General features: G+C 53.3%; 42 protein-coding genes and 1 tRNA gene (1 of these 43 running past the window's edge). 28 read left to right on the forward strand and 15 right to left on the reverse strand.

Translation table 11 applies throughout. From position 1 onward, the window contains the following. From OOT00_RS13020 to OOT00_RS13045, 6 genes are all read right to left on the reverse strand, one after another. A partial coding sequence (locus OOT00_RS13020; protein WP_265425821.1) for a fibronectin type III domain-containing protein occupies positions 1-10,972 on the reverse strand: 10,972 nt, incomplete at its 3' end. A gap of 61 nt (positions 10,973-11,033) precedes the next feature. Next, positions 11,034-11,798, reverse strand: coding sequence for a rhodanese-like domain-containing protein (locus OOT00_RS13025; protein ID WP_265425822.1), 765 nt, complete (start codon positions 11,796-11,798; stop codon positions 11,034-11,036). A 194-nt stretch (positions 11,799-11,992) separates the two neighbouring features. Then, positions 11,993-17,026: a chitobiase/beta-hexosaminidase C-terminal domain-containing protein gene (locus OOT00_RS13030; RefSeq protein WP_265425823.1), complete on the reverse strand. Its 5,034-nt coding sequence runs from the start codon at positions 17,024-17,026 to the stop codon at positions 11,993-11,995. A gap of 49 nt (positions 17,027-17,075) precedes the next feature. Continuing rightward, positions 17,076-17,993, reverse strand: coding sequence for a transglutaminase-like domain-containing protein (locus tag OOT00_RS13035; protein ID WP_265425824.1), 918 nt, complete (start codon positions 17,991-17,993; stop codon positions 17,076-17,078). A 328-nt stretch (positions 17,994-18,321) separates the two neighbouring features. After that, entirely contained in the window at positions 18,322-19,449 is a 1,128-nt protein-coding gene (locus tag OOT00_RS13040; protein ID WP_265425825.1) for an SO_0444 family Cu/Zn efflux transporter, read from the reverse strand. A 123-nt stretch (positions 19,450-19,572) separates the two neighbouring features. Beyond that, positions 19,573-19,932: an ArsR/SmtB family transcription factor gene (locus tag OOT00_RS13045; RefSeq protein ID WP_265425826.1), complete on the reverse strand. Its 360-nt coding sequence runs from the start codon at positions 19,930-19,932 to the stop codon at positions 19,573-19,575. A gap of 351 nt (positions 19,933-20,283) precedes the next feature. Here OOT00_RS13045 and OOT00_RS13050 point away from each other — a divergent pair, with 351 nt between their 5' ends. From OOT00_RS13050 to OOT00_RS13150, 21 genes are all read left to right on the forward strand, one after another. Then, a complete protein-coding gene (locus OOT00_RS13050) occupies positions 20,284-21,246 on the forward strand; it encodes an HDOD domain-containing protein (RefSeq protein WP_265425827.1) in 963 nt (320 codons plus the stop codon). A 15-nt stretch (positions 21,247-21,261) separates the two neighbouring features. After that, complete coding sequence (locus OOT00_RS13055) at positions 21,262-21,915, forward strand: RibD family protein (RefSeq protein ID WP_265425828.1); 654 nt, start codon at positions 21,262-21,264, stop codon at positions 21,913-21,915. A 55-nt stretch (positions 21,916-21,970) separates the two neighbouring features. Then, positions 21,971-22,711, forward strand: a complete 741-nt coding sequence (locus OOT00_RS13060; RefSeq protein WP_265425829.1) for a hypothetical protein — start codon at positions 21,971-21,973, stop codon at positions 22,709-22,711. A 29-nt stretch (positions 22,712-22,740) separates the two neighbouring features. Next, the gene (locus OOT00_RS13065) at positions 22,741-23,595 is read left to right on the forward strand and encodes a glycosyltransferase family 2 protein (protein ID WP_265425830.1); all 855 of its coding nucleotides are present in this window, start codon (positions 22,741-22,743) and stop codon (positions 23,593-23,595) included. Then, positions 23,535-24,485 carry a GTP cyclohydrolase, FolE2/MptA family gene (locus OOT00_RS13070; protein WP_265425831.1) on the forward strand — a complete coding sequence of 317 codons (951 nt, stop codon included), beginning with the start codon at positions 23,535-23,537 and terminating at the stop codon, positions 24,483-24,485. The genes OOT00_RS13065 and OOT00_RS13070 overlap by 61 nt, the downstream gene beginning before the upstream one ends. 385 nt (positions 24,486-24,870) lie before the next feature. Then, positions 24,871-25,806, forward strand: coding sequence for a metal ABC transporter solute-binding protein, Zn/Mn family (locus OOT00_RS13075; protein ID WP_265425832.1), 936 nt, complete (start codon positions 24,871-24,873; stop codon positions 25,804-25,806). A 13-nt stretch (positions 25,807-25,819) separates the two neighbouring features. Further along, entirely contained in the window at positions 25,820-26,302 is a 483-nt protein-coding gene (locus OOT00_RS13080; protein WP_265425833.1) for a hypothetical protein, read from the forward strand. After that, positions 26,299-27,039 (forward strand): metal ABC transporter ATP-binding protein, encoded by a 741-nt coding sequence (locus OOT00_RS13085; RefSeq protein WP_265425834.1) that lies wholly within the window; start codon positions 26,299-26,301, stop codon positions 27,037-27,039. The genes OOT00_RS13080 and OOT00_RS13085 overlap by 4 nt, the downstream gene beginning before the upstream one ends. Positions 27,040-27,132: 93 nt before the next feature. After that, positions 27,133-28,683, forward strand: a complete 1,551-nt coding sequence (locus OOT00_RS13090) for a metal ABC transporter permease (protein WP_265425835.1) — start codon at positions 27,133-27,135, stop codon at positions 28,681-28,683. A gap of 269 nt (positions 28,684-28,952) precedes the next feature. Continuing rightward, positions 28,953-30,308, forward strand: coding sequence for a 4Fe-4S dicluster domain-containing protein (locus OOT00_RS13095; protein WP_265425836.1), 1,356 nt, complete (start codon positions 28,953-28,955; stop codon positions 30,306-30,308). A 2-nt stretch (positions 30,309-30,310) separates the two neighbouring features. Continuing rightward, complete coding sequence (locus OOT00_RS13100; RefSeq protein ID WP_265425837.1) at positions 30,311-31,483, forward strand: NADH:ubiquinone reductase (Na(+)-transporting) subunit B; 1,173 nt, start codon at positions 30,311-30,313, stop codon at positions 31,481-31,483. Then, a complete protein-coding gene (locus tag OOT00_RS13105) occupies positions 31,476-32,180 on the forward strand; it encodes an FMN-binding protein (protein WP_265425838.1) in 705 nt (234 codons plus the stop codon). The genes OOT00_RS13100 and OOT00_RS13105 overlap by 8 nt, the downstream gene beginning before the upstream one ends. Further along, positions 32,177-32,809: an NADH:ubiquinone reductase (Na(+)-transporting) subunit D gene (locus OOT00_RS13110; protein WP_265425839.1), complete on the forward strand. Its 633-nt coding sequence runs from the start codon at positions 32,177-32,179 to the stop codon at positions 32,807-32,809. Before OOT00_RS13105 ends, OOT00_RS13110 begins: the two co-directional genes overlap by 4 nt. A gap of 6 nt (positions 32,810-32,815) precedes the next feature. After that, complete coding sequence (locus tag OOT00_RS13115) at positions 32,816-33,085, forward strand: DUF2442 domain-containing protein (protein ID WP_265425840.1); 270 nt, start codon at positions 32,816-32,818, stop codon at positions 33,083-33,085. Further along, positions 33,085-33,399 (forward strand): nucleotidyltransferase family protein, encoded by a 315-nt coding sequence (locus OOT00_RS13120; RefSeq protein WP_265425841.1) that lies wholly within the window; start codon positions 33,085-33,087, stop codon positions 33,397-33,399. The genes OOT00_RS13115 and OOT00_RS13120 overlap by 1 nt, the downstream gene beginning before the upstream one ends. Before the next feature lie 51 nt (positions 33,400-33,450). Further along, complete coding sequence (gene nqrE / locus OOT00_RS13125; RefSeq protein ID WP_246052235.1) at positions 33,451-34,062, forward strand: NADH:ubiquinone reductase (Na(+)-transporting) subunit E; 612 nt, start codon at positions 33,451-33,453, stop codon at positions 34,060-34,062. 18 nt (positions 34,063-34,080) lie between these two features. After that, complete coding sequence (gene nqrF / locus OOT00_RS13130; RefSeq protein WP_265425842.1) at positions 34,081-35,295, forward strand: NADH:ubiquinone reductase (Na(+)-transporting) subunit F; 1,215 nt, start codon at positions 34,081-34,083, stop codon at positions 35,293-35,295. Positions 35,296-35,400: 105 nt separating this feature from the next. Continuing rightward, entirely contained in the window at positions 35,401-37,740 is a 2,340-nt protein-coding gene (locus OOT00_RS13135) for a TolC family protein (protein ID WP_265425843.1), read from the forward strand. A gap of 285 nt (positions 37,741-38,025) precedes the next feature. Beyond that, entirely contained in the window at positions 38,026-39,126 is a 1,101-nt protein-coding gene (locus OOT00_RS13140; protein ID WP_265425844.1) for an efflux RND transporter periplasmic adaptor subunit, read from the forward strand. After that, positions 39,123-42,266, forward strand: coding sequence for an efflux RND transporter permease subunit (locus OOT00_RS13145; protein WP_265425845.1), 3,144 nt, complete (start codon positions 39,123-39,125; stop codon positions 42,264-42,266). Before OOT00_RS13140 ends, OOT00_RS13145 begins: the two co-directional genes overlap by 4 nt. A gap of 16 nt (positions 42,267-42,282) precedes the next feature. Then, a tRNA-Met gene (locus OOT00_RS13150) sits at positions 42,283-42,359 on the forward strand. Between the two features lie 189 nt (positions 42,360-42,548). On the opposite strand, the gene OOT00_RS16485 is transcribed toward OOT00_RS13150, so the two are convergent. The 3 genes from OOT00_RS16485 to tgt all read right to left on the reverse strand — a co-directional run bounded on the left by OOT00_RS16485 (position 42,549) and on the right by tgt (position 45,365). After that, complete coding sequence (locus OOT00_RS16485; RefSeq protein WP_265425846.1) at positions 42,549-43,403, reverse strand: Lcl domain-containing protein; 855 nt, start codon at positions 43,401-43,403, stop codon at positions 42,549-42,551. 29 nt (positions 43,404-43,432) lie between these two features. Further along, entirely contained in the window at positions 43,433-43,885 is a 453-nt protein-coding gene (locus tag OOT00_RS13160; RefSeq protein WP_265425847.1) for an OsmC family protein, read from the reverse strand. A 361-nt stretch (positions 43,886-44,246) separates the two neighbouring features. Next, on the reverse strand, positions 44,247-45,365 hold the full coding sequence (gene tgt, locus OOT00_RS13165; protein WP_265425848.1) for a tRNA guanosine(34) transglycosylase Tgt: 1,119 nt from the start codon (positions 45,363-45,365) through the stop codon (positions 44,247-44,249). A gap of 284 nt (positions 45,366-45,649) precedes the next feature. On the opposite strand from tgt, the gene OOT00_RS13170 reads away from it, so the two are divergent. After that, entirely contained in the window at positions 45,650-46,288 is a 639-nt protein-coding gene (locus OOT00_RS13170) for an outer membrane lipoprotein carrier protein LolA (protein WP_265425849.1), read from the forward strand. Between the two features lie 136 nt (positions 46,289-46,424). Further along, positions 46,425-47,321 (forward strand): quinolinate synthase NadA, encoded by an 897-nt coding sequence (gene nadA, locus OOT00_RS13175; RefSeq protein WP_265425850.1) that lies wholly within the window; start codon positions 46,425-46,427, stop codon positions 47,319-47,321. 105 nt (positions 47,322-47,426) lie between these two features. Here the strand turns inward: nadA and OOT00_RS13180 are convergent, their stop codons facing one another. From OOT00_RS13180 to radA, 4 genes are all read right to left on the reverse strand, one after another. Further along, complete coding sequence (locus tag OOT00_RS13180; RefSeq protein ID WP_265425851.1) at positions 47,427-47,945, reverse strand: protease complex subunit PrcB family protein; 519 nt, start codon at positions 47,943-47,945, stop codon at positions 47,427-47,429. 117 nt (positions 47,946-48,062) lie between these two features. After that, complete coding sequence (locus tag OOT00_RS13185; protein WP_265425852.1) at positions 48,063-48,797, reverse strand: YebC/PmpR family DNA-binding transcriptional regulator; 735 nt, start codon at positions 48,795-48,797, stop codon at positions 48,063-48,065. A 55-nt stretch (positions 48,798-48,852) separates the two neighbouring features. Beyond that, a complete protein-coding gene (locus OOT00_RS13190; RefSeq protein WP_265425853.1) occupies positions 48,853-49,488 on the reverse strand; it encodes an SAM-dependent methyltransferase in 636 nt (211 codons plus the stop codon). Positions 49,489-49,658: 170 nt separating this feature from the next. Then, positions 49,659-51,011 carry a DNA repair protein RadA gene (gene radA / locus OOT00_RS13195; RefSeq protein WP_368407603.1) on the reverse strand — a complete coding sequence of 451 codons (1,353 nt, stop codon included), beginning with the start codon at positions 51,009-51,011 and terminating at the stop codon, positions 49,659-49,661. A gap of 157 nt (positions 51,012-51,168) precedes the next feature. Here radA and OOT00_RS13200 point away from each other — a divergent pair, with 157 nt between their 5' ends. The 4 genes from OOT00_RS13200 to OOT00_RS13215 all read left to right on the forward strand — a co-directional run bounded on the left by OOT00_RS13200 (position 51,169) and on the right by OOT00_RS13215 (position 54,076). Next, a complete protein-coding gene (locus OOT00_RS13200) occupies positions 51,169-51,987 on the forward strand; it encodes a histidinol-phosphatase (protein ID WP_265425854.1) in 819 nt (272 codons plus the stop codon). Then, positions 51,984-52,928 (forward strand): lytic murein transglycosylase, encoded by a 945-nt coding sequence (locus OOT00_RS13205; RefSeq protein WP_265425855.1) that lies wholly within the window; start codon positions 51,984-51,986, stop codon positions 52,926-52,928. The genes OOT00_RS13200 and OOT00_RS13205 overlap by 4 nt, the downstream gene beginning before the upstream one ends. A gap of 128 nt (positions 52,929-53,056) precedes the next feature. Beyond that, positions 53,057-53,269, forward strand: a complete 213-nt coding sequence (locus OOT00_RS13210) for a PLDc N-terminal domain-containing protein (protein ID WP_265425856.1) — start codon at positions 53,057-53,059, stop codon at positions 53,267-53,269. Positions 53,270-53,284: 15 nt separating this feature from the next. Beyond that, the gene (locus OOT00_RS13215; RefSeq protein ID WP_265425857.1) at positions 53,285-54,076 is read left to right on the forward strand and encodes a sirohydrochlorin cobaltochelatase; all 792 of its coding nucleotides are present in this window, start codon (positions 53,285-53,287) and stop codon (positions 54,074-54,076) included. On the opposite strand, the gene OOT00_RS13220 is transcribed toward OOT00_RS13215, so the two are convergent. Together OOT00_RS13220 and OOT00_RS13225 are read right to left on the reverse strand one after the other, a co-directional pair. Next, positions 54,054-56,222, reverse strand: coding sequence for a DUF3141 domain-containing protein (locus OOT00_RS13220; protein ID WP_265425858.1), 2,169 nt, complete (start codon positions 56,220-56,222; stop codon positions 54,054-54,056). The genes OOT00_RS13215 and OOT00_RS13220 overlap by 23 nt on opposite strands. A gap of 32 nt (positions 56,223-56,254) precedes the next feature. Then, positions 56,255-57,103 (reverse strand): NAD(+)/NADH kinase, encoded by an 849-nt coding sequence (locus OOT00_RS13225; RefSeq protein WP_265425859.1) that lies wholly within the window; start codon positions 57,101-57,103, stop codon positions 56,255-56,257. Between the two features lie 185 nt (positions 57,104-57,288). On the opposite strand from OOT00_RS13225, the gene OOT00_RS13230 reads away from it, so the two are divergent. Next, on the forward strand, positions 57,289-57,671 hold the beginning of the coding sequence (locus OOT00_RS13230) for a branched-chain amino acid ABC transporter substrate-binding protein (protein ID WP_265425860.1). The gene runs 754 nt beyond the window's last position; the window shows 383 of its 1,137 coding nt (coding positions 1-383); it begins with the start codon at positions 57,289-57,291; its stop codon lies beyond the right edge, outside the window.

Consider the following 57,671-nt stretch of genomic DNA (forward strand, 5'->3'; position numbering starts at 1 on the left):
CACCATGGATGTTGCCCCAGGAGCTTAAGCCGAAAGCGCCGCTCTCAAGGTGGGTTTCAAAAAGCTCCCAGGCACCGGAGCTGCTTTCGTAACGATAGGCCGAGGGCCTGCCGCTGCTGTCCCTTTTATGGATGAGAATGCGGTATCTGCCGCGGATGTAGGTACCCGTGCCGGACTTTTCATAGGCGTAGCCATTGAAGAAAAGACGGGTGGGATCTTTGGCATCTTCGCCCTCACTTCCTTCAAAAACAGACCAAATGCGGCTGTGGATATTAAAATCCCAATTGCCGTAGCTGTAGTTGCGCACAAGACCCAGACGGCCGCCCTGGGCCTGTACCCAGAGGTCCGTCTCACCATGGACGAACTCCCCCGTAAGGGGAAGAACAGAGGAACCCACGGGAACGCAGCGGTACTTACCGCATTCGTCGGATGCCCAATGCACGCAGTCACCACATTCAGATTCTGCGGCAGCCCGACTGCCGCTGCCCGCATCCTGGCAGGAGCCGGAAACCGATAGAGAGGCTCCCGTTGAAGAACCGCTCTCCCCTTCGCGCCCCCCTCCGGGTAAGGGATCACAACTGCCCTCATCCGTGGCGATCTCCCTTGCCGCCGGTGTCCAGATACCGGAAGAACCCCAGCCACCACCTCCCATACCACCGCCCCAGCTGATGCCGCCGCCTCCCGGACTTCCCGGAGCAGGCTGATGCGCCGATGTCCGCCAGGGGCGGGTAAAACAATGGGGTATTCTGCCGGAATAGGGGCAGCCATTGGCCGCCACTCCCTGGTAGGAGGTATAAACACAGGCCCGGTAGGCCCCTCCGCTGCCACCACCGCTTTCCATCTCATCCGCAGGATCCAGGCTACGAAGCGTCACAAGACGGTAGGGAATACGGATACTTTCTTTGGCTCCCAGCATTGCAGGAACGCCCGACAAAAGCTGATACTGAATGTGGCTATCGTTTTCCGGGAGCTGCACTGCAAGATTATCCGCTGCGATCAGGCCGTGGTTGGTGCACACAAATTCACCGGTGAACACATCTCCGGCCTTCAGATCCGGAAGGGATATGGTTCCCGGCTCACACACCACTACAGGGGCTGGCACATTGGTTTCATAAATCATGGTAAGAACAATGTCATAGCTGTCCTGCAGGGTGGTTTCAACTACGCGCCACTCCACCGTGACAAAATTGTACTCCAGAAACAAAGCCTCGCTCACCGTTATGCCCGGCTTAATCCACACCCGGCCGGTAGTTTCCTGATGCCCCGCCGCACGGACCCGGTACTTGTAGATCCCTGCGGGAAGATCACGCAGCAGCGCTTCACCATGACCATCGCTTTTTGCATTAAAATGAAAAGACAGATTTTTCTCATGCTGCAAAACGATACTGGCATCCTTCAGACCCTGTATGGCCTCATTGTCCGGCCCCAGGGAACCGGTATAGATATTCTGCACCTTGAACAGAACATGCCCCCGGCCATTCTGAGTTACGGACACATAAAACGGAATGGATACTGCCGGATGATTGTCTGCTTCTGCCGTGAGAAAAAAGGTGTACAGACCTTCACGGGTTCTCAGGGGAGGAACCAGCGTAACCGGTACATCAAGGCTTTCCCCCGTACGGAGGAGGGAAGAAAGCCCTGTATGGTTAAGGATCACCCAGTCCGGAGCCTCACCACCGCCCTCTCCCTTCAGGGTAAAGCGCAGACCCTCCGCATCCGCAAGGCCCCTATTCGTAAAGCGAATGGTCTCAACGGGGTGATCACCCGGGACAAGCCCTGTTTCTCTGAAAGAAGGAAAAACAAGCCGTGGCATGGCTTCCGTAAAGGAGATGTCCAGATGAACATGAGCCCAGGGCTTATGCCCCGTCTCTTCACTTACAAGACGGAGTATCAAAGAACCATGCTCAGCCACCTGATTACTCCCGCTGATCCGAAGATGGACCCAAGCCTTTCTCCCTCCGTCCAGCACTTCAATGGGCGAACCTCCATCCCATGACAGGCCCTCCATAAAAGCATTGGCTGGCTGATCCGACTCATCATAAACAAACCGCAGATTGCTTACACCGGTTCCCTCCGCAACCTCAACCTGAATGGGGATACTTTCCTCGTAGTTTTTCGGAAGAGTCAGGCGAATACGTGAAGGATACAGCCCCACCCGTGCGATGGTAAAGGCCGCCTGAACCGGCCGCTCCATAAGATCCGGGTGCAGAGCGGCCACCTCAAAGGTTCCCGATTCCTTTACCGTGGGCCGGAAGGTGTAGGAAAATGTGCCGTCAGAACCGCTGACCAGAGCGATCTTTCGCTCAAAACCCCTTTGCATGATAACGAGGTTCAGAGGGGTGTGGGGAAGATTCCGCCCGCTCGTCCGCTCATAGACCCTTCCTTCTATCTGCACGTCCTGATCATGGGCAAGCCTGGGAAAAACCGAAACCACCTCAGCTGCATAGGATGTCTCCACAAGGGTCACACCCACGGCGCTGCCAAAGCCCCGAAGTTCATGGGGATGATCCGTGGCAAAACCATGAAAAACACGATCTATTTCAAGCCTGAGAACAACATCATCTGGCGCGGACAGAGGGATGGGAAGCAGCAGCGGATTGGAGGTAAAGCGTTCTCCCGGAGGAATACGCACAAGACTCTGCCCAGTGGCAAGGGTATAAACGGACTCCCCCGTTGCCTGCAGAAAATTCACCACAGAAAGGGTGTTGTCATCACTGTCCGTCAGTCGAAACCGGATATCCTGCGAAGGATTTTTCCCAAAACTGCGGGCTGTCAGAATTTCCACATCTTCGCTGCCCGTATTTTCAAGAAAGAAACGCACCTTCCCCGCCCCACCACGGATCATGTTTTCCGAACGAATACCTGCGGCCAGCATGCCTTCTCCCACAGCCATAGTCTGAGCCCGCCAAATCTGCGCCCGGATACCGGGTTCAGGATTCTGCTGAACCCTCAGCGACAGGGTTTCCCTGTCTTTTAATCCGGCATATCCCGGCACCACGACAGGAACCCTGAGCGTTTCACCCGGAGACAGGTTAAAGGGACTGCTGCCATGATCCCGATTCCCTATTCCTGCCGCAAGTTCAAGTCCCGCAAGAGAAGAGGTACCCTTGTTTGTCACATCGCAAAAAAGGCGGTTCATGATACCACGACGCAGCAGGCTGTTATCAGAAAGCGCCACTTCAACAAGGGGGAGATGCACACTCCGACCGGGGCTTTCTTCGCCGTTACCATCCACAGCCACAATATGATAAACTCGTTCATCACCGGTGTATCCCCTGTCTTCCATCTGATAAAAAATAACAGGCTCCTCCCCTACCGGCATCAACTGCCCGGGCGGTCCCATGGACACCACAAAACCGGCAAAGCTGCCACCGGGATGGGTCCAGGAAAAAACGGGAAGCTCATCTTCGTTACGGCTTACAAGAAGTCTGTCCGGAGGAAGAAGATGGAAGTTGAGATAAACGGAACCGGAAGGAAAGGATTCATTTCCCGCACTGTCAACAGCCGTTACGGCATAGGTATGATGGGTTGGCGAAGGGCTTGTATCCAGTGCCTGCTTCTCACCAAAAACCGCCTCTACGGGAAACAGCCCATCCGTGGAATCAATGACGGATCCATGGGAACGATACAGCCTGTGGGACACCACATGTGCGCCATCCCCTTTCCAACGGGCCTCTATACCCGATGGTAGCAGGTTGAGACTCAGATCATAGGGGGCGGGGGGAAGGGAAACCAGTGCCAGAATCTCTGCGGGTTCCGAAAAAGCGCTTTCCGCCTCCTCACCATTTTCCCGTCTCAGGCTTGTCAGGACATAGGTATACCTCCCATCTTCCGCGACCCTGTCCTCAAAACCTTCTACATCGCCTTCCACCTCCCCGATCAGTGCAAAATCCCCGCGGCCGCCATCCCTCCTGTAAATCCTGCAACCGGAGCTTTCTTCCACCCTGCGCCAGCTCAGAGCCACACCGCCCCCCGGCAAAGCCCTTGCCTCCAATTCAGAAGGAGGCGCAAGGGGTGGGAGCTCACCGGCATACACCTGAAATCGATTGAGTGCGGCAATCTGCGAGCCTTCATTATCGAGAAGACAGCGGGCCAGAAAAACAAAAGACAACATTTCTGGTTCAACCACACCCGCATCAAGGGGAAGATCCAGGTGTCCTTTCCAGGTTTCAGCATCACCGTGAACCGTACTTATCCTCCGGACATCAGCAACCTCTGTTTGCTTCCTGCCCTTTCCGAAAAGGAAAAAAGAAAATTCCGGGCTGCTGCCATCAGCCACCGCCTTATCCAGACCTGCGGTGAATTCCACGCGGAGAGGGCTGGCATTATTGTGAACGGGAGCAGCCGGGTCAAGGACAAGACGACGGACAACAGGACCATCCGTATCAATCTGCAGGCTCATGCCAAGATCAATCTCCGTACCCCGGTTACCCACCAGATCCCTTGCGGAAAATACGGCCAGTGCCCGGCCTGACGGGGTGGATGCCTCCATATCAAAATACCCCTCATACTCAAGAGCACCGGTCTTTCTCAGCTCCATGGGAAAGGGCTGCCCTCCGTGCGGAGTGATCCCGAAAAAAGGTGCCGCCATCAAAGGCTCGCTCACCTGTATCCGGGCCCGTACGCGCCCCCGGCCAAAAGCACCGTTTACGGGATGAACCCTGCCATCGGATTCATAATATATACTGGCCCGCGGACCCGTACCATCCGATACAACGGAGACTTCTTCAGAAAGGGCACTTTCATTACCCGCTCTGTCTGTAACCGTAATACGGTAATACCAGAGCCCATCCTCCGGGGGCATGTCCCTGTAATGCAGACCCGCTATGGGCCTTGCGTTCACTCTGCCTGCCCCGCCCGCATCGGTAAAGGAAGCGGCACTGCGGTAAAGGGTATAACCGGCCATGTCTCTCTCATCACCCGCTGACCATGCAAGACGAACCCCTCCACCTTCCAGTGCCTCTGCGGAAAGCTTTGCGGGAGTAGACGGTACACTGACATCAACTTCAATGGAAACAGGCTCACTCAATGGCCCCATACCCGACCGGTTAACGGCAGCAGCCTGAATGCTGTGACTGCCGGAAGCCAGAAGCAGGGTTACCTCAAAATGCCCTTTCCGGTCCGGCACAAGGAGGCCTCCCCAGGCCTCTCCATTCAGGTAAAGCTGAATCCTGTTCTTCTCTTCCGTTTCACCCCTAACCTGAATCTCCGTTCGGTTGACAATCCAGCCATTACGGGGTTCGCTAATCCGGGGAGCCGTAGGCAAATTCATCTGAATCCGGATATTTCTAGAAAAAGTACTGATATTATTCAGGGAATCATGGGCAACGATACGGAAGGTATAAGAGCGGTCTTCCAGCTCATGGATATTCACGCGCCAGCTATAGGGACTTCCGTAATCCGTATGGTGCAGCACATCATCCAGAAAAAACTCAATACGGCTGACACCCGAAGGATCTTCCGCCCGAAGACGGATCAGACCGGAATCTGCAATAACAAATCCCTCTTCAAGGGGTCTTCCATCCATCATCACATCCATAATCAACGGCCCTTCTTCATCGGACTGCGGAGTTGCCCCAAGACTTTCCACATGGGGATTCTGCCCTCCCGAACGATTCACCGCTGCTACGGCCAGATAATAGGTCTCATGACTGGTAAGCCCTGCCACACCAGCCTGTGTACCCGTTACCACAAGAACCGGCTTCATCCCCTCCGTTGACGTAAAAGGGGCGGATGACTGGTACACCGCATAATGACGGAGGCTGCTTACGGGTTCCACCGGATCCCAGCGGAGCAGCAGAGTTTCTCCCTCAGGCCGTATACTCAGCCCCGAAGGATTGGAAAGCCAGGTATGAGCACCTGTGCTGACACCAAGACTTTCCATGCCCCGGCTATTCACACTCCGGATCTGAAAGGTATAAGCCGATGCCTCCGCAAGCCCCACCTTTTCATAGGAGGTGGCATCCGCACCAAGGATTTCTGGTGTCAGACTGTTGTTAAAATAGATTCTGTACCCCTCAAGGTCGCTGTGCTGATTTTCCGGAGACTGCCAGGTAAAATACAGCCGGTCCGCAAAAGAATGAACGGAGAGATTGACCACATCCAGAGGAGCCTGCCTGTTCACGGGAATCGCCGACACGGGTGTCACTTCTTTCAGCATATTTCCCGCTTCATCCACAGCCACCACGGCAAACCAGTAGAGTCTTCCCCTGGCAAGATTCTGTACCACATAGGAAAAGATACCCGCATTCACCACGCCACAGGGTTCTCGATCTTCCACACTGGAAAAGGGAGTCGTTTCACAAAAAATCAGATACCGCTCAATATCTCCATGCAACGCTTCATTGTAACCGATCCAGTCCAGCAGGACCGTAGTACCGTTCCCGTCTCCACTGGCCGTCAGATTCTGAACGGAAGGAGGGGGTATATCATCAAAAACAATACGCACCCTGGCTTCAGGACTGACATTACCGGCCCTGTCCTTTGCGGTGAAAACAAACTGGTTCAAACCCTGCTGCAACCGTACCCTGTGCTCCCATTGCAGAGCGGCTGTGTGCCCGGTGATAGGCTCTCCATTCATGGAAAGGGCAGAAAAAGCCTCCTTCTGGCCCCGGAGTATCTGGGTTATGGTGTGGGTTGGAGAAAAAACAGGTTCCACCACTGGCTGACCGGGTGCCACCCTATCCACCGTAAAGATGCGGGTAAAGCCAGACGCATTGGCCACTTTATCCACAAGAAGTCCCTCTACAGTATAGACATCATCGCTGAAATCCTGTTCCGGGACAAAGACCGCCGTATCTTCTGTCAGGGTCCATGTTCCCGGTACGGAGTTCTGCCTTTCGTTTTTTACCGTAAACCAGCTGTTTTCCGCGTCAAAGCCGACACCATGTTCCCTCCAGGAAAGAGAAATCCTTTCCGGAGAATAATTCAGAAAAGCTACGGCAGGTGCAAACGCTGTCAGGGCAGGGGGCATTACATCCACAAAAACATCCACCCAAACGGGATCACTTGCCGCACCCGCCCTGCTGATCGTCTGGATCTCTAGATGATTTATTCCTTCATAAAGATTATCGGCGTGATATCCTGTCCAAAAATAAACACTCCAAGGGCCACTTCCCGTAGCTGTCTTCGCAATAATTCTGTTTCCTCTGCGGATTCTTACCCAGGTATCGTCGTCCCGCTCACCTCTGAGGGTAATGTTCCGAATATTGGAATAATTAACCTCCGGACGGGGCAGGACAGGACCGGAAAATACACTGTCTCCTGTTATGACAGGCGAAGAAGGTCGATCCGGTTTGATTGTAAACTCAAAAAAATAATCCTTATGGTTGCCTGCAAGGTCCGTAGCCCTGAGATCCATGCGGTAAAGCCCCGCATCCATGGGAAGGGTGGAGGGGATAAAGGAAAAGCAGTCTCCGCTCACCCGCCGGGTTCCGGGAATCAAACGCCCCTCCCTGCTCAGCACAAGGCTTTGCAGGGTAACCTCACTGTTCACACGCCCCCCATGGAGGTCCCTGATATGGGCATCCACTTGACTCACCTGATGGATCAGCGCCCCATGGGCAGGCGTACTGCTGTACATCTCCGGCGGCGTGGTATCGGCAATGCTACCAAGACTCACCTCATAACTATTGTTTCCCTCATCATCTTCAACAATATTATTGTATATATCCGCCACCACCCTGAGCACTGCAGGTCCCACCCGGGCGGACCAGATGATGCCAAGCTGAATGGACTCCCCCGCTGCCAGCCCCTGAACATGGTGTCTCCCCACATGGCTGCCATTAACATAAAATCCCACTTCAAAACGGGAAACAGCAGGTCCTGCGCCCTGATTTGTAATGGTAGCCGTCACCGCAACCTGCTGACCCGCTTCAATGCCCGCAGGAGGGTCCCATGAAAGATGGCTCACCACCAGATCCGCCTGCGCACCGGCTGTCGTAAAACGCCAGACAGGTCCATGAGTTTCCAAACCATGGCTGTTCCGGCTCACCACACGCCAGAAATAGGTGGTCTCCGGTTCGACTTCAAGGGAGAAGAAAGACCGGTCAAGACCTTCGGCCAGAACAGTAAGGCTGTTTTCATCTCTACCCCATAAAAGCAGGTAATGAACCTTCTCCTTTGGGTCAGGGTCCCCTCCATCCCACTCAAGCAAGATCTCTCTGCCGGGAAAAAGCAATTCTGCAGCTTCATCCAACGGCCGTGGATTCCGAGGCACAAAGGGCCTATCACTGATCATAGAATCGGGGGCACAGACACCGGGCTCCTCAAGCCATGGGTCTACCACCACATTCCCTGATACCCAATCCCCTGTATAACCAGGGCCATGGGGATCACCCCACCAGTTATGGGCAGCGATCACACCTTGACCACCCGTATGTTCCAGTCCACACTGCCTGTTTTGGATAAAATGATTATGCCGAATCACCGGATCAATAGTCATTTGCGCCGTAATACCAACCTCATTTTTTCTGATCGTGTTGCATTCAAGGGAAATATTGCTACTCTCTTGCCCATACAGTCGGATGCCGGAACCGGAACTATTCTGTATGGTACTGAAACGTATGGCAGGGCTGGAATAAAGAGCATATATATTTTGCCCTCCACCGTAGCCCCCATATTCCACAACAGCATGCTCCAGCACAGAATTCTCCCCCGCTGTCCGGTCAAAGAGAATCCCGCGCCAGAAACCAGAAAAGGGAAAAGGGGTATTGGCCGTAAAAAGGATAGGAGCATCGGTGGTTCCCCGGGCAATCAGTGCTCCGGGATCAGAATAATCATAGCGACTACCCACGCCAAGGGAAGAACCACTGTTGAAACGAAGCTCGGTGCCGGGCTCCAGAGTCAGGGTAGTGACACCCTCACGCCCATCCCTGCCCCGTACATACAGACCGGCAATAAGCGCATAGGGAATGGAAGATTGCCAGGTACTGCTGCGGCTCAGGCTGGAATCCCGCACCACAATGGCACTGTCTGCGTCCAGCCCCAGAAACTCCGCCCCTGCCACAAAAGCCCCCGTAAGGTCGGCAGGAAGGCGTACGGGAAAGGCATGGTTCCAGTACACCGTATTGGCATCAAAAAGAACTTCACCCCGCCCTTCAAAATCCAGACCATTGTGCAGGGTGCTGTTGTAGAGCACTCCTCCCACATCCCCGCTATAACGAAGATCATAGGCAAGATTCTCCGTAAAATGGCAGTAGGAAAGGGCAGGAGACGCATGACTGATAAAAACAGCAGGCCGGCCTCGCCTGCCCGCATGGGCCACCATGCAGTGGTCCATACGGCTGCCGGTCCCCTCACTGCTGGCAAGAAACTGAATTTCCTGCCAGTAGCCGGGCACGGGTTCCCTGGTATTGGCCACAAACCGAATGGGAAAATCACTGCTGCCCCTTGCTATCAGAGCCCCCGGCTCCCCATTTGCGTTAGTGTTGCCAACAACAAAGGCAGTAGCAGCATTGAAACGAAGCTCGGTGCCGGGCTTCAGAGTCAGGGTGGTAACACCCCTACCCCCATCCCTGCCCTGTACATACAGGCCGGAAATAAGCGCATAGGGAATGGAAGATTGCCAGATACTGCTGCGGCTCAGGTTGGGATCCCACACCACAATGGCACTGTCTGCGTCCAGCCCCAGAAATTCCGCCCCTGCCACAAAGGGCCCCGTATTGTTCGCAGGAAGGCGCACGGGAAAGGCATGGTTCCAGTACACCGTATTGGCATCAAAAAGAACTTCACCCTGCCCCCCAAAATCCAGACCATTGTGCAGGGTGCTGTTGTAGAGCACTCCTCCCACATACCCGCTATAACGAAGATCATAGGCAAGATTCTCCGTAAAATAGCAGGAGGAAAGGGCAGGAGACGCATGACTGATAAAAACAGCAGGTCGGCCTCCCCTGCCCGCATGGGCCACCATGCAGTGGTCCATGCGGCTGCCGGTCCCCTCACTGCTGGGAAGAAACTGAATTTCCTGCCAGTAGCCGGGTACGGGCTCCCTGGTATTGGCCACAAACCGGATGGGAAAGGCACTGCTGCCCCTTGCTATCAGGGCTCCCGGCTCCCCATTTGCGTCTGTGCTTCCGATGACAAGGGAAAAACCAGTATTGAAGCGAAGCTCGGTGCCGGGCTCCAGAGTCAGGGTAGTGACACCCTCACGCCCATCCCTGCCCCGTACATACAGACCGGCAATAAGCGCATAGGGAATGGAAGATTGCCAGGTACTGCTGCGGCTCAGACTGGAATCCCACACCACAATGGCACTGTCTGCGTCCAGCCCCAGAAACTCAGCCCCTGCCACAAATGACCCCGTATTGTTCGCAGGAAGGCGCACGGGAAAGGCATGGTTCCAGTACACCGTATTGGCATCAAAAAGCACCTCACCCTGTCCCCTAAAATCCAGACCATTGTTCAGGATGCTGTTGTAGAGCACTCCTCCCACATCCCCGCTGTAACGAAGATCATAGGCAAGATTCTCCGTAAAATGGCAGAAAGACAGGAGCGGGGCCGCATGGTCTGCGGCAAGGGCAGGGACTCCACCTCTTCCCGCATGGGAAATAATGCTATGTTCCACACTTCCTTTTCCGGTTTTCTGAAAATGGATTCCCCTCCAGTATCCGGAGCCGGGTTCCGTACTGTGGGCCACAAAACGAATGGGCGCACCTTCACGGCCCCGGGCAATGAGGGCACCAGGATCACCGCTGCTGCCTCCAATCACAAGCTGAGCATGGGCATGAAAGCGCACTTCCACACCCGGCTCCAGAATCAGAGTAGTCACATCGTCATCCCCGTCCCTGCCACGGACAGTCAGGGTTGAAGTGACAATATAGGGGCTTCCTGCCAGACTCCATGTTGTATCTTTGGTAATGACACCGCTGACCATGGTTTCTGCAAAAGCGGCATTACTGATAAACAATATGGAGAAGATCCATGCGATCCAGAGAAAAGGCCGTAACGATATACGACAACATGACGAAAACATGGCTTGGCAGCTCCCTTTTTCTGGCAGAGCCGAGGCCCTGCATCCCTTGGACAATAAGCTGTTAGTATTGGTGGACAGTCGGAGAGCATCCGTAATCTCCAACGGAACGCTTTTCTACGGGCCCCATACCAGCCTGCTGCTTTCTGCGGTATTCCTCATAGCCTTTCCACCCTCCTGCCAGAAAATATACCTGCCTTATGCCTTCGGCCGAGACCCTTCTCTGCAGCACAGCATTGTCCCGCCCATCCCCTGTTATGAGCACAAGGGGTCGCAGGAAAAAATTATCCCTCAACCCCAGCACATCCCGCAGGGCTTGCCCGCCATCGGAAGAAATGGAAGAAAGATTCAGCAATCCATGGAAAAAAGATGACGGCACCCTTTCCCCTTCCTCTTCTTTGACATAGATCATCAGAGGCTGCTCCCTCCCGAGTGATTCCGCAAAGAGATCCGGCGAAACCACAGCCAGACCATGACATGCAAAGGGATCTCCTGCCAAACGCCCGCCCCTTTCCTGCCAGGCAAGAAGTCCTCCTGCCAGAACCGATGCGCTGTAACCCGCCTTGTTCAGCTCTTCGCCCATAGAGACCGCAGCACCGAGGGAAAAGCCATTACCCACAAGAACTATGGATTTTTTTTTCAAAAAAGATCTTGTCCGTATTCCATACAGCGGTACATTGATGGAATCTGGAATGTGACAGGACTCAAAGACATCTGCCGGGCGAGTATCCATGAGCACAATTTGCCCTTCCCTATGCTGCGCCATTACCGTATCCACATCACTGAGCAGGGCCATCGGCACAGGGCTTGCCGGAAATTTCTTTGCCACAAGAACCTCTCCCCAACTGTTCCCGCAGAAAAAAAACAGAATCAGCATTCCGCCACAGCAGGTAAAAAACTGAAAAAAAGAGATCAAACCGCAAAGGCCCTCTTCCTGTAACGTTTTTTTCCCATGGCTCGGGAAGAAAAAGGAATAGGGCAAATAGCTGTCTTTCCATCCCTTTATCCGGTATCGTTCCGTCCTCATCGCAGCAGTTCCCCAATGAAACAGGCACCGGACTCATCCGGATCCAGATTCAGGGTAACCAGAACATCCCCATTTACCTTTACGAGATCCGTAGAGTACAGCGCACCGCCATATTCCAGCTGCAGCCTGTACTTTCCTTCTGGCAGATAAAAAACCGCCTGCCCATCCTCTGTGGTTTCTTCCTCCTGCCCCAGCCAGACATCCCCGCTACCGTACAGGCGAACGGAAAGCCCGCCCATCGGAGCTCCTGACCCACTCAGAACGAAAAGGATAAGCCTGCCTCCACCACCGTTGATCAGAGCACTCCCCCTCCCCTCATCGGGAACGTCCACAACAGCGCTCCAGTACGACTCCCCTGCCATCTCCGCCCGAAAAACAAACGCTGCCCCCGCCGGAAGCAGAAAACTCGCCCTGCCATCATCATCCGTCAGACCGTGTCGTTCCCTGTAAGCCCTGTTGTCTCCGTGGAGATAAACGGGAATATTTTTTGCCGGAACCCGGCTTCCCACCCCTTCCATGGTAACCACATCCACATCTACGGAATTATGGGCAATACCTATTCTGGATTCCACCATACCGGGTATCTCCACCACATCGCTCCAGAATGAATGGCCCAGATAATCCACACGTATACGATAACGACCACCAGCAAGATCAAACCCTGCCCTGCCGGTACCATCCGTCAGCCCGAACTGCCCCATGTCCGCGCCATGCAGACTGAAAAGATGACAGGCAACTCCTGTCAGAGGTTCACCGCTGTCACTTTCCACCTTCAGGCTGAAATTGCCCGAACCCGTGGACAATCCGGTGGTATGGGAGTGACTTGCCACAAGATTTTTTTCCCCGCTCCAGATCTCTTCTCCCAGATGATCCACCATGAAGCGATAGGATCCTTCCGGAATCCTGAATCCGCAGTACCCGTCCGCATCCGTCAATCCATCCACGCCCAGACTTTCCCCATCTTCCCTGCAGACAACAACCCTGGCTCCGGCAAGAGCTTTTCCTGCGCTGGTAACACCAACCCGCACATCCGCCATGGGTACAGGGATTTCCCCGTCTTCCCATAAGAAAAGACCACTTCCATATACCCGGCCCAGGTATTCCACCCTTGCCTCATATTCTTTTTCCGGCAAATCAAATACAACATGTCCGGCAGCATCACTTATCTGGTAAATCCCCACGGCTTCCCCCCCGTCCGTAAAAAGATTCACCTCCACCCCGGAAAGGGGACTCTCTTCCTCCAGGAAACGTCCTTTCAGAGAAACCATCACCTCCCGATGGGGAATAAAAACGCTTCGGCGGGTTTTCGTTCCATGACTCACGGACTCATGGAAACGATGCCCCTTCCACAGTATTTCCGCCCTGTACTCTCCGGCCGGCAGGTGAAAGGACACAAATCCATCACCATCTGTGCAACCGTCCAAACCGGGGAACCCCTCTTCCGAATCCATGCGGACCAAAGCGCCGACTATGGGTTCATGGGGTGACTTTCCAAGGTAAAGAACCACACTGCCATCACTGGCAGGCAGGGCAACCACCTGCATGGTCTCATCCCCTTCTCCAACCCGTACAGCATCTGTCCATATAAAGTGTCCGTCCAGCTCCGCCCGGAAGAGAAACTTACCTCCGACAGGAAGCAGGAAAACAGCGTTACCCTCTCCGTCCGTAAGCACAGACTCATCCCGGCAAAGCCCGTCTTCCGTACAGATAGAAACGGGTATTCCGGCCAGACCTCCTCCGGATCCGAGAACCGTAACCGCAACCCTTTTCTCCGAAAGAATCATTTTGAACGAGGCGGTGCCCGGGGAAAAAAACTCTTCCGACCAGAAACCATTTCCCATATAGGTCACTCGGAAACGATATATCCCTTCTGTAAGGCATTCTTCAGAAAAATGAGCCTGACCAAAAGCATCGGTAACAACGGCTTCTACCGGAACCATGGATCCCTGCGCAAACACTTCCGCCCCAAGACCGGTAAGCAGACGGCCCTGATCCGTCACTACGGACAACACCAGAGCCTCCGGTCCTTCGGTGTAGCGTTCCGTGAAAACCGCGCTCCGGTTCCCTGCCCTGTCAATGGCCATGAAACGCAGGGTGGTATCAGCTGTGATGAGAAGGGGATCCCCGTACAAGGCTGCTGCTTCTGAAGGCTCACTGCCATCGAGTGTGTAGTAGATAAATGCGTCCTCATCCACCTCAAGGACCACGGAGAGTGTTTCCCTGAAACGGCAACCGGCGGGAACAGCAATGGGTTTGGGCGGGGTTTGATCAATGATGACAGGAAAGGGGCAGAATACCCTTGAAAAAGTTCCCGAACCACGGATTATGGCATAAAGAAAAAAGGTTCCTTCAAGACCGGCCGTGTCCCATAGAAAGACACCTGATTCGCCATCCGTATCCTTTTCTATACGGCCCCGGGCAGGAACACCTTCATCGGGATAGCCCCTGTCCGTATAATAAAAGACAAGCTCATCATCCTGCAGACCGTCAAAAGTCCAGCCAACAGAAATCTCCGGGCCTGGAGTATGCACAGGGCTTTCCGGTGACAGAAAGGAAAACCCGGAGGCCCCCTCCGCAATCGTCCCATGAACCTTAGCAAAAAAAGCACCCGTTTCCGACCAGCTGCCCGCTGGCCCACTGCCATCCACGACCTGCACCCGCCAGTAATACCAGCGGCTGGATCTAAGGGGGGCATACCCGAACCAGAAAAGATCTTCTGTCAGGGTATGGGCTACCAGACGGGTCAGCTCCGGATCTTCATAAAGTTCAAAACGATATCGCACCGACCCATGGGACTGAATCTCAGGATCCCTTACGGGATGTACGGCCAGAACCGGAACGCCCCCCCTGACCCAGGCTCCTTTCCCAGGATTTCTCAGCTCAGGCGCAGGAAGGACTATTGGTACGGCTGTCCCAGAATCCTCATCCTGCCCCCCCGACCACCCCTTGCCTTCCGTATCCACGCCAAAATACCCATAAGTCCATAGGCTGCTGCCGGTGTGATCGGAAGCCCTGACGCGCCAGTAATAAAAAGATTCGTCCTGAAGCGGAAAATCCACCACAGCACCGACCCTTTCTTCTCCATGGCAAGCCAGGGACTGCGACCATACTTTCTGCCGGAAAGTACGGTCATCAAACACTTCAAAGGTATAAATAACGGGATCCTTTTCCGGGTCTGGGCTGCCTGCAATCACAAGTTCCGGATTCAGTGAGGAAACGGCCACACCCTTGCCCGGACTGATTATCACAGGAGCCCCGGGTACATTCTGCGGAGTGGTGGGATCAAAACCATTCAGATATTCATCAAGGTCTGAAATACCATCGCCGTCATAGTCACCGGTGCCGTCACGGTCCAGACTGCCGAAATACTCCAGCTCCCAGGCATCCGGCATACCATCACCATCCCTGTCCGTCTCTGAACCGATACGGATCTTTACCCTGCGTGCTGCTTCCAGCCCACTCTCACTAGCCATAAACCGTACGGAATAATCACCGGCCTGCCCGAAAAACGGCGTCCAGTCAAAAACACCACTACCATCTTCCCTGTCCACAAAAACGGCTCCCACCGGAAGGCGATCTGTGGAGAGAGCAGGAAAACCACCAGGTGATGAGACGGTCTGTACCAGAAAGGAAAGAGGCTGGCCTTCGCTGCCCTCCTTATCCGGTATGAAGGCGATGGCAGGAGGAACCGGTACGGTCTCCGGATCCTGATAAACCAGGGAGTAAACACCTGTGGTATTAAAATCAAAAATATTCACACTGTACTGCCATGGCCCCCTGCCCTCTCTGGTTTTGGAAAGCCAGATATTCTGAGGTCGTATCCGCTTGCCATCGGATCGTATGGCCCCCTTGATGGCCATACGGCCCTGCTCGGGATCCGGTATCTGTGCATAGACAAAGCCATCGGCTGACGGCATTGTCAGCCGGACAGATCCTGCACCGGAGCCGGTAAGGGCCGCGTAGGCAGAAAGATCGGAAACAGCAGAATCAACCGTATCGGATTCATACACCCGCAGCACATCATCATCTCTGGCCAGAAAATCCTCTATGGAGTCCCGACCGGGAGCATCCACAAGCACACTGCGCACAAGGGTACGGGTATTAACGGCTTCGATGAGAGAAGTCATCTGTCCGCCCAAGGCATCCGCATGGGAAAACTCCGCGTCAAAGCCCACCATGCGACCAGTGAGGGAAGACGTCATTATCCAGCGGGCAACTCCCGAACCTCCCGGAGCAATATCACCCAAATCCGCAAGAAGGGTTTCTGCCGCCGGCTCCCCATTTACCCGCACCCCTTCAATATGAAAACCGATAAACAAACCGAGATCATTATCAACAATTCGGGGCTGTGCGGACTGCACCCTCAGAGAACGGGCATACCCATGTCCCCCGTTCCGGATCCGCAGGCCAAGTTCAAAGGGCAAAGGTTCCTCCACAGTGCTGGTCCATGGGTCATTACCGAAAACATCCACCGGCAGAAAATAATCCAGAACAAGAGCTGGCATGGGTTTGACGTAAATACAATCCGGTGCGACCTCTATGGTTTCACTCTTGCCTGCAGCTGTGTAGGAAAGGGTTGCTCCCACAAAATAAAGGGTGCCGCTTTCCCGCCCACCGGAAGCCCCGGGGGCAGGGATAATAAGCCAGTGAATATCTGCCGATGTTTCCGGGGCCACCTTGCCCCTGCCACTGACATCACTGATATGGTTCATGGTCTCCGTACGAATAAAAAAAAGGGCTCCCGTATCATCAGGATCGGAAGAAGCCCGAACCGGCCTGCCGCTTTCATCGCTGAAATGAACCTCAACGGTAACATTTTCAATGGAAGCATGGGCAAGGCCATTGTTGATACGCATATGGGCATCAAAGGCCTGCCGCTCCAGGGTCAGTTCCTGCCGGATCTCAATTTTCACCGTTGCGCAGAGGGAACGGGCACAGATACTCTGCGGATCAGTCAAAAACAGACCCCCTGCAACAAAAAGCCAGAACAAAACGGGCCGGAACCCGGAAGACAGAATGTGCCTGATCATTGCAAGCCCCTTTTCCAGCCATCAGCCAAATGGCCCCTATCCCTTATACCTACCGGTTCAGCCCAACCCGGAGACCCGTCCCTTCAAGCTGCAGTACAAGCGAGCGCTCCTGTATCTCCGATGGACGGGAAACATGAAAAGCAATATAATTGTCTTCCCGCTCCATAAAACGCTTCTGCTGGGGATCCGCCACTCGCCACTGGCCTTCATAAAAAAATTCAGCCCAGTTGTGATAATTTCCGAGATCCAGTGCCTGACTGTCACTCACCATGAAACCACCCATCATCCGGGAAGGGATACCGATGGCGCGGCAAAGGGCGACAAACAGAGAAGCAAACTCCGTACAGTCTCCCCTTCTCTGTTCAAGGGCAAAAAGAGCCCCTCCGGTTTTTCCTGCATATCCCGTATAAACAATATGCTCACTCACCCATGAAAAAAAATTTTCTATGGTCTGAAGAGAGGAAACGGACTCCAGCGAGGCCGCCAGGGCTCTGATCTCTTCATGGTCAGACTCCATGAACGGCTCCGGAGCGAGGTAGGAATCCAGATCCGTACCCATAAACTCCAGAGGCTCTTCCCGAAGTTCCACAGCCGTTCGTATACGAAAAATCCTTGTTGCAAACGGAGGGATCTCCTCCCATCGGAAAACCATCACATTCTCCGCCGGTGGATCGCTACGCATCTCATAAGGATGATCGGCACGAAGCCCCACACGGCTTTGAAATGACGTTGCACTCAAAGGGGAAAGAACATGAAGTTCTCCATGGGAAATGACTTCATTCGATATATTTCTCAGGGAAAGGACATAGGCCAGATGAATGGTTCGTGCCCGCTGCTCGGATACCCCTGTGGACACATCCTCCTTCTCATGACCCGGCCTATGGATCCGTTCACCTGCGATGAGAAACAGGAGAATCAACGATCCAAGGGCGGCACAAAGCAGACTTTTTTTTGTGAGAAAAGACATGGCAAACCATTCAAAAGAAGCATACTGCATGCGGGATGAATTCACTCATAATCAGGACGAAGCAGGCCGAAACCCCAGAACGCCTATATACCAAGCAATAAAAAAGCCACCCGTGACGGTGGCCCAGTAAAAAAACAAATTGCGAATAAAATACAGCTCATTGCGGGACAAAAAATCGCACATCAAACCTGATTTTTCAACAAAAGAAGAGCGACGTGACAATTATCGTCAAAAGTCGCCGTTTTTTGTCAAGCCGTTCTTTCACAAAAAACAGGATCTCCGACACCCTCTCATTCCCTTCCACCCCTGAAGACTTTGTGACCAAGCCCTATCCGTGACAATGCCCTTCGCATGAACAGGAACTCCTGCCTCCCCGCCACTGTTGCCACTGACGCGCTCCCAGATTCCAGACAAAAAGAATCAGGAGTATCAACGCCGCTGCCAAACCGAACAGGCCTGAGTCTTCTTCAGCCGCCCCATGCCAGCCCTGCACACCTCCCGTCAGAGCATAAAACCAGTCAGCGGCCATACCCATGACAAAAGCACAGACCACAATCCCTCCCACATGCACCATGGCCACAGACCGGCCGAGAATACGAGAAATCACAGTAAAGGAGGCCGCGTTGATGGCAGGACCTGCCAGAAGAAAAACCAGAGCCGCTCCGGGATTCAGCCCTTTCATTACCAGAGCTGCGGCAATGGGCGTCGATGCCGTGGCGCATACATAAAGAGGCACGGAAACGGCCAGCATGGCGAGCATAGCCAGCAGAGGATTACCCAGCCAGGTACTGACCATGTCCGGTGTCACAAAAACGGAAATGGCACCGGCAATAAGAAGACCAAAGAAAAACCAGATGGCAATATCCCCAAAAAGATCACCAAAGGCAAAAACCATTCCCATCTTCAGGCGCGATGCCACAGACAAAGTGACCGCCTCCGGCTTGCAGCAGGCGCTCCGGCAAAGCTCCCCTTGCGGAATCCCTTCCATCTGCCCTGCCACTGATACGGCTTCTTTGTGCAGGCTTTCTACCCTGCCTTCTTTCCAGCGATCCACTAACTGTATGATACCACCGGTGAACAGGGCCGTGATAAAAGCGGAAAAAGGCCGGATTACGGCCATAAAAGGATCCAGCAGTGCCCAGGTCACCGCAATGGAGTCTGCACCGGTTTCGGGTGTAGCTATCAAAAACGAAGAGGTTTCTCCCCTTCCTGCCCCCTGCTCCCGAAGCCCTGCCGCCGTAGGCAATACCCCGCAGCTGCAAAGGGGCAGGGGTATACCTAAGAGACAGGCTTTCACAACGCCCGAAAATCTCCTGCTACCAAGATGCCGGGCCACAAGAGTGTCCGGCAGAAAAGCCTTCAGCAGACCAGCCAGCATAAATCCCAGTAATATATAAGGAGCGGATGCCACCAGAACATACCAGCTAGCCTTAATGATTTCCTCCACCCAGACCATATTCTCTCCTTTATGATTGTGAAACAGACCAAACCAAGCGCACAAATGAACATATGAAAAAACGTTCATATGTTCAAGAAAAAAAACTTCCCTCCCTTTTTTTTACGAACCAGGCCCGGGTCGTTACTCGGCTACATGATCTTCTGCCTGCTGCAACAGGGTGACAATGTGAGCATCATCCAGACTGTAGACAACGTTTTTACCCTCTTTCCGGAATTTAACGATGCGGGCAGAACGAAGTACCCGGAGCTGGTGAGAAACGGCAGAAGAACTCATGGAAAGAAGCTCGGCAATATCACAGACACAAAGATCCGAAAAACTTAATGATTTTAAAATACGCACCCGACCTGGATCTCCCATGGCCTTAAAAAGTTCCGCCATACGAAAAAGGGTACCATCACCGGGCATCTGTGCGGCAACCTCTGCCACAACTTCCCCATGTACACAGATTTCTCCGCAGAACTCTTCGGTTTTATCTTCCATATATATCCTCCTGCCTGCCCATGCAGCTGCCAATCCCTGCTGTATTCATAGCATGAGATAAGATGAATGCAAAAGCCCAACAGGTCTCAACCCATATGGACAGCGGATAAACAGCAGGTCCGCAAACAGCAGAATCATAATAACCACGCAAACCGCAACCGTGCACCATCACGGCGGATAAAGGGATCTTCCACCGCATCCAAGCATAAAAACGATTTACTTTCCAAAAGTTTTACCCTTTGGGCTGGTCAATCGACAATGTCTCCTTTATAGTCATGCGTGTCAGGTTACGGCCTGCTTACTCCAACCCGGGCCCAATGGTCCCAACGAACCAACAAGGAAGTTCTCCCCGTGGAAATTCATTGCCCAGCATGCAAAAAAAAATACACCCTGCCCCGAGGAGCCAAAACCGGACCAGCCGCACACCTTCCCTGCCCTGCATGCGGCAACCCCATCCCGCTTCAGCAGGAGACAGCTCCACCGCGCTTCATGAGTAAAGAAAAACTCATCCAGGAAGCCGGAGCGCTGCCACCCATGCCGGAAATTCTCATACGGGCAAAAAACATAGTAGACTCTCCCTACTCGGACATTCGGGATCTGGCACAGATTCTTGAAAAAGATCAGGCCATGACAACAAGACTGCTCAAGCTTGCCAACTCGGCATACTATGGTCTCCGTCACCCTGTGGATTCTGCACATAAAGCCTGCCTCGTCCTCGGCGAACAGACCCTTCTGCAGATGATCACGCTGGTGAGCACGTCACGGCTTTTCTCCAACAGTCTGGATGGCTACGATCTGGAAGCAGCCACTGTCTTTTCCCACGTCCTTTTTGTTGCCCTCGCTTCCAGGGAAATCTGCCGCCTCCGCTTCAAGGATCTTGAAAAAAGCGCCTTTGCCGCCGGGCTGCTCCACGATGCGGGTATGCTGATTCTGGATCAACATATCCGTAAAAACAAACAGGCTTACCAAAAACTTCGAGCAGACGGCATGCCCCAGCATCTTGCCGAAAAAAAGCTCTTTGGCTATGATCATGGGGAAATCGGTCACGATTTCTGTCTGAACTGGAATGTACCGCCTGAACAGGCCCTTGCCATTCACTGGCACCATGAACCCGATCAAAGCCAGACCCCTTTGGCCCACGTTCTTTATGTCGCGGATATGCTGGCATGGCAGGATCCGGATCGCCTGCCCAGTGAGGATATTGCAGGATCAAGCATGGACATGATAAACCTTTCCGATGAAGAACTGGAAGTCATCCGCTGTGACGTATGGCAGGATGTCGCCCAGATTGCAGCCGACATCCTCATTTCCTGACCATCGGGCAGACCAATGCTGACAAGCTTTCTCATTGCAGCCACAACCCTTTGCGGACATATCGGTCCCTGTCCCTTCTCCAGCCCGGAAGACAGGCAGCATCTGGAACTCTGGCGGGACCGGACAGACGCCAGTCTCATGGGAGCCTCAACCCTCCGGAATGCAGACCCTGAAATGAGGGGCAGCAACCGTATCCTGCACCCCGGCCGCATCCGGGCTCTTATAACGGCATCAGGCCATATCCCCTTTGATCATCGCAGCATTTTCACAACAGGTCCGCCACCCCTGATCTTTACCCGGGCAAACCTCAGGGATTCCCTGCAGGAACATGCCGGAAGCCGGGCGGAAGTCCTGGCTGCCAACGAAAAAAACGGCTCTCTGGATATCCACCATATCCGTGCCATCCTGGAAAAAAGGGGCTGCCGGTCTCTCCTCGTGGAAGGCGGAGGTGGCCTCAACCGAAGTGCTCTGGAACAGGATGCGGTGGATGAACTCCTTCTGACCCTCTGCCCTGTTCTCTATGGAAAGGGTAATGCCGTACCGTTGATTCGCAGGGCCCCCACCCCCATGGACCGGTGGTCCTGGCAGCTTCTGGAGCACAAAACCGGAACGGCTGGTGAAATTTTTCTTCGCTACGCACGGAAACAGATGGCAGCAACCGCTTTCTAATGGATCCGTGCATCCCGGCGGCAGCCTCTCTAGGCCGCTAAAGAAAGGAACAACCATGCCCTCTCCCCTTGCCATTCTTTTTTCAGGCGGCAGCGATTCCCTTGCCCTCTACGCCATGGCTGCCTGCGGATCTCACAAAAAAATTCCCCCGGCCTCCCACGTTCATCTGGTCACCCTGCTCAATGGCATGTCCCGTTTTCCGCACTTTACTAAAAACCGGCTCCAGACAGCCCGAGAGCTGCTGGACAGACAGAACCCCGGGCCTCCCACTCCCTGCTTTCACGTAGAACTGGACTCCGGCCGACTTTTTCAGGAACTCTGGCTGGATCGTTACGAAACCCTCATGCCCCGTTACAAAGGGAAAAATCTCGTTTGTGTTGCCTGCAAACTCGCCATGCACACACGAACCCTGCTGTACTGCCTTGATCACAAAATCCCTCTCATGCTTGCAGGCTACACCCTGAAACAGTCCTTCTACCCGGAACAGACTCCTGCTTTCATGGAACGCATGCAAGCCCTCAGCCTCCGCTTTGGGGTGACAACTTCCTTTCCCGTATATGAAGAGTTCTCCGACACCGGGATCTGTCGTCACTTCCTTGAAGATCAGGGACTCCCTTCCAGCGGCGGTGGTGAACGTAAATGTCTTTTCTCCCAGACCCGAACCACAGCCACTGAAAAGGAAACAGCTCAGTATCTTGATGACCTGCTTCCCTTGATATCCGCCTATATCCGAAAACGATCCCAGGGCGATGTGACCGGAGCAGCGGCTGTCTTCACCGATCTGGACGAGGCCTGAGCATACGGAATTCCGGGAAAGGAGGCGTCATGGTCCCATCCCTTCTCCCCCTGCCTTTCACCCTTTCCTGCATCATACCCTCCAAAAACCGAATAAAGCTTCTGCCAAGGGCCCTGAACAGCATCAAAGCCCAGCACCCGGCACCAGATCTTTTTCATTTTCCTGAAATTCTTGTGGTAGATGACGGATCCTCCGATGGAACGGCTTCCATGCTGGCCACAGATTTTCCCGAAGTAATCGTAGTCCGCACCAAAGGCATTGGTCCGGGTCCGGCCCGGAATGTCGGTGCAAAGGCCGCAAAAGGAGATATTCTCTTTTTTCTGGACTCCGATGACATCTGGCTGCCTGCACACCTGCAGAGTCTGAGCCCCTGCTTTTTCAATGACAGCTCCTTTGCCTGCAGCAGAGCCTTCAACCATAACCTTGTGGGAGGGAAAAATTTTACCATTCCTGACACGGACGTGGATCTTTCCCGAAACGCTTTTTCCCGTATGCTCCAGTGGTGTGATATGGTACCTTCCGCTTTTGCCATACGAAAAGACACCTTTCTTGCCACAGGGGGCTTTCCGTCTGTGGGCTGGGGAGAAGACTGGCTTTTTTTCCTTGAACTCTGCGCAAGGCAAAAGCTATGCTTTATTCCTGACATTACCGTTGAGCGTACCCTGCACACAGAAAGTCTTTGCACGGACCAACAACTTAAGCAGCATATTCTCACCATGCTGGACAGGCTGAAGGCTGCCGTATCCATCCTTCCGGGCTCAGGCCCGGAAAATCAGGCGCACTTTCTGGCCCTACAGAAACTTGCTTCGGAAAGAGGAGACGCATGGAGAAGCATTCAGGACTTTTATACTGCTGCCAAAGAAGCGGGGCTGACGGCCCCATGATTTCCGATGAGGATCACACCCGGGTGCTGGCCACCTGTACGGACATTCCGGAAGAAGCGCCGGATTTCCGCCTTCCCATTGACGGCGTGGGCATTGGCAACAAAACGGTGTGGATAAAACTGCCCAGTGGTCTCACCCCCTTTGGCGCCGACATCCGGGTCAACCTTCCTGGACGGATCAAGGGGATCCACATGTCCCGTATTGAAGCCGTTATCAGTGAACTTCTGGAAAAAGAATTTGCCGACATCGGTTTATATGCCGCTGCCCTTGCCGAAGGCGTTCTCGAGACCCAGGAAGGCGACAGAGCCGATGTCCGCATTGAGGGCAAGCTCCCCATACTGCAGAAAACTCCGGCCAGTCGCAGAATTTCGCTGGACACACTGGACGTTTCCGCCAGGGCACTCGTCTTTTCTTCAGCCGGACACAGCACCAGCCGTGTGACCGTATCCGCAGGGGTCCACCACATTACCGCCTGCCCCTGTACTCAGGCATACAACCGGGTCCTCTTTAAAACGGACACGGAGCTTCCTCTGATTACCCACTCCCAGCGTTCCTTCACAAGGCTCTCCATGGAAAGACATGGGGATGTGCCCCGCTTTTCCGATCTTTTTGACTGCCTCAACGCAGGTCTCCATGTAACGTCTGATCTGCTGAAACGCACCGATGAAGCCGAAATGGTGCTCAAAGCCCACACCACCCCTCAGTTTGCAGAAGACACCACAAGGGAAACGGCCAGACAGGCTGGACTCCGTTTCGGAAAAATTCTTCCGGCCAGCACCCTTGTCAGTATCCGTTCCGACAGCCTGGAAAGCATCCATACCCATGACGTGATCGCCAGCATCCACACCACCATGGGGGATATTCTTTCCGTGCTGGAAGAAAATAACTGATTACAGGTAATTGTTCAGCACAGTTTAATCTGAAAATCCACTGCAGTAATTGCAGCAGCTTCGTACTATTGCAAGGCACCTTGGTCGTTTCGAATCAGAGCTGTGAAGGCCTGTACAAAAGAAGCGGCCAACTGTCTGAGCCTCCACAAAGGCAGCGTGCGGAAGCCTGCCATGGCAATCAAAAAGCTTATCCTGCCTTGTGGCGGGGAGTTTTTGCCGCTTCCGTACAGGGCCAAGAAGCTCTACGAATAAGATTGCGTCACGGGCACATAGTCTGGGTGCCTGTGCCTCTATCTGGCAGGTATGGCACCTGAAAAATTGTGCTGAACAGTTACGATTACAGAAAAACACTGAAAACACCGCCCATAAAAAGGAAGCCAGAACCATGACTCTCTGTTCAGGAACCCACCGTTTTGTGAGCTTTTTTCTTGCCCTCCTGATTTCAGCGGCCCTCATGCCAGCCGCCCACGGGGAAACACCTCGCCGCATTGTGGCCTCCACAACGCAAATTGCGGATTTTGCCAGAAACATTACCGGAGACCGATGGGAGGTTCACAGCATTCTGGCAGCCGGTGCCGACCCGCACACCTACACCCCTACGCCACGGGATGCGGAAAGGGTTGCCCGTGCCGATCTTGTGCTCCAGAACGGTCTGATGCTGGAGGGTAAAAACTGGATGGAAACACTCGCACGATCCAGCGGCAGGCCCCTTGTGACCTGCACCGATGGCATCCCACCCCTTGAGTTGGAGGAAGAAGGCGAAAGTATCCTCGACCCCCATGCCTGGTTTTCTCCTAAAAATGCTGCCATCTATGTGCGCAACATTCTAAAAGCCGTTTCCGATATGGACCCCGAAGGACGGGAACTTTTTGAGGCCAGAGCAGAACTCTATCTCCAGCAGCTCCGGGTTCTGGACACATGGATACGAGCAAACGTTGCCACCATCCCACCTGAAAAAAGACTTCTTGTCACCAGCCACGATGCCTTTAACTATTTCTGCAGGGAATACCGCTTCAATCCCCAGAACAACTACCTGAGTATGGCTCCGGTGGGCTGGTCAACGGGAGGCGAAGTCGGAGCCGGCTCCACACCGGCCAGACTCCGTCAGGTCATGGAAAGCATCCGGGAAATGGGAGCTCCGGCCATTTTTGTGGAAACCAGTGTCAATCCAGGACAGATACGGGAAATAGCCACACAGGCAGGTATCCGCGTTGGTGGTTCCCTCTATTCCGATGCCATGGGGCCTCCGGGCAGCGCCGGTGAAACCTACATCGGCATGATGCGGGAGAACACCCTGACCATTGTGAATGCTCTCCGATAAGAAAGGCCCCGAAGTGAACCGTTTTTCCACCGTCATTCTTGTATGGCTTTTCTGCGCTGCCACAACATGGCTTGTGCTGTCCGGGCCGGGCAGCACAAAGCCCACCACGACACCCATGGACAGAAGCCATGGAGAACTGCCCCTGCGCAGCCTACGGATGGAAATCAGCACCACCCTTGATCTGTCCGAAGACCCCTTTACCCTGGATTCTTCACTCCCCTCCGGCCTGCTAGTGCATGAAAATGGCAGGGGTATCTACAGCATCAGGGATCTTGCTGCGAAGAAAACCCCCATACGGCTCACCATCCGCCCCGGCCCCCATGAAACGGAGTACAGCGTTCGGGCATCAGGGGATACGGCCCTTCACGGACCAGCAGCCTTACGGGTACGCATTCTTGACAGGACGACTGTCATCAAAGACAAAACGGCATGGAGCAGCGATGGCCCCCTTCATATTTTTATGGTTCTTCCGGCATCAAAAGAGAGGCAGCCATGAATGATATCATGCCAGCCATCCGGGTCCGCCACCTTACGGTAAGCTACGGCCTGCGCCCGGCCCTTCTGGATGTGAATCTCGATATTCCCCAAGGGGCACTGGTGGGCATTCTTGGCCCCAATGGAGCGGGAAAATCCACCCTCATCAAAGCCCTCATGGGTTTTGTTCAAAAAGACGTGGGCAGGGTGGAAATCATGGGAGAACCAGCAGAAAAAGCAAAGGGCCGTATGGCCTACGTACCCCAGCGCAGCTCCGTTGACTGGGATTTTCCCATCACCGTCGAAGAAGTGACCCTGATGGGCCGCTATGGCCGGATTCCCTGGTATCGGAATCCCGGGAAAAAAGACAGGGAAGCCGTACGCAGAGCCCTGTGTACAGTTCGTATGGAAGACTTCAGCCAGAGACAGATCGGTGCCCTTTCCGGTGGCCAGCAGCAGCGGGTTTTCATGGCAAGGGCGCTTTGTCAGGGGGCCGGGATTCTTCTTCTGGACGAACCCTTTGCCGGTGTGGATGCGGTAACGGAAAAGGCCATTCTGGGTGTACTGAAAGAGTCTCAGGAACAGGGCCTTACCCTGGTGGTGGTTCACCACGATCTGGCCACGGCAGCCAGCTATTTTGACCGGATTGCCCTGATCAAGCAGAGACTAGTGGCCTTTGGAAAACCGGAGGATGTACTCCGAAAAGAACTTCTCACAGAGGTTTATGAAGGACAGATGCAGAGCTTTACCGGTCTGTAAAAAAACGGAAACCGCTGGCCCACCCAGAAAAACAGCCTGACAGGTAGAAATACAGACCATCCGTCATACAACCTGAATAAACAAGGACACACCATGCTGGCCGATCTTGCAAGCCACCTTCCCGGACCCCTGTCCCACCTTTTCTTCATCAAAGCCATCATGGCCGCCATTCTGGTGGCTCTGGTCTGCGGTGTTACGGGCTGCCTTGTCATCCTTCGAAAAATGAGTTTTCTCGGAGACGCCATCTCCCATGCCATGATAGCGGGTGTGGCCGCAGGCTATCTCATCATGAAACTTCTTTTCGGTGTGGAAGCCCATGCCCCCGCCATGCTTTTCGGTGCCCTTATGGCCGCCGTGGTGACGGTAGGTCTCATCCACTTTGTTTCCAGTGTTTCCCGCATCAAGGAAGATACGGCCATCGGCATTATGTACACCGGCATTTTTGCCTTAGGTGTTGTCATGGTTTCCCTTTTCAGGGACCATATTCATATTGATATCATGCATTTCATCATGGGGGATGTGCTGGCTGTTTCCGATGGAGACATCCTGCTTGCGGCCTTTGTCTGCGGCATTGTCCTCACCCTGATTCTCCTCTTCTTCCGCCACTTTCAGGCTTCGGCCTTTGACCCGGTCATGGCTGCTGCCATCGGCATTCCCGTAGGCATTTTCCACGGCCTGTTAACCCTCTGCGTCAGTCTTGTGGTGGTGGTGGGCGTGGGCATGGTCGGGGTTATTCTTGTTGTGGGACTTCTCATCACCCCGGCAGCCACAGCCTATCTGCTCACCAACAGGCTGGACCGCATGATGATACTGGCCGCTCTCTTTGCCGTAAACGGAGCCATCTGCGGACTTTTCATGGCCTATGCCATGGATGTGGCAGGTGGCGGAGCCATCATGCTTTTTCTCACCCTGCAGTTTCTTGCCGTACTTATGATCGCTCCGGAACACGGCATCCTTACCCGCTACATCCGCAAAATCCGCCATATTCCTGATAAAACCACAGAAGACATACTGGCCGGACTTCTACGCAAAGATCCCATGGGGCTTGCACCCGCATCCCTTCTTGAATCGGCAGGAACGGGAATACGGCTGGGACGCGCTCTGGCCCGGCTTGCAAGCGAGGGACATATCACCCAGGAAACGGATCTAGTACACCTCAGCCCCAAAGGCAGAGAAAAAGCCCTTGCCCTCCGAAGATCTCACAGAATATGGGAATCCTACCTGGCCCATGCCGGTGTGGAGCAGGAAAAAATCCACGAAAAAGCCCATGAACTGGAGCATATCCATGATCCGGATGTGCTGAAAAATCTCGACGATCTGCTGGGTCATCCCATGACAGACCCCCATGGCAGCGAAATACCCCAGGATCCCTGCCTGCACAAAAAAGGCTTTCTGTTCAGCTCAAGCCTCCTCAGGCCGGGACAGCAGGCCAGAGTCCGGACAGTTCCGGATTCCCTTAGCGATCAGATCAGAGAAGACATGGGCCTGTTCCTCCATGCACGGGATAAGGATGGCGAAAAATGGGAATTCCTCCTCCCCTCCGGCGAACCCTTTGTACTGGATCATGCTTCTGCGGACGCCCTTGTGGTGGAAATGGATGAAAAAAGCTGCCACCCGAACTTTTCGCAGAAAAAGCAGGCTTGAATTGCCTGAAAAGCAATGATAGGCTTCTGTATACTTAGGTATCATCACACTGTGCCCCAATGGGAAATCCGTAACGACCATCCCTGCCACCGGGCCAGAAAAAATGGCTGAACCACCTTTTGTCGCTTATTTCGCAGGGTCTGACAGACTCTCTGACCAACTGGCCGCCCTGCGGAGGTCTCCGGCGGCAGGCCATCACAACTCCCCAACCCTTCTGCCTTATGATGCCGCAATGAAGGGTCAACATCCTACTGAAAACAGGGTTTTTCATGAAAACTCTCTTTATTCCCAACGGCCATAACCCTGACCTCCGGGGCAACCCCGAGGCCAGCATCATCCACCTGCCCAGGCCTTCCCGTCTGGCAGTGGTTCCTTCGGCCTTTCCCTTTGTCAAACCCCGGCTGCAGGTCAAAGAAGGGGACAGGGTTTCCCTCGGCAGCTCCCTTTTTGAGGATAAAAGAAGGCCGGAACTCCGCTTTCTCTCCCCCGGCGGCGGCACCATTGAAACCATCGTCTTCGGCCCCAGACGCATTGTCACTGCCATCATCATCCGTCTCGATGAAAAGGAAGAAAGGGAATTCTTTCAACCCCTTGAGAACGAAGATCTTGAAACCATGGACAGGGAAGAACTGGTGCAGCATCTGGTAAAGGGCGGTCTCTGGCCGCTCTTTCGCAGTCTCCCCTTCCGGGCCATTGCAGACACCAAAGAGCTTCCGGACACCCTCTATGTACGCATGGATTCTCACCAGCCCTTTTCCGCCCTGCCCGAAGCCTATCTTCAGGGACACCTGGAAGCTTTCCGCTTCGGTATCCGGGTTCTCAAAAAACTGGCAGGCCAGCTTGCCGTCTACACCTGTGCGGAACAGCACAGCTTTGTGCTCAATGAATGCCAGGGCGTGGTCAACCATACGGTCTTTGGCCGTTACCCGGCCCAGGATCCGGGAGTGGTTCACTACCACCTCAGGAAAAAAGGAAATACCGGAAAAGCCTGGTTCATTACAGGAGAAGATGTGCTGCTCATTGCCCATCTTCTGGAAACGGGCACCTATCCGGGCGAACGCACCTATGCCATGGGTGGAACCGGCCTTGCCAGCCCCTGCCATGTTCGTACACGATTCGGCGCTCCCGTCTCCCATCTTATTGAAGCCTGTGATCCTCTGGAAGGGAATTTCAGAAATATTGCAGGCGGCCTCTTCAGGGGCAGAAATGCCGGTCAGGAAGGTTTCATGTCCATGTATGAGACCAGCCTTGTCCGCATACCCGAAGGAAAGGAAAAAGAGTACTTTGGTTTTCTGAGACCGGGGCTTAGCAAAAACAGCGTGTCCCGAACCTTTCTTTCCGCCCTTTTCAACCGCCCGGCAAGGGTGGACTGCAACACCCACGGAGAGGAAAGGGCCTGCATCAACTGCGGTACCTGCACAAGACTCTGCCCGGTGGAAATGCTCCCCCAGTTTACCATGAAGGCCCTGCATGCCGATGCCATTGAAGAAGCCCTGGCCCACGGCCTGCTGGACTGTGTTCAGTGCGGGCTCTGTGCCTATGCCTGCCCTTCCAAAATTGATCTTTCCGGAATTTTTGGCAGTGCTCGGGAAAAACTGTATCAGGAACAGCAGAAAGGGGCCTGACCATGCAGCGTTGGATAAGAAGTTTTTTTGATACCCACAGGCCCAAATTTGAAAAAGAGGGCAGACTCCACCGCTATCACGGACTGTTTGAAGCCTTTGAGACCATTTTCTTTCTTCCGGACAGCACCACATCCCAAAGCCCCCACATCCGGGACAGTCTGGATCTCAAACGCTTCATGAGTATTGTGATTCTTGCCATTGTTCCCGTTACCCTGTTTGGCATTTACAATACGGGCTACTACGCCTGTCTCGCTGCAGGAGAGTCCACAGCCTTTATTCCTTCTTTCATGCAGGGGCTTTTTATCTTCATACCCCTTCTGGTGGTCAGCTACGGAGTGGGCTTTTTCTGGGAAGCCCTGTTCGCCGTCCGAAGGGGCCATGGAATCAGTGAAGGCTTTCTGGTCTCCGGCCTGCTCTACCCCCTTATCCTGCCACCGGATCTGCCCCTGTGGCAGGCCGCCATCGGCATCAGCTTCGGCGTGGTCATCGGCAAGGAAATTTTCGGCGGCACGGGCCGCAACCTTCTCAACCCCGCCCTCACGGCCAGAGCCTTTGTCTTTTTCGCCTATCCCGGTCAGATGTCCGGAGATGCCGTGTGGATTTCCGGCGGTGCCACGGATGCGGTTTCCGGTGCCACAGCCCTTGCCATCAGCGCCCAGGCCGAACCCGGATCCCAGATTCCCGCCATGCTGGATCAGGCAGGGCTGGGGCTTTTTGAACTGTTTGTGGGCCGAACTCCGGGCAGTATCGGCGAAACCTCAGCCCTGCTCTGCATTGTGGGTGCCCTCATCCTGATCATAACAGGCGTTGCCAACTGGCGGATCATGGTGGGAGGCGTGCTGGGCGTTCTGGGAACGGGCATGCTCCTCAATCAGCTGGCCACAGGCTCCTTTGCAGCGGCCATGGCCCTGCCCGCTTACTACCACCTTGTCATGGGTGGCTTTGCCTTTGGCATTGTCTTTATGGCAACGGACCCGGTGTCGGCACCGGGCACGGATGCAGCCCGGTGGCTCTACGGCTTTCTCATCGGTGCCCTGACCGTGCTGATACGGGTTTTCAACCCTGCCTATCCCGAAGGCACCATGCTGGCCATTCTCTTTATGAACCTGTTTGCACCGCTTCTGGACCACTTTGTCATCCAGATCCGGCTGAGAAAGAGGATATCCCATGTCTGAAAGCCGATCCATCCGCTTTACCTTATACCTCTGCCTTGTCTGCAGCATTCTTCTCACCGCAGCGGCCACGGGACTGAAACCCAGACAGGATGCCAATGCAAGGCTGGATCGCCAGAAGAACGTACTTAAGGCCGCAGGACTTCTTCCGGAAGACCAAAAATTCACAGCCACGGAAGTAGAGGCCCTTTTCTCAAAACGCATACGGGCTGTGGCAGCAGACGCTGAAGGCAGGCCTGTGGAAGAAGGCGGGGATAAGACCCTTGTTTTTTTCCTGAAAACGGACAGCAACGGCACAATCAGCGAGGGCTACATTCTCCGCCTTGAATCCAGAGGGCTCTGGGGGAAAATATACGGCTACCTCGCCCTGGAAGCGGACGGCGTAGAGATATCCGGTTTTACGGTGTACGCCCATCAGGAAACCCCGGGCCTTGGCGGAGACATTGAAAGCAGGTCTTTTCAGCAGAGCTTTACCGGCAGACGCATTCTGGACGAGAACAACACCTTCCGTGGCCTGCGGGTGGCCAAGGGAAAGGCATCTTCCGATGATCCCCACAGCGTGGACGGCATTTCCGGTGCCACCTTAACGGGCAACTACCTTTCCGAAGGCATCATGGATGTACTGAAAAGATTTGAACCCGTATCCGCCCGGTTCCGGGCTGGTGAGGGCGACGGCTATCTGATGGAGGAGACCCCATGAGTCTGAAAAGCAGTCCCTACTATAAAGCCCTTACGGAACCCATACTGGGCAACAACCCCATCAACATTCAGATGCTGGGCATATGCTCCGCCCTTGCCGTAACCGTACAGCTGAACACGGCCATTGTCATGGGCCTTTCCATGACCTTTGTCACGGCATTCGCAAGCCTCATCGTATCTTCCATGCGCCGCCACATTCCCCGTAACATCCGTATTATTGTGGAGCTTTTTGTCATATCCAGCCTTGTCATTCTCACGGATCAGGTGCTCAAAGCCTTTCTCTATGATATCAGCAAGCAGCTTTCCGTCTTTGTGGGACTGATCATCACCAACTGTGCCGTCATGGGCCGTGCCGAAACCTATGCCCTGGGCAACCCCCCCGGTCTCTCCTTCTGTGACGGGCTGGGAAACGGTCTGGGCTACTCCCTCGTGCTGGTGGGCGTTGCCTTTATTCGGGAACTTTTCGGCTCCGGCTCCCTTTTCGGACGGCAGATCGTCCCGGATGCCCTGTATCGGGCAGGATACAGCGACATGGGCTTCATGCTGCTGGCTCCTGCGGCCTTCATCATCATAGGGCTTTTTGTCTGGTTCCAGAAAGCTGTGCTGCAGAAAGACGAAGGAAAAGGATAAAAGCTTATGCCTACCCTGCTCCAAAAATCCGGTAAAAAAGTCCATTTTGACGATCATTATCTCCATGTGGATCTTAGGGATGGCCGCAGAATATCAACGCCCCTCAAATGGTATCCCGAACTTGAAACAGCATCTTTACGATCCATCAGAAATTATCAGTTTATATGCGATGCTACTGGCATTGAGTGGCCGGATCTTGATTACCATCTGAGCATTGAGGGTATGCTGCCACTGCCTTACATTTTCACAGGTAGTAAGAAAAAAGGACCGGAATAATGAAAGACCTGCAGAGGAAGATCATACAGCAGGAAGATATACTGAACTGCATGCGGGATTTCAAAAACCGCAGACAAGATGAATATTTCATACTGAAAATAGGCGTTTTTGGTTCCGTTGCCCGCAATGATATCAAAGAAGAAAGCGACATTGATGTGGTCGTGGAACTGAAAAAACCGGATCTTTTCTCCCTCATTGGCATCAAACAGGAACTGGAGGAGCATCTGCACAGAAAGGTGGATGTGGTCCGGTACAGACAAGGCATGAATGCCTTCCTGAAAACAAGGATAGACAGGGAAGCCCTGTATGTATGACAGTGTGATCACCGGCATGGAGAAGATGCGGTTTTTTATGAAAAGGAGTCCATGGTGGAAAATCTGATGGGTATTTTTCTCAATTCTGTTTTTGTGGGCAATATTCTTTTGGCCTACTTCCTTGGCATGTGCTCCTTTGTGGCCGTTTCCGGCAACCTGAAAACCGCAACGGGGCTGGGTTTTGCCGTTATTTTTGTTCTGGCCATCACCACGCCGGTGAACTGGTTCATCCATCATTATCTGCTGGCACCGGGTGCCCTGGCCTGGGCTGGGTTGCCGGACGTGGATCTGAATTTTTTACGGTTCATCACCTTCATAGCCTCCATTGCCGCCATGGTACAGATTGTGGAAATGGTCATAGAACGCATATCCCAGGCCCTTTATACGGCGCTTGGGGTCTTTCTGCCGCTGATCGCCGTTAACTGCGCCATTCTGGGAACCTCCCTTTTCATGGTGGAAAGAAACTATAATTTCAATGAATCCCTTGTTTTTGGCTTAGGGTCTGGAACGGGCTGGTTTCTGGCCATTGTGGCCATGGCTTCCCTGCGTCAGAAGCTGCGCTACGCCGATCTTCCCTACGGCCTTGAAGGCTATGGCATCACCATGATCGTCTCAGGACTCATGGCCATGGGTTTCATGATTTTTTCCGGCATAGCCCTGTAAACAATAAGGAGAAAGACCATGATCTTTCTTGTAAGTTTTGTGGTGTTCACGGGCGTCACCCTTTCTTTGGTGCTGCTGCTTCTTTTTGTGGAATCAAGGCTGGTTAAAAAAGAGGACAGCCGTATTCTCATAAATGGGGATGAAGACAAAAGTATTACGGTGTCCACCGGCAGCACCCTCCTGAGCAGCCTTGTGAGTCAGGGCATCCTCCTGCCCTCGGCCTGTGGCGGGGGCGGCACCTGCGCCATGTGCAAATGCAAGGTTCTGGAAGGCGGCGGTGACGTCCTGCCCACGGAACTTTCCCACCTGAGCCGTAAGGAAAAAGCGGAAGGTATCCGCCTTGCCTGCCAGCTCAAAGTGCGCAACAACCTGTCCATCGCCATTCCGGAAGAAATTTTCAGCATCAGAAAGTACCATGCCACGGTGGTATCCAACCGAAGCGTTGGCACCTACATCAAAGAACTTCTTCTCAAAGTGGATCCAGATGAAGACTTCTCCTTTGAGGCGGGCCAGTACATACAGATTGACATTCCCGAATATAAGCTTTCTTTTTCAGATTTTTCCATTCCCACGACCTATGTGGATGACTGGGACAAATACCAGTTATGGAACATCAAAGCCCGGTCTGAAGAAAGGGTGTTCCGTGCCTATTCCCTTGCCAATCCTCCCTATGAGGACCAGCCACGGCTCACCGTCCGCATTGCCACACCACCCGAAGACCAGCCCGATGCACCTCCTGGAGTGGGATCTTCTTTTATATTCAACCTCAAGGAAGGCGAGAAAATCACCTTCAGCGGTCCCTACGGAGATTTTCTCGTAAAGGATTCCGAAAAAGAAATATGCTTTGTGGGGGGCGGTGCGGGCATGGCACCCATGCGCAGCCATATTCTGCATCAGCTCAATACCCTGCATACAAAACGAAAAATCACCTTCTGGTACGGAGCAAGGTCCAGAAGGGAAATGTTCTATGATGATGATTTTAAATCCCTTAGGGAAAAATATCCCAACTTCCATTATCAGGTGGCACTCTCCGAACCCCTGCCCGAAGATCAGTGGGATGGACCCACGGGCTTTATCCATCAGGTTTTGTATGAAAGCTACCTGAAAAAGCACGAAGATCCTTCTGAAATTGAGTATTATCTCTGCGGACCTCCTGTAATGGTGGACGCAGTGGTGGATATTTTGTGGAACCTGGGAGTGGAAGAAGAGATGATCGCCTATGACAAGTTTTAGCCTGCCTGTTCAACATATTGTATTCTGACATGCCCGCGCCTTACAAGTCAGGTTGTAGCTTAATCAGAATCCGCGCACCCATCCGGTGAAGTAAGGAGACCCTGCATGCTTTCTGTCCGGAACTGCACCCGCTGTCTTCTCGGCCTTCTGCTTCTTCTATCTTCCCCTGCACTGGCCATACCCACCCTTCAGCTCGCTGTGCTTGCGGATGCGGACACCCCTGAAATCCAGTCCTTTGTGGATCAGGTGCTCAGGGAAAGCCGTATCCTTGCGGGACAGAAAACAGATATCCTCCTTGCGGAAAACGGCTTCCTTGCCACGGGCAGTCAGGCCACGGATATTCTGGCCGCCCACAACCTGCTGGAGGAAAGAAAGGATGTGGATCTGATTCTGGCTCTTGGCGGTTTTTGTGCCCCCGTTCTGGCAGAGCGTTCTGCTTTTGCCAAACCCCTCATAGCCATCGGCATTGTGGATGCAAGGCTCCAGAAAATCTCCTTCTCGGATCAGGGAAGCTCCGGCATCCCCCATTTCACCTACCTCATCACGCCCAATACCCTGGAAACCGACATCCGGAGCTTCCACCGCATGACAGCCTTCCAGCGCCTTGCCATCCTCGTGGAGACACCCATACTGAAAGAGGATGCCATCCGGGAAGGCCTTGACGGTCTGGCCCTGGCTCTGGGAGCCGATTTTCTCTATCCCGAGGCTACCGATGCAGCCCGTCCCGCCACCATACCCGAAAATGCCGATGCCGTAATTCTGGGAAGCCTGTACCGTCATCCTCAGGCTTTCAGGGAAGAGGTGATTCAGGAAGCCATTCGAAGAAAACTCCCCCTTTTTTCCCTGAAGGGTGAATCCGATGTCCTCAGGGGTGCTCTGACGGGCCGTATACCCGATAGCCAGCGCCAGCAAATGGCCCGCCTCATGGCTCTGCGTATTGAAAGTGTCCTTTCCGGTGGAGATCTCAGCCGCATTCCCGTAACCATAGAGCTGGATACGCACATGTACCTGAATCTGGCAACAGCAAAGGCCATCGACTTTTCCCCTCCATGGAATATTCTCACCGAAGCCCGTATCAGCGTTCCCGCTCCCCGTACGGCCCAGGAATTCAGTCTCACGGATCTCCTGACGGAAGCCCTGCTCAGTCACAACTCCATCCTTCAGGCGGAAGAAAACCTCCAGACCGCCAAAGCGGACAGCCGTGCCACAAAAGCCGCCCGTCTGCCCAGTCTCGGAACGGAAATACGGGGCCAGTTGCAGGACAGGGACCATAGCATTGGTGGCGCATCTGAAACAACAGCCGAAATCGCAGCCAGTGTCCGGCAGATCATCTTTGCCGATCAGATCGATTCCGCTGTTTATACGGGCGAGCGAAAAAAGGATCAGGCCGCCGCCCGCCTGGAGCAGGCAAGGCTGGATGCCATCCTGGACGTGGGATCTGCCTCTCTCGAACTGCTGCGCAGCATCAGTCTTTTGCGTATCCGTGAAGATACGGCGGGGCACACCCGGAATAACCTTGATATTGCCAGGCAACGCAGGGAAGTCGGGTATACGGGCAGAGCGGAAGTACTCCGATGGGAAAATGCCCTGGCAAGGGCAAGGCAGAATCTCCTTGCCGCAGGGATTGCCGTACAACAGGCGGAAAACAGTCTCAAACGCCGTCTGGGCTGGCCCCTGGACCGGGAAATCAACATCCGAGACACCAGTGAACAGGAACGTTTTTTCTCCGCAACAGGTGATATTCCTCTGGCAAAGGAAATCAGAACACCCAAAGCCCTTTCCCGCTTTTCCCTTTTTCTGGAAAAAGAAGCGGAAGGACTACGACCTGAAGTGCTCGTTCTTGATGCGGCGCTGGCGGCTTCCAGACGGGAAGAGCGCTATCACAGAAGACGGCCCTACACCCCTGAGGTAGCTATGGCCGCCGGTGCCACCCACGTACTGGACCGCAGCGGTAAAGGCTCCCACATCCCCATCCCCTCTGACGATTGCTGGCAGGTGGGCATTCAGGCCTCCTGGACCCTGTACAGCGGAGGAGAAATCCGTGCTTCCATGACGGCAGCTCAGGCGGGAATCCGCCGTCTTGAACTGGAAAAAGAAGAGACACTGCGTCGTATAAGGGAAGATGTGCGTAACCGCCTCAGCGATGTGGCAGCCGCTTTTTTTGACCTTGATTTTGCAGCACAGGCAGCCGATGCCGCCAGAGCAAACCTTGAACTGGTCCAGGATGCCTATACCAAGGGTGAAGCTTCCATTGTAGATCTTATGGATGCGCGGAATGCGGATATCGAGGCCAGAGAAATCCAGGCCGGTGTCCATTATGCCCTTCTGATGGCAAGACTGAAACTGCAGCACGCCGCTGGATTCTACCCGGCCCTTTCATCTCCGCAGACCCTTGAAGCCTTTCTGGACCGATACCGGGCCTATGCAAAGGGCCACACTCCCTGAAAGCGGCCCTTTGCATACAGTCTCAAGCAAAAAAGCAGCCAGAAAAATACCGAAACTCTCAGGGTAACAATTCATCATAATGATATTGTTACTATTGATCATTATAATTTTAAACACGTACTTCGCACACAAAACACCCTGACTGTTTGTAAGAGTGCCGCGCAATGGTTTCGAGCAAACGGTAGTTCTCCGAGCATCCGATTTAAGGCCTTTGAGTTACCAAGGGGAAATTCTGCTGAACAGGTACGTTTTTACAAACTTTCAGCCCTCAGGCAAGGAATGCCCATGAAAACACCTTTTCTTCCCATTGCCCTGTCCATCTTCCTTCTCCTTTCCGGCTGCGGTCGAAAAGAGGAAGAAATGCCGCCGGAACTGCGACCTGTCCGCTATGAAATCCTTACACGACAGGGACTGCAGGAAACCCGGACCTTTACGGGTCAGGCAAGGCCCGCTTCCGAAATCCGTCTTGGCTTCCGTATTGGCGGCCAGATTGTTGATCTGCCCGTAAAAATGGGAGAGGCCATTCTTCAGGGGCAGCTTATCGCCCGGCTGGATGACAGCGATGACCGCCTGACCCTCTCGGAGCTTCAGGCTGTGCTGGAAAACACAAAAGCTCAGAGAGACACGGCGTCAGCAGCACTGGACAGGGTCCGCAGCCTCTATGCCAGAGACAATGTCCCCCTGAGCGAATACGAAAGTGCCAAAAGCCGTTTTGCGGCCGCATCCGCCGACCATGAGGCAACCCTGCAACGGATAGCCCTTCAGAAAAGCAGACTTTCCTACGCACGCCTTGTATCCCCCGCAGCAGGCCGTATTGCCAGTGTGGATGTGGAAAAAAACGAGAATGTTCAGGCTGGCGCCACCATAGCGACCCTCAGCACCGACGATGCCATGCTGGTACGTACCGGCATCCCCGAAGCCTATATCAGTCGGATTCACACCGGTGACCGGGTGCAGGCCCGGTTCAGTACCCTTCCGGAAAGTCTTTTTACGGGTAGGGTTTATGAGGTTTCCTATGTGAGCGATGCCCAGTCCACCTATCCGGTAACCGTACGCATCCTTGAACCGGATCCCCGTATCCGGCCGGGCATGTCGGCCGATCTTACCTTCCGCCTCCGTGACAGCTCCCGGGACAGCAGCATACTCGTGCCCCTTTTTGCTGTCATGGAAAATCCTCAGGGCCGTTTTGTCTGGGTTCTGCAGGCCGGTGAAACGGAAGGAACCGGTATTGTTCACCGCAGACCCGTCACCCCGGGTACCCTTATGGGCGACAGAATGGAGATCACAGAAGGGCTTTCCGCCGGAGACAAAGTGGTCACAGCCGGAGTCTCCCGCCTCACCGATGGGATGATAGTCCGCTATGATGACCCGGAGACCATGCCATGAACATGACAAAAACAGCCGTGGATAACCGCTGGCTGACCATCACCCTCATTGCGGTTCTGCTTCTGGGCGGCTTTCAGAGCTTCCGGGCCATGCCCAAGGATGACATGCCTCCCTTTCTGATACGCAGCGTCAGTATCGTCACCTCCTTTCCCGGAGCTTCACCTGAAAGGGTGGAACAGCTGGTGACCGATCCCATTGAAAAAGCGGTTCAGGAAATATCACAGGTGGATTATATTTCTTCCGAATCCAGGCCCGGCGTTTCTGTCATTACGGTGAACCTCAAGGAAAGTGAATATGATTTACGACCCATTTTCGACCACATACGACGCAAAGTGGATGAAGTCCGCCCCCTTCTTCCCGAAGACTCATCTCCCACTGTCAATGATGAACTGGGAGATGTTTTCGGTATTCTCATCGGCATTACGGGAGAAGGCTTTACCTTTGCAGAGCTGAAAAAAATCAGCGATGAGGTACGGGACAGACTCATCAAACTGCCGGAAGTGGCCAGGGTTGAAATCCGGGGAGAGCAGCCGGAACGGATCTATATTACCTACGATGAAGCACGGCTCAGCAGTCTGGGGCTTTCGCACAGCCACATTGCCGCCATGATTCAGGCCACCAACATTATTTTTCCCGGTGGCAACGTTACCATAGGTCAAAACCGTATCAGCCTGGAACCTTCTGGCAACTTCGAAAACATTGAGGATCTCAAAAATCTTATCATATCCCAGCCGGGCAGCCCCCTTATCCTCAGGCTCAGGGATGTGGCCCGTATCGAAAGAGGATATATGGACCCGCCGGACAACCACGTTCGCATTAACGGTATACCCGGCATGGTACTCGGCTGCTCCCTGAAAAAAGAGGGGAATATTCTGGAAATGGGTGGGGCCATTGACCGGGAAATCAGGGAAATGGAAAAGATCTATCCCCATGGCGTTACCTTTATCCGGGTTGCTTCCCAGGATACCAAGGTAAACACAGCTATCCGGAATTTCACCGGTAATCTTATTCAGAGTGTGGTGGTGGTCCTTGCCACCATGTTTCTTTTCCTCGGACTGCGAACGGGCTTTGTGGTTTCATCCCTCATCCCTTCCGCCATTCTCTGCACATTTTTCGTCATGTCCTTTCTGGGAGTGGGTCTGAATCAGGTTTCGCTTGCTTCCCTCATCATTGCCCTCGGCATGCTCGTAGACAATGCCATTGTTATGAGTGAAGCCATGATGGTACGCATGGAATCCGGAGAAAAAAAACTGGATGCCGCCCTCGCTGCTTCCAGGGAGCTGGCCATCCCCCTTCTGGTTTCTTCCCTCACAACGGCTGCTGCCTTCGTCAGTTTTTATCTGGCCAACTCCGTTATGGGCGAAATCATGGGCCAGCTTTTTCTGGTGGTCAGTACGGCCCTGCTGGCCTCATGGCTTCTGTCCTTAAGCCTTATTCCCATGTTGGCCATGCAATGGATACGGGTAACCAAATCAAAAAAGGAAGAAACCGGACCCATTGCCCGCATCCGGAATCAGTATGAAACAATTCTGATACGTGTACTGAAAAAACCAAAAACCTTTGCTTTGTGCACAGCCCTGCTCTTTATTGCCAGCCTCGGTCTTTTCCGTTTTATCCCCTTCGTATTTTTTGCAGACAGCGATACCCCCATGATCAGTGCCAACCTGGAACTGCCGGTCGGCGTGGACATCTCCCTTACAGACCAGGTGACCAGAGAGCTGGAAACTTTTATTCAAAACGAGCTACTGGCGGAACATAAGGGCAAAGGTGTCACCCATTTTGCCGCCTTTGTGGGCAAAGGGGCTCCCAAATACGACCTGGGCTACAGACCTCCGGAAAGCGCTCCCTACACAGCCCATATTCTCCTCAACACCACAGGCGATGATGTGAATGATGCGGTGAAAAATGCGGTCTATGATTTTGCCCTGAACCATTTTCCCGATGTCACGGCCAAGGTTTCCCGGCTGAAAAGTGGTGGCGGATCGGAGAAGCCCATTGCCATCCGCATCACAGGCGATGACCCGGAACGGCTTTATGCCCTCGGGGAAAGGGTGAAGACAAAGCTGCGCAGTATTCAGGGCACCCGCAATGTAGCAGACGACTGGGGCCTTCGGTCCCGGAAGTTCAGGATTCTCATTGATCAGAACCGGGCCCACCTGGCAGGGCTCAGCAGCCAGGATGTGGCAGCCAGTCTGCAGACACTGCTTTCAGGCTCAGCCACTGGTATTTACAGGGAAAAAGAGCATAACATTCCCATTATCATGATCCGGGAAAATCCAGGCATCATGGACATAGCAGCGCTGGAGGGCTTACCGGTTCACAGTCCGTCCACGGGAAGAAGTGTTCCCTTAAAGCAGGTGGCAGACATTGAACTGGTCTGGGAACCAGCTAAAATTCTTCGCAGGGACCTGCACCGTACCCTTACGGTAAGCTCGGAAACCGCAGGGAACATCACGGCAGCTGCCGTAATGGCCTCCATGAAACCCTGGCTGACGGAAGATGCCCGGGAATGGGGCAGGGGTTATGGTTATGAACTGGGCGGTGAAGCCGAAGACAGTGCCAAGGCCATGGGAGCTGTCATGGAAAAACTTCCTATCTCCTTTTTTGTCATTATCCTCCTGCTCATTGCCCAGTTCAACTCCATCAAAAAACCCCTCATCGTACTTCTCACCATTCCTCTGGGTATAACCGGTGTGGCACTCGGGCTTTTTGTTTTTCGCTCAAGCTTCGGTTTCATGGCCTTTCTCGGGGTAATCAGCCTGGCAGGTATCGTTATCAACAATGCCATTGTACTCCTTGATCGCATCCGCATTGAAAAGGAGGAAAACGGACTTACACCGGAACAGGCCGTTGTAACAGCGGCCTGCCAGCGTTTCCGCCCCATTCTGCTGACCACCGCCACCACGGCCTTAGGCCTTATTCCCCTGTGGATCGGCGGGGGTCCCATGTGGCAGCCCATGGCCATCACCATTTTTTCCGGTCTGATCTTTGCCACCGTGATCACCCTTCTTTTTGTACCGGTCTGTTACAGCCTATTTTATGGCCTCCGGCCGGAAAAATCAGCCTCCGGAATGCCGGAAAACAGGAATGATTCCAAACAAGGGAAAAAAAACATTGACTTCCATGCTTATGGGGCGTAATGTCCGGACTCGTTGCTGCGGGGTGGAGCAGTCTGGTAGCTCGTCGGGCTCATAACCCGAAGGTCGTTGGTTCAAATCCAGCCCCCGCTACCAAAAAAATAAAGGCTTACGGTTCAGACCGTAAGCCTTTTTATATTTCTGTCACCACAATCTTTCAGCCATGCAAACCTTAGATCAGAAAAATTGCATGATCAGATTTTGCGCTTGCCTGCGGGCACCCGTAAAGGGTGCCCTTGCAACTCTGGAGCCGTGAAAACCTTAGGGGCAGGTCCAAAAAAAAAATTACAGCCCGCTGTCCCTCACCAGCCGTACACATTTTTCATTGCTTTTATCACCGCTCCGGCTGCTGCCGTAGTGGAAAAACACCACCTTCGCCGATCCCGGATTAAAGGCATCTTCGGATGAAGTCCAAAACCATGTACTGGGCGTATTGGGAAAGGCCGGTTCCAGAACGGCTGGCCTCCGGTAGATACCCTCACAGGGCTGCCCCGTGGTATTCCAGTGGTCCGGGTAACCGGAACTGCAGAAAACAATGGAAATCAACTCTTCGGCCGCAGGCACGCGCCAGTCCTTTTTCCCGGCATAGCCACCGCTCATATTGAACGCCCTGGCCCTGTCCATGGCCCTTGTCCAGGAATCGGCTTCGGCAACACCCACGCAGCTTTCCCCATCCCATTCCTGCCCCAGACTGCAACGCATCCACTGCAGGCCTGTTTCCAGGTCCGTAAGGGTTCCGTTACCATTATCATAATACCGATCCGTAAAAGCCCTTTCCATATAAAGAAGGGCGGCATTCTGCATGCCCGCTTCCGTCAGCCGTTTTTCCATGGAAAGCATCAGGTGCTGCTCCGTGCTGGCACCCACAAAAACATCCTCGCGGATGGTGTAATACTCCATTTCCGCATCTATGGGCCGGTACCCCTCCACCCGATAAAAACCTTTTTCCAGTCGAATACTGAAAGACCGGCTTTCCATTTCAGGCGTATTCCCCCTGCGTTGTCCATCAATAAAGATCTGTGCATCACCGGGACGGGAGGCAATATGCAGCACACCATACTCCTTCTCTCCCGTACAGGCCACAAGCAGCAGCCAGCATCCCAGAAGGAAAAATCCCCCGCGAAAGAACCGATCAGACACAGAATTTGTATCCTGTCTGCCAAAGCAATTCACAATTGCAATCCCTCCACAGGGTCCGACTCATTTTTTGCACGGCCATCCGGCTGTTCCCATATAACATGAATTTTCACATCCGGCCCGAGACTACGTGTAACAGGACACAATCCCGCTGCACGCTCCAGCTTTCTTTGCAGAGACACATCCAGCATACAGGGAGGCCGTATCTTCACAGAAAAACCGGCTATACGCCGGGGAGAATCCGCCATTTCTTTTTCAATATCCAGAGAAAAAGCAGCGGTATCATAACCGGATCGCTCCAGCATACTCTCCATGACAGCCAGCATACAGGTGCCAAGAGCTGCCCCCACAAGATCTGTGGGTGAAGGCAGGGGTTTCCCTCCGGTACAGGAAGCAGAAGCCTGTACCGAAATGGCGGTGTCAACGCCCTCTTTCCGAAAAAGATACTCTCCTTTTCCAAGCCCTGCTACACGGATTGCTGCCATGGGCACCCCCTGAAAACGACTATTGATTATCGAGCGGCACCATACCCAAATTTTCTGACATTGTTAACCCCTAAAAATCATTTCATGCAAACGGACAAACATAAAAACCTACTTTTACTAACTATTCAAACTGCCACCGGGAAGAAGAGGCCCCTTACCTTCAGGAAGGGAATGGAGGCTCCTTGCCGGACAAAAAAACAGGATGTCGCAATTCCTTACCCGATATGACAGCGCAAAGGAATTTCCTGCCACCCCGAAAAAAACCTGCCCCTTACCGCCATGAACCCGGGATAAAAAAGCCTTATCGCCCCTGCCGGACAGGATGAAGCCACACTCCCTTCACAAACCACCGGATTCATTGTCAGCGATTTTTCCGATATCTCTCCAGCCATTCCCGCTTAAAGGATTCGAAACGATTCTCCTCTATGGCCACGCGAATATCTGTCATAAGATCCTGATAAAAAGTAAGATTATGAATGGTCGCAAGGGTTTCTGCCAGAGGGTCGCCGGAAAAGAAAAGATACCGGAGAACCATACGGGAAAACGTACGGCAGGTATAACAGGAACAATGCGTATCCAGAGGATACCGGTCTTTACGGAAATTTTTGTTTTTAATACGTAATTTCCCCATACGGGTGAAAAGGGTCCCCTGGCGGGCATAGCGGGTGGGAATGACACAGTCAAACATATCCATACCCTGATGAACGGCCTCCAGAATATCCTCAGGGAGTCCCACTCCCATAAGGTAACGCGGCAGATCTTCGGGCAGACAGGGTGCTGTCACACTCACAACACGGCGCATAAGATCAAAACCCTCTCCCACACTCACGCCGCCGATGGCAAATCCGTCAAAGGGAATGGAGGTAATCTCCTTTGCACTTTTCCGTCTCAGGTCATCATAAATGCCTCCCTGCACGATACCGAAAAGGAACTGATGCTCCTGCAGTGCGGATGCCCGGCATCTTCTTGCCCACGCCGTTGTCAGTGCCAGGGATTCTTCCACATATTTCCGGTCTGCCGTATGGGAAACGCATTCATCAAAAGCCATCACAATATCCGCACCCAGATCCCGCTGAATTTCCATGGACCTTTCCGGTGTCAGCTGAACCCTTTCTCCTTCTTCTTCATAGGAGAAGGTCACACCCTCATCACTGATCACGCGATCCGGCAGAGAGAACACCTGAAAACCACCCGAGTCCGTAAGAATGGTCTGATTCCACCCCATGAAGCGGTGAAGTCCTCCCACATATTTCACGGATGCAAGACGATCACCCAGAGAGAGGTGATAGGTATTGGCCAGAAGAACCTGAGACCCGCTTTCCTCCACATCTTTTGCAGGCGTTGAATGAACATAGCCTGCCGTTCCCACGGGCATGAACGCCGGTGTCTGCACCGACCCGTGGTGGGTGGTGAACTCTCCCCTCCGGGCACCGCTTTTGTCCTTTGCAAGCATTGTAAACTGAATATCTTTTTGCGCCATGCGCTTTTTCCTTTCCAACCAAGCTGATAGAAAAATAAATAAAAGACAGCAAACACCGGCCGACTCCCATTCCGGAGAAAGGAAGCCCTCCCCCATGCCGACTGCCTCCGCTTCGCAGCGGTCTGATGCAGCAAAGAGCTGCCCCCATTTTACACCCAAAAGACATTCCGCTGTTCCGCTGCATGCCGTTTACAAAAGAGACGGTTTTCGTTACCGTAGGGCTCCAACGGAGAAAGACTCTCCGACGTGCTCATAACCTGCAACCTCCAGATACGGAAAACAACATGCTTCGCTCTGTGCTTGTTCTTCTTTTACTCTTCACTTTCACCGGCCCGGCCCTTGCCGGGGAAAAAACAGTTCAGGCCATGGAAGCCCGGTATCAGGGGCTGTGTTTTTCAGCACGCTTTCACCAGATATCCGTTCTCAGCGCCATGAACATTTCGGAAAAAGCCGAAGGGAGGGTTATCTTTGCCCATCCAGGACGTATGCGCTGGGAATATGAGACTCCGGAACCCAGACTGATTCTCACGGACGGCACCACCCTGTGGATCCATTCCCCCCTTGAAAAAGAAGTGCTCACAGGTGCGGCAGAACCTTACTTCGGCAAGGGCAAGGGAGGCCGCTTTCTTTCTGACATGTCCTCTCTGCGTGAGGATTTTACCTACACCCGCATTTCTGAACCGGGCATCCGCCCTGTCCGGATCCGCTTTCTGCCCAACAATCCGGAACCGGGCCTTACGGAACTTTTCATTGAAGCAGAAGAATCCACAGGTCTCATTACGGGCATAGAAACCGTCAATGCCTATGGAGATGTCACACGCATCCGCTTTTTTGGTGAAGAGCACCATACCGGATGTAAAGAAGCCATGTTTCATTTTGTCATTCCGGAAGGAAACCGCCAGTTTGAACTGGGAGAACCATGAACCCACCCGGAGCTTCTTTTAAAACAATCCCAAAGAAACCTTGGAAAGCGTTTCCTTTTACAGGAAATAACAGGACAAAAAAAGGAAACTTTTCGTATAAAATTCACTTCCATAAGAAAACAACAGGATTGCTCACATGAAAGATATCATTCGTCAGCTTGCCAGAAAGAAAAATGCCATTATTCTGGCCCATAACTATGTGCCGTCAGACATTCAGGATGTTGCCGATCTTTGTGGAGATTCTCTGGAACTGAGCCTGAAGGCAGCTGAAACAGACGCGGATATCATTGTCTTTTGTGGTGTCCGCTTCATGGCAGAAACGGCAGCCATTCTCTCCCCGGAAAAAACCGTTCTCCTCCCGGTGGAAGATGCCGGCTGCCCCATGGCGGATATGGTAACGCCGGAAACTCTGAGACAACGGAAAGCCCAGCTCCCCGGCATTCCGGTGGTGACCTATGTCAATTCCACAGCCGCTGTCAAAGCCCTTTCCGACATCTGCTGCACCTCCGCCAATGTACTTCAGGTTGTGGAAAGCCTTGACAGCAAAGAAATTCTTATGACTCCAGACCGCAATCTCGCCCTCTACGCAGCCAGTCATACATCGAAAACCATTCACCTCTGGGAAGGTTTCTGTCCCTTCCACAACACCCTCACCCGTCAGGACGTCATGGAAGCCCGCAAACAGCATCCGGAAGCCCTTTTCATTGCTCACCCCGAGTGTCCTCCGGAAGTACTGCTCATGGCGGATGCCATCAGCAGTACTTCCGGCATGATCCGTATGGCCAGAGAATCCGATCACAGAGAATTCATCATCGGAACGGAAACGGGTCTCCTCCATCCTCTTCAGCAGGCCTGTCCGGAAAAGGCCTTTTATCCCGCCAGCACAAACATGTTCTGTCCGGACATGAAAAAAATAAGCCTTGCAATCCTTGCCTCCACCCTGGAGAAAGAATCCGGCAGAGTGCAGGTTTCGGAAGATATACGCCTGCCTGCCCTCAAGGCCGTAAAGCGTATGATGGCCCTCAAAGGATAACCATAAAGGACAAGATACACACAAGGCCCCTCTGACGGAATTTCCGCGTAAGGGGCCTTTTTTTAGGGACAGGGACCGTGCCTTTCCCTTCCTACCCTGACAAAGCTAATAGTCCATACGGGTTTTCATCATAAAGTGCCCCGCATCATCCATGGCCTGTACATGACGATGCCCTGTCCTTGGAATTTCAATCAGGATACAAGGCCATGTAAACACCTGTGTGACAGGGCTTCCGGGAGAAGGCCTCAGAAGACGAATCCTTAGAATAGCCGTATCACCAACCGTTTCAAACTCCGTAGATGTCAGACGGATACCATACCCGCCCGTATTTTTCCGGCCCAGCCCGAGAAGGAGCACACCCTTTTCGGTAAAGTCCACATTATCCAGACGAAAAGCCGCATCTGCGCAAATCTGCCCATGACTTTCATGCAAAGCGCCCATATCTTCCGGGCTGCCGATCCATACTCCAAAGGGCTCATCACTGTAAAAACCGCAGTTACTGCCATGATACAGCACATTCACCACCGGAGGTGCTCCCATTGTTTTGGTACCGGAAAAACAGCCACTCACAAGTAGACTGATTACCAGAATGCCACCGAGAGCCCGCCATGGTTTCTGCTTCATGATGCTTTTCCCTTTCCCGAGCATAAAAAGCCATGAAATGGTAAAAAATACAAAATTTTCCAACCAGAATCAAGACCCGCTCACAACCGGATATTCTCTGTGGAGCAACCGTGTCACCTATTCAAAATCCTCCGGGATATCCGCATTGGTGTGAACCTTCTGCACATCATCATTATCCTCAAGCATTTCCATGAGCTTCACCATCTGCTGAGCATCCTTGCCCTCCAGACGGGTCATGGTCTGGGGAATCATACAGACTTCCGCCATGGAAAAAGCAAATCCAGTTGCCTCCAATGCATCCCGAACCGTTTCAAAATCCTGGGGTCCTGTAATAATCTCAAAACAGTCTTCTTCTTCCCGTATATCTTCTGCTCCAGCATCAAGGGCTGCTTCCATAAGAGATTCTTCCTCAACGGCCCCTTTGTCCACCACCATCAGTCCTTTTTTATCAAACATCCAGGCCACGCAACCATTGGCACCCAGGTTACCACCGCATTTACTGAAGGCATGACGCACTTCGCCTACGGTACGGTTCTTGTTATCCGTCATCACCTCCACAATCACCGCTGCGCCGCTGGGACCATAGCCTTCATAGGTGATCTCTTCGTAGTTGGCACCGTCCAGATCACCTATACCTTTTTTAATAGCCCTTTCAATATTATCTTTGGGCATATTTTCCCCACGAGCCGCAATGGTTGCCGTACGCAGCCTCGGGTTGCTGGCAGGGTCCCCTCCCCCTATACGCGCAGCCACCATGATTTCTTTGGCCAGCTTGGTAAAAATTTTCCCTCTACGGATATCTTCCTTACCCTTTTTATGACGTATGTTCGCCCACTTACTGTGCCCTGCCATTCACTCCTCCACTGCAGCTGCACATGCCAGCTGCATTGTAATGTTGTCATTCCCATCAGAGTCTTTTGGAAAAACCCATACCCAGCACATAAATTTCCCGGCTCTGCTTCCGGCAACTTTTGGGCTTAAAAATACGCTGTTTTTCAAAAAGCCTTTTCACATCCGCCAAAAAGGAATCAAATCCCCGTCCCTGAAAAATCTTACAAACAAAATATCCACCCGGCTTCAGCACCTCTGAGGCAAGAAGAAGGGCTGCTTCCGCAAGCGCCGCCGAGCGCAGGGCATCCACATCTCCCATTCCTGTGGTGGCTGGAGCCATATCACTCAGCACCCCATGAACTCCTCCCCCTGCCCATTCACGAATTTGGGGCGAAAGGTCATAAATATCGCCCACCACGGCCTGAGCCTGAGGTGGCAGCCCCAAATTTACCGGCGTCAGGTCCACGCCCAGTACAGCTCCATTTTCGCCCGCTTCTTCAGCGGCATACTGCAGCCAGGATCCCGGAGCACATCCCAGATCCATAATTCGCTGTCCTTTTGCCAGAATACCGTATTTTGCCTGTATCTCTTTCAGCTTATACACCGACCTTGCCGCGTAATTTTCCTTGCGGGCCAGCCGTGTATAATGATCTTCCCAGGAGTTTGCCGGATTTTTTGCAGGCATTCCTCCTTTTGCTTTTTTCACCGCCATGGGACTCCATTCCAGACAATAGGAAAGCCAGCGGGGCAACCCCCCGTTTTCATGTTCCCTTCGTGCCTTTTATCCATGGGCTCACACCTCACAATACCCTGAAAAATTTACCCATTGCCCTACACATACCACCTTACAGAAGCGAGATGAAGTTTTTTTCAATGACAGTTTCAGAACAACCTTTCCATGGCATCCTCCACCGTTTTTACACCTTCCAGAGTCAATCCATCGGGAGCCTGAATCCGTTTCGCCGAAGAAAAAGGTACCAGGCAACGGGTGAATCCCATTTTCAGTGCTTCTCCCATCCGGGTCTCCAGATGACTCACGGCTCTGACCTCGCCCGTGAGTCCCACCTCACCCAGAACCACCGTCTTGCCATCCACGGCCCGGTCCAGAAAGCTGGAAGCCAGTGCCGCTACAACACCCATATCGACGGCCGGCTCATCCACCCTTACCCCGCCAGCCACATTCATGAAAATATCATGGCCGGCAAGATTCAGCCCCACTTTTTTTTCCAGTACTGCCGCCAGAAGGGCAACCCGGTTGCTGTCAAGACCTGCAATGGTCCGTCGAGGAGAACCCGCCCCTGTTCCCGTTACCAGAGCCTGCAGCTCAACCAGAATAGGACGGGTTCCTTCCATACTGGTTGTGACCACGGAGCCTGCGGCAGCCTGGGGTCTTTCTGCAAGAAAAACAGCCGAAGGATTGCCCACCTCCCGCAATCCCGCTTCCTGCATCTCAAACACTCCGATTTCATTGGTGGAACCAAACCTGTTTTTAACGGCCCTCAGGATACGGAAAACATGATTCCGATCCCCTTCAAAATACAGAACGGTATCCACCATATGCTCCAGCAGACGGGGTCCCGCAATGGCACCATCTTTAGTGACGTGCCCCACCAGCAGAGTTGGAATGCCAATGCGTTTGGCAAAGACCATAAGCCTGAGGGTAGCTTCCCTGACCTGGGAAACACTTCCCGGCGCAGAAGACAGCTCTGGGCTGAACATGGTCTGTATGGAATCAATCACCAGAACATCGGGCTTTCTCGATTCAGCCAGCTGCAGAACCCTTTCCACCTCCGTTTCCGCTGCCACAAGAATACCCGGCCTGACAGCGTCCAGACGTTCGGAACGCAACCGGATCTGGCGGACAGACTCCTCACCGGAAACATAGAGAACTTCCTTGCCCATACCAGCAAGCCCTGCAAGGGTCTGCAGCATAAGGGTGGATTTACCTATGCCCGGATCCCCTCCAATGAGTACCAGACTACCGGCAACCAAACCACCTCCCAGCACACGGTCCAGCTCCGCAATACCCGTCCGGATGCGTTTTTCCGCATCCAGAGGTATGCTGTCCATGGGAAACACCTGCAGGTCCAAAGCTTTCTGCCCCCTTGAGGGAACTTCCCGTTCTTCAAGAAAACTGTCCCAGCCATCACACTCCGGGCATCGGCCCATCCAGCGCGGAGCCCTGTGACCACAGGCCTGACATACGAAAATACTCTTCTGATTTTTCTTCATCATTTGACCCCCAGCATCAATCAGGCTAGTGTTCTTTGGGGCATCATCCGCAGGCAGTCAAACAACCCTGTCTCTTCAGAAACACCATACAGATCGCAAAAGACAGCCCCTCCCCAACCCGAAGATAACAGAAACAGGTCCTGCTTCAGAGGAAAAAACCATGCTTGACTATCATGTTCATACTCCCCTGTGCAAGCATGCCACAGGGACTCCCGCCGCCATGGTACGGGCAGCCGTGGCAAAAGGCCTGCAAGAGGTAGCCTTTCTGGATCACCTGACCCTTCCTCCCCTGCCCACGGATCACAGCATGACCCTTAAAGACATCCCTTTTTATCTCAATACGATCCGGGAACTGACCCATGCATGGGAAGGCCGCATCCGTGTCCTTGCCGGACTGGAGATAGATTTTCACCCGGATTGTCTGCCAACCCTGCGGACCGTATGCAACAGCTTTGATCTGGATATTGTGGGGGGGTCTGTTCACTTTGTGAACGGCCATAATATTGCCAGCCGCAGCGGGATAAAAACCTGGGCAGCCCTGCCCCCCCTGCCCCTTTACCATGCCTACATCGACACCATGGAAGCCTTGGTGGATGCCGATTTATGTGATATGCTCTGCCACCTTGACCTCATGGATAAATTTGCCCCCCTCCTTTCGCACGAGCAGAGACAGGAAATCGATAGCCGCATGAACAACCTTCTCAGCCTTGTTGCCCGCAAACAAACGGTTGTGGAAGTCAATGGATCCGGCATGGATCAGCCCAAGGGCCATCCCTACCCGTCCCCTTCCCTTCTGGCGGCCTGCCATGAAAAAGGTATTCCCGTTACCCTTTCCTCCGATGCCCACAATCCTTTTTCCGTTGGACGCCACAACCAGGCACTTCTTGGCTATATCCGGCAAGCCGGCTATAAGGCCATCACAAAATTTTACGGACGCAAACCCCATTCCATGATCCTGACAGAAGGAGGCCAGCCATGAACAGCACGCCCCCCCTTTTTCCTCGCAGACAGAAATCACAGGGCATAATCCGAAATTTTTTCGCTGTAACAGGTATCGTCTTCTCCTTGTTCTTCTTTTTTTCCGCCGGAGCCTCGGAAAGATCCGCCCCGCAGGATCCGGAATTTGTCCCCGTTCTGCACCAGCTTCTGACCGATGGCGTGGACGCAGGCCTTTTGCAAAATGTTTTTGCACACCCGGATATGCGCTTCCATGTCGACATACCGGCCCTTTTTTTCATTATTCAGGAAAGCAGGCTGGACTACGATCAGTTTTCCCGGCCACAACCCGTTCAGCAGGCCAGAAACTACATGGAAACCCACGGGGAAATCCTCAACCGTGCTGAACAGATTTATGGTGTACCTCCTGACATCCTTACGGCCCTGCTTCTGGTTGAAACCCGTCTGGGAACCTTTATGGGAAGATACTCTGCCGCAGCCAGCCTTGCCAGCATTGCCGCCATGGCATCCCCGGATGTGCAGGAGCAGCTCTGGGAAAAAGTAAAAGACAATACCCGCTACAGCGACAGGGAGTCTTTCCGGAAAAGGGCTGAGAACAGAGCCGCATGGGCACAAAAAGAGCTGGCACCGCTCCTGCGTTACGCCGAAACCAAGGGAGTTCACGCTGCTGAAATCAAGGGTTCCTATGCCGGAGCGGTAGGCATCTGCCAGTTCATGCCCTCCAACATCGAACCCTATGCCGCAGACGGTGACGGGGATGGCATAATCCGCCTGAGCACCCATGAAGATGCTATTTTCAGTGCGGCCCGCTACCTTAAGGAGCACGGATGGCAAAGGGAAATGACTACAAATGAGCAGGAAAGAATTCTTCTGACCTATAACCGGAGCCGCCCTTACGCGCAGGCGATTCTGACGGTATCAGAAAAACTTAGGGATACAAAAGACGTATTACCGATGAAGTAAAAAATCTGCTGTTCTGGAGGGATCATGCCACACGGCTCTACCAAAGCCATGACTGTGGACCGATGGGATTATTGATGGCTGTGCAACTATTTATATGATAACGATTTGTCGGAAAGGATTATATATCGATGGAAACGGTTCTTGTGTGGGTTGGCTTAGGATTTCTTTTTCTCATACTGACCAATCTGGCTTTTTTTGATGTACTGCGAAGGGATTTCGGGTCAAAGGGAAAAAAAGCGTTATGGGGTATAATCGCTCTCATCCCTTTTATCGGATGTATCCTGTATGTCACCATCGGCATGCGACTTGGCAGGCGTCTTCCTCCGGAAACCACCACCTGAACCAAAGGAAACCGAATGTCACGGACTCCCGTTATCCTCACAGCCTTTGGCACCCGCAACAAAACAAAAGAAACAACAGATTTTATTGAAAATTATTTCCGGAAAACCTTCCCCTCCTGTGAATTTCACTGGGCTTTTTCCGCCAGAAGTGTCCAGAAAAACCGACATCAGGGCACCCCTCCCCCCCCGGAAAAAGTATTGCAGGAACTGGCTGACCAGGGGCATTCAGGAGCCGTGATCCAATCCCTTCATGTGGTCTGCGCCGCAGAATTTCATAAACTGATTCCCCTCTGCAGAAATGCGCCCCTTGCTACCCAGCTGAGCCTGCCCCTCCTTGCCTCCGTGGAAGACTGCAGAGCCGCCGCCTGCGCACTGAAGCCTGCCGTCGAAAGCCTTGCTTCCGATACAGCTGCCGTACTGGCCCTGCACGGTTCCTCCCATCCGGGAGGCACTCTGTTCCATCTTATGGGCAGAATCTTTATGGAAACCTGTGGAGACCGGGCTTTTTTCGGAATGATAGAAGGGGAACCCGGCAAAGAAGCAATCGCCCGCCGCATTGGCAAGGCAGGGTTCACAAAAGCGCATATTTTTCCCTTTACCCTTATCACGGGCATCCACGTTGAAAAAGACCTTGCAGGCCCGGAAGATTCCTGGAAAACGGCCTTTCTTGCAGCGGGCATCACACCAGCCATTGATTGCCGCAGCCTTGGCAGACACCCCGCTATCCTGGACATCTTCGGCTCCCATCTGAGAAAAACCCTGGATGCAACGATGGGAACCGGGCCTACACCTCAAGAATTTCCATAATACGATTCAACAATTTCTCTTCGGCAGGATCCACAACCAGATCCGAAAGGGCCAGACACTGGGCCATTTCAACCACACTGAAACGATCAGAAGGGTCTTCCAGTAGTATGGGCAAGGCTTCCATGGCAGCTGCCGGATCCATTTCCAGAATACGGGACTGCTCTCTTACAAGCTCCCGGATACGGGAATCGGGTAAATTGGCGGTTTTGGGGTGGTTACGGATCAACTCCAGCAATACGGTTATTTCCTCCTGATGCACAACTCCATCCGCTCCGGCAACGGCCACAAGAACTCTCACCAGCGCCTCGGAAAAACCACCTCTGGTAATTTTTTCCCGAAAGAACCCATCCTCAGCACTGCGCCATGCTGCTTCATGGGGCCTTTTATCCGGCCCTGCATCTGCCAGAGCCACTTGGGAAGCGGACACCATGCGCACAAAAGGATTGCTGTAAATCAGCATAAAAAATTGCTCTTCCGCCGTTTCCTTCAGCCGGGTGACCATATCCATACAGGTCGCCATGCTATTCACGAAGCTCTCTTCCATTTCACGAAAAAGATTGGTTCCGGGTGCAGGGGAACGATACTGGCGGACGGAACGGGCCGCCAGTTTCACAGGCAGCATCATGGGGTTGATGTCAGCAAGCACCATACGCAGAAAACGCTGGGGATGATGCATCCGTATGAAAGCCGCCGACTGAGGCGTTACCATCTGACGGATCCATGGCTGAACAAAACTGCGGTAGCAGAGATCGTTTACCTTTGAAATTTCCGCCACAGGATAAAAATCCAGCTCATCTTCCACGCCATCATCCAAAGACTCAATATCCTGAAAGGTTCTCGATTCAAAACGCACCTTGTAAGCTTTATCCGAATACCGCGGATCACCCTTCTCAATGATCATCTCATAAAGGCCGGGGGCAAGATAATCCACCATATCAATACTACCAATAATCTCGGAATGTTCCTTTTCCGCAACCCGGTCCGATACAAACAGCCCGATATGGCCCACATTTTCATGCACCATATAAATAATCACCTGCTGCTGATGCTTGACCTCCTCCAGACTGCCCCAGACCTTCAGAATCCAGTTCAATGCCTGCTGGGGAGGGGTAACGTTATCGCCGTCAGAAGAAAACAAAACGATGGGATCTTCCAGCTCCCGGAGGTCAATCCGTTTACCCTCCTGAAAACTTACTTCGCCCAGCTCCAGCTGATTCTCAATGAAAAGATGCTGAATCATGAAACGGATTTCTTCCGAAGTCATGAGATAATAGCTGCTCCACCATCTTGAAAAATCACGAAACCGCTCACCCTCCGTATCCACGTGACCATACAGCCTGTAAGGACTTCGGAGATAGGCTTCCGCCGGATCCAGGGCCTCGTGACCCGAAGCAAGGTTCGCACCATCAAAAAATCCGCCCCCCAGATCGCTGAAAAGCTCCACGCTCCAGACACCGCCGACCAGCCCTGCTTTATAACGCACCACATGGCGGCCCCGTACTCCGGCCCAATAGGAAATGGGAGATCCGTTCAACACCAGGGGACCCGCCAGATTGGGACGATCCGCACTCATCAGCGCCACCGCCCAGCCCGCCTGACTGTTACCAATGATACTGGGCTTGCCGCTCTCCGGATGCAGTCTGGTCACTTCTTCAATAAACCGTATTTCCGCATTTTTCACATCTTCCAGGGTCTGTCCCGGAACTGGCTCGGGAAAAAACAGAATAAAATAGACAGGATGCCCCTTATCCAGAGCAATGCCAACCTCAGACGCCCGTTTCGAACCTCCAAGGCCCGGAGCATTACCGGAGCGGGGATCAATCACGACCACCGGCCTTCGGTCATGTCCAAAACTGACTTTCGGGCTTTTCTTTCGCTCTCCCTTGCAACGCCGGTCCCTCATCCGTACCAGAGCATAGTTCACAGGCCGCTCGAAGGAGCGACCGTCCATGACCATTTCATAGGGAAAAAACAGTACCGGAGGCTGGCCGTCGGCAAGATACTGAAAAAAATCATTACCGTGCTCACGCAGAATATCCCAGAAAAGAAGGGTGCGCTGGGAAGCATCCACCGTGTAGTCCACAAAATCCAGACCACTGTTTGCCAGAGGAAGCATGTCTGCTATTCGGGAAAAATCCTGTGCCATAATATCCTCGCTGGTTACATTGTTAACAAACCTTAAATTCTTTCTCCGCTCCAGCGCAATTTAGCCTTCAGAACATCAAAATAACGCTGATCCGGCAGGGTGATCATCCGTACCGGTATTTCCGCACGGACAACGGAAAGACTGTCTCCATGCTGCAGGGCATGGCCGGACTGACCATCACATGTCAGCATGATATCCTCTGAAGACCGGGGATCCAGCCGAACGGTCACCCGCACGCCATCGGGGAGAATCAGCGGCCGGTTGGTCAGCGTAAAAGGACAGATCGGAGTCAGGAGAATGGCCTTCAGAAAGGGATGGACCACCGGCCCGCCTGCTGCCATGGAATAGGCGGTGGAGCCAGTAGGCGTTGCAATGATAAGACCATCCCCCGTGTAGGTAGTAAGGTAGCGGCCGTCTATTTCCGTGCGAACTCTGGCCAGACGGGCCAAAGCACCCTTGGAAATCACCACATCATTCAGAACCCTTTCCTCCAGCAGCACCTGCCCCCCCCTGTGAAGACTCACCCGGAGACACATTCTCTCTTCAGCCGTGTAGTACCCCTCCAGAACGGCATCCGCAATTTCGTAAAGACGGTCTTCCACCACTTCCGCCAGAAACCCCACCTCACCGAATTTGACGCCAAGAAGCGGTACACCCCGGTTACCGATCCATCGGGCAGCAGAAAGAAAGGTTCCATCACCTCCCAGCGCAAAAACTACCTCCACCTCTGATGGTGCGCCGCAATAGGAAAGAACCTCCTCTCCGGAAGCGGAGTGCCGTACCACCTTCAGTCCCCGGTTTGCCAGCCAGACACTGAAAGCATCGGCTGTTTTCTGAGCCTGTTCATCCTCCTTCACGATCAGCCCCACGGTCGCGGCCATGCATGCCTCCTTATTATGTAAGCTACTGCAGCATAACGGGTTCACCGGGCTGCGTAAAGACAATTTCCAACGTTGTGCCGGAAGAAAAACGCTTTCTCCTTGACGCCCCATCTCCACTTAACTATTTTTATCTTTTATCCGTTTTCAGGTATGGTTCACCCAACCCCATGAGGAGGAAAATCTCCATGAAATCCTTTGTCAGGCTGTCATGTAGCATGGTCCTGGTTCTTCTTGCCACGACCTTCTTTGTTTCCTGCGGTAAAAAGACCGAAGATGAAGTCATCAAAATCGGGTATGGCGGTGCCCTCTCCGGTGATCTCGCCTCCTACGGCATTCCCAGCAGGCGGGCGGCTGAACTGGTTATCAAAAATATCAATGCCGGTGGCGGGCTTCTGGGAAGACAGGTTGTCCTGCTGGCAGAAGATGATGTCTGCCGCCCTGAGGTGGCCACCAACACAGCTACGAAACTTGCCACCGAAGGTGTTGTTGCCGTTATCGGCCACATCTGCTCAGGAGCCACCATTTCAGCTCTTGGCATTTACAACAGTACCAACACGGTCTGCATCTC

This window comes from Desulfobotulus pelophilus, assembly GCF_026155325.1.
In the GTDB taxonomy this organism is placed as follows: domain Bacteria; phylum Desulfobacterota; class Desulfobacteria; order Desulfobacterales; family ASO4-4; genus Desulfobotulus; species Desulfobotulus pelophilus.

What these genes read in the sequence shown, in the direction of transcription:
- OOT00_RS13030 (WP_265425823.1), bottom strand. Translation starts at nt 17,026, where the DNA reads ATGATCAGGCACATTCTGTCTTCCGGGTTCCGGCCCGTTTTGTTCTGG.
- OOT00_RS13035 (WP_265425824.1), bottom strand. Translation starts at nt 17,993, where the DNA reads ATGTCTTTTCTCACAAAAAAAAGTCTGCTTTGTGCCGCCCTTGGATCG.
- OOT00_RS13040 (WP_265425825.1), bottom strand. Translation starts at nt 19,449, where the DNA reads ATGGTCTGGGTGGAGGAAATCATTAAGGCTAGCTGGTATGTTCTGGTG.
- OOT00_RS13045 (WP_265425826.1), bottom strand. Translation starts at nt 19,932, where the DNA reads ATGGAAGATAAAACCGAAGAGTTCTGCGGAGAAATCTGTGTACATGGG.
- OOT00_RS13055 (WP_265425828.1), top strand. Translation starts at nt 21,262, where the DNA reads ATGCTGACAAGCTTTCTCATTGCAGCCACAACCCTTTGCGGACATATC.
- OOT00_RS13060 (WP_265425829.1), top strand. Translation starts at nt 21,971, where the DNA reads ATGCCCTCTCCCCTTGCCATTCTTTTTTCAGGCGGCAGCGATTCCCTT.
- OOT00_RS13065 (WP_265425830.1), top strand. Translation starts at nt 22,741, where the DNA reads ATGGTCCCATCCCTTCTCCCCCTGCCTTTCACCCTTTCCTGCATCATA.
- OOT00_RS13070 (WP_265425831.1), top strand. Translation starts at nt 23,535, where the DNA reads ATGGAGAAGCATTCAGGACTTTTATACTGCTGCCAAAGAAGCGGGGCT.
- OOT00_RS13075 (WP_265425832.1), top strand. Translation starts at nt 24,871, where the DNA reads ATGACTCTCTGTTCAGGAACCCACCGTTTTGTGAGCTTTTTTCTTGCC.
- OOT00_RS13085 (WP_265425834.1), top strand. Translation starts at nt 26,299, where the DNA reads ATGAATGATATCATGCCAGCCATCCGGGTCCGCCACCTTACGGTAAGC.
- OOT00_RS13090 (WP_265425835.1), top strand. Translation starts at nt 27,133, where the DNA reads ATGCTGGCCGATCTTGCAAGCCACCTTCCCGGACCCCTGTCCCACCTT.
- OOT00_RS13095 (WP_265425836.1), top strand. Translation starts at nt 28,953, where the DNA reads ATGAAAACTCTCTTTATTCCCAACGGCCATAACCCTGACCTCCGGGGC.
- OOT00_RS13100 (WP_265425837.1), top strand. Translation starts at nt 30,311, where the DNA reads ATGCAGCGTTGGATAAGAAGTTTTTTTGATACCCACAGGCCCAAATTT.
- OOT00_RS13105 (WP_265425838.1), top strand. Translation starts at nt 31,476, where the DNA reads ATGTCTGAAAGCCGATCCATCCGCTTTACCTTATACCTCTGCCTTGTC.
- OOT00_RS13110 (WP_265425839.1), top strand. Translation starts at nt 32,177, where the DNA reads ATGAGTCTGAAAAGCAGTCCCTACTATAAAGCCCTTACGGAACCCATA.
- OOT00_RS13115 (WP_265425840.1), top strand. Translation starts at nt 32,816, where the DNA reads ATGCCTACCCTGCTCCAAAAATCCGGTAAAAAAGTCCATTTTGACGAT.
- OOT00_RS13120 (WP_265425841.1), top strand. Translation starts at nt 33,085, where the DNA reads ATGAAAGACCTGCAGAGGAAGATCATACAGCAGGAAGATATACTGAAC.
- nqrE (WP_246052235.1), top strand. Translation starts at nt 33,451, where the DNA reads ATGGTGGAAAATCTGATGGGTATTTTTCTCAATTCTGTTTTTGTGGGC.
- nqrF (WP_265425842.1), top strand. Translation starts at nt 34,081, where the DNA reads ATGATCTTTCTTGTAAGTTTTGTGGTGTTCACGGGCGTCACCCTTTCT.
- OOT00_RS13135 (WP_265425843.1), top strand. Translation starts at nt 35,401, where the DNA reads ATGCTTTCTGTCCGGAACTGCACCCGCTGTCTTCTCGGCCTTCTGCTT.
- OOT00_RS13140 (WP_265425844.1), top strand. Translation starts at nt 38,026, where the DNA reads ATGAAAACACCTTTTCTTCCCATTGCCCTGTCCATCTTCCTTCTCCTT.
- OOT00_RS13145 (WP_265425845.1), top strand. Translation starts at nt 39,123, where the DNA reads ATGAACATGACAAAAACAGCCGTGGATAACCGCTGGCTGACCATCACC.
- OOT00_RS13160 (WP_265425847.1), bottom strand. Translation starts at nt 43,885, where the DNA reads ATGGCAGCAATCCGTGTAGCAGGGCTTGGAAAAGGAGAGTATCTTTTT.
- tgt (WP_265425848.1), bottom strand. Translation starts at nt 45,365, where the DNA reads ATGGCGCAAAAAGATATTCAGTTTACAATGCTTGCAAAGGACAAAAGC.
- OOT00_RS13170 (WP_265425849.1), top strand. Translation starts at nt 45,650, where the DNA reads ATGCTTCGCTCTGTGCTTGTTCTTCTTTTACTCTTCACTTTCACCGGC.
- nadA (WP_265425850.1), top strand. Translation starts at nt 46,425, where the DNA reads ATGAAAGATATCATTCGTCAGCTTGCCAGAAAGAAAAATGCCATTATT.
- OOT00_RS13180 (WP_265425851.1), bottom strand. Translation starts at nt 47,945, where the DNA reads ATGAAGCAGAAACCATGGCGGGCTCTCGGTGGCATTCTGGTAATCAGT.
- OOT00_RS13185 (WP_265425852.1), bottom strand. Translation starts at nt 48,797, where the DNA reads ATGGCAGGGCACAGTAAGTGGGCGAACATACGTCATAAAAAGGGTAAG.
- OOT00_RS13190 (WP_265425853.1), bottom strand. Translation starts at nt 49,488, where the DNA reads ATGGCGGTGAAAAAAGCAAAAGGAGGAATGCCTGCAAAAAATCCGGCA.
- radA (WP_368407603.1), bottom strand. Translation starts at nt 51,011, where the DNA reads ATGATGAAGAAAAATCAGAAGAGTATTTTCGTATGTCAGGCCTGTGGT.
- OOT00_RS13200 (WP_265425854.1), top strand. Translation starts at nt 51,169, where the DNA reads ATGCTTGACTATCATGTTCATACTCCCCTGTGCAAGCATGCCACAGGG.
- OOT00_RS13205 (WP_265425855.1), top strand. Translation starts at nt 51,984, where the DNA reads ATGAACAGCACGCCCCCCCTTTTTCCTCGCAGACAGAAATCACAGGGC.
- OOT00_RS13210 (WP_265425856.1), top strand. Translation starts at nt 53,057, where the DNA reads ATGGAAACGGTTCTTGTGTGGGTTGGCTTAGGATTTCTTTTTCTCATA.
- OOT00_RS13215 (WP_265425857.1), top strand. Translation starts at nt 53,285, where the DNA reads ATGTCACGGACTCCCGTTATCCTCACAGCCTTTGGCACCCGCAACAAA.
- OOT00_RS13220 (WP_265425858.1), bottom strand. Translation starts at nt 56,222, where the DNA reads ATGGCACAGGATTTTTCCCGAATAGCAGACATGCTTCCTCTGGCAAAC.
- OOT00_RS13225 (WP_265425859.1), bottom strand. Translation starts at nt 57,103, where the DNA reads ATGGCCGCGACCGTGGGGCTGATCGTGAAGGAGGATGAACAGGCTCAG.